At 58.7% G+C, this 55,911-nt stretch carries 55 protein-coding genes, 2 tRNA genes and 1 riboswitch (2 of these 58 cut by a window edge); of the genes, 26 read left to right on the plus strand and 31 right to left on the minus strand.

Annotated elements, in window-relative coordinates:
- From KW838_RS15880 to KW838_RS15895, 4 genes are all read left to right on the plus strand, one after another.
- Positions 1–275, plus strand: the 3' portion of a protein-coding gene (locus tag KW838_RS15880; RefSeq protein WP_007976782.1) for a LysE family translocator. It extends 364 nt beyond the left edge of the window; only the last 275 of its 639 coding nucleotides appear in the window; its start codon lies beyond the left edge, outside the window; its stop codon occupies positions 273–275.
- Positions 276–354: 79 nt separating this feature from the next.
- The gene (locus KW838_RS15885) at positions 355–1,701 is read left to right on the plus strand and encodes a GGDEF domain-containing protein (protein WP_102699022.1); all 1,347 of its coding nucleotides are present in this window, start codon (positions 355–357) and stop codon (positions 1,699–1,701) included.
- 118 nt (positions 1,702–1,819) lie between these two features.
- On the plus strand, positions 1,820–1,978 hold the full coding sequence (locus KW838_RS15890) for a KGG domain-containing protein (RefSeq protein WP_007976786.1): 159 nt from the start codon (positions 1,820–1,822) through the stop codon (positions 1,976–1,978).
- 73 nt (positions 1,979–2,051) lie between these two features.
- A complete protein-coding gene (locus tag KW838_RS15895; protein WP_218501629.1) occupies positions 2,052–2,555 on the plus strand; it encodes a DUF4142 domain-containing protein in 504 nt (167 codons plus the stop codon).
- 3 nt (positions 2,556–2,558) lie between these two features.
- Here the strand turns inward: KW838_RS15895 and KW838_RS15900 are convergent, their stop codons facing one another.
- Positions 2,559–2,969, minus strand: a complete 411-nt coding sequence (locus tag KW838_RS15900; RefSeq protein ID WP_102699020.1) for a low affinity iron permease family protein — start codon at positions 2,967–2,969, stop codon at positions 2,559–2,561.
- A 154-nt stretch (positions 2,970–3,123) separates the two neighbouring features.
- Between KW838_RS15900 and tam the strand changes: the two genes are divergently transcribed.
- Positions 3,124–3,894, plus strand: a complete 771-nt coding sequence (gene tam, locus KW838_RS15905; RefSeq protein ID WP_218501631.1) for a trans-aconitate 2-methyltransferase — start codon at positions 3,124–3,126, stop codon at positions 3,892–3,894.
- A gap of 292 nt (positions 3,895–4,186) precedes the next feature.
- Here tam and KW838_RS15910 read toward each other — a convergent pair whose 3' ends face one another.
- The 3 genes from KW838_RS15910 to KW838_RS15920 all read right to left on the minus strand — a co-directional run bounded on the left by KW838_RS15910 (position 4,187) and on the right by KW838_RS15920 (position 5,839).
- Positions 4,187–4,915 carry a bifunctional 2-polyprenyl-6-hydroxyphenol methylase/3-demethylubiquinol 3-O-methyltransferase UbiG gene (locus tag KW838_RS15910; protein WP_218501632.1) on the minus strand — a complete coding sequence of 243 codons (729 nt, stop codon included), beginning with the start codon at positions 4,913–4,915 and terminating at the stop codon, positions 4,187–4,189.
- Between the two features lie 99 nt (positions 4,916–5,014).
- The gene (locus KW838_RS15915) at positions 5,015–5,284 is read right to left on the minus strand and encodes a short-chain dehydrogenase (RefSeq protein WP_218501633.1); all 270 of its coding nucleotides are present in this window, start codon (positions 5,282–5,284) and stop codon (positions 5,015–5,017) included.
- A 481-nt stretch (positions 5,285–5,765) separates the two neighbouring features.
- Positions 5,766–5,839, minus strand: a tRNA-Gly gene (locus tag KW838_RS15920).
- Between the two features lie 288 nt (positions 5,840–6,127).
- Here KW838_RS15920 and KW838_RS15925 point away from each other — a divergent pair.
- Positions 6,128–7,651 (plus strand): Eco57I restriction-modification methylase domain-containing protein, encoded by a 1,524-nt coding sequence (locus KW838_RS15925; RefSeq protein ID WP_218501635.1) that lies wholly within the window; start codon positions 6,128–6,130, stop codon positions 7,649–7,651.
- A gap of 3 nt (positions 7,652–7,654) precedes the next feature.
- On the opposite strand, the gene KW838_RS15930 is transcribed toward KW838_RS15925, so the two are convergent.
- The gene (locus KW838_RS15930; RefSeq protein ID WP_218501638.1) at positions 7,655–8,656 is read right to left on the minus strand and encodes a BsuBI/PstI family type II restriction endonuclease; all 1,002 of its coding nucleotides are present in this window, start codon (positions 8,654–8,656) and stop codon (positions 7,655–7,657) included.
- A gap of 419 nt (positions 8,657–9,075) precedes the next feature.
- Positions 9,076–10,515: a hypothetical protein gene (locus KW838_RS15935; RefSeq protein ID WP_218501641.1), complete on the minus strand. Its 1,440-nt coding sequence runs from the start codon at positions 10,513–10,515 to the stop codon at positions 9,076–9,078.
- 178 nt (positions 10,516–10,693) lie between these two features.
- On the opposite strand from KW838_RS15935, the gene KW838_RS15940 reads away from it, so the two are divergent.
- On the plus strand, positions 10,694–11,269 hold the full coding sequence (locus KW838_RS15940; RefSeq protein ID WP_218501644.1) for a recombinase family protein: 576 nt from the start codon (positions 10,694–10,696) through the stop codon (positions 11,267–11,269).
- On the opposite strand, the gene KW838_RS15945 is transcribed toward KW838_RS15940, so the two are convergent.
- Positions 11,244–11,888, minus strand: coding sequence for a hypothetical protein (locus tag KW838_RS15945; RefSeq protein ID WP_218501646.1), 645 nt, complete (start codon positions 11,886–11,888; stop codon positions 11,244–11,246). The two genes, KW838_RS15940 and KW838_RS15945, sit on opposite strands and share 26 nt — an antisense overlap.
- Before the next feature lie 170 nt (positions 11,889–12,058).
- Here KW838_RS15945 and KW838_RS15950 point away from each other — a divergent pair, with 170 nt between their 5' ends.
- Positions 12,059–12,523, plus strand: a complete 465-nt coding sequence (locus tag KW838_RS15950) for a helix-turn-helix domain-containing protein (protein ID WP_218501648.1) — start codon at positions 12,059–12,061, stop codon at positions 12,521–12,523.
- A 504-nt stretch (positions 12,524–13,027) separates the two neighbouring features.
- Complete coding sequence (locus KW838_RS15955; RefSeq protein WP_218501650.1) at positions 13,028–13,822, plus strand: hypothetical protein; 795 nt, start codon at positions 13,028–13,030, stop codon at positions 13,820–13,822.
- A gap of 290 nt (positions 13,823–14,112) precedes the next feature.
- Here KW838_RS15955 and KW838_RS15960 read toward each other — a convergent pair whose 3' ends face one another.
- The 13 genes from KW838_RS15960 to KW838_RS16020 all read right to left on the minus strand — a co-directional run bounded on the left by KW838_RS15960 (position 14,113) and on the right by KW838_RS16020 (position 29,632).
- Complete coding sequence (locus KW838_RS15960) at positions 14,113–15,636, minus strand: site-specific integrase (RefSeq protein ID WP_218501652.1); 1,524 nt, start codon at positions 15,634–15,636, stop codon at positions 14,113–14,115.
- Positions 15,637–15,715: 79 nt separating this feature from the next.
- A tRNA-Gly gene (locus KW838_RS15965) sits at positions 15,716–15,785 on the minus strand.
- A 181-nt stretch (positions 15,786–15,966) separates the two neighbouring features.
- Entirely contained in the window at positions 15,967–16,851 is an 885-nt protein-coding gene (locus tag KW838_RS15970; RefSeq protein ID WP_007979844.1) for an alpha/beta fold hydrolase, read from the minus strand.
- 312 nt (positions 16,852–17,163) lie between these two features.
- The gene (locus KW838_RS15975) at positions 17,164–17,856 is read right to left on the minus strand and encodes a pseudouridine synthase (protein ID WP_218501654.1); all 693 of its coding nucleotides are present in this window, start codon (positions 17,854–17,856) and stop codon (positions 17,164–17,166) included.
- Positions 17,857–17,890: 34 nt separating this feature from the next.
- On the minus strand, positions 17,891–18,109 hold the full coding sequence (locus tag KW838_RS15980) for a cysteine-rich CWC family protein (RefSeq protein WP_218501656.1): 219 nt from the start codon (positions 18,107–18,109) through the stop codon (positions 17,891–17,893).
- Positions 18,096–19,589, minus strand: a complete 1,494-nt coding sequence (locus tag KW838_RS15985; RefSeq protein ID WP_218501657.1) for a sensor domain-containing diguanylate cyclase — start codon at positions 19,587–19,589, stop codon at positions 18,096–18,098. Before KW838_RS15985 ends, KW838_RS15980 begins: the two co-directional genes overlap by 14 nt.
- Before the next feature lie 211 nt (positions 19,590–19,800).
- Positions 19,801–21,579 (minus strand): allophanate hydrolase, encoded by a 1,779-nt coding sequence (atzF, locus tag KW838_RS15990; RefSeq protein WP_218501660.1) that lies wholly within the window; start codon positions 21,577–21,579, stop codon positions 19,801–19,803.
- Positions 21,580–21,604: 25 nt separating this feature from the next.
- Positions 21,605–25,246, minus strand: a complete 3,642-nt coding sequence (gene uca / locus KW838_RS15995) for an urea carboxylase (RefSeq protein ID WP_218501665.1) — start codon at positions 25,244–25,246, stop codon at positions 21,605–21,607.
- A gap of 304 nt (positions 25,247–25,550) precedes the next feature.
- Positions 25,551–26,198, minus strand: coding sequence for an urea amidolyase associated protein UAAP2 (locus KW838_RS16000; RefSeq protein ID WP_218501668.1), 648 nt, complete (start codon positions 26,196–26,198; stop codon positions 25,551–25,553).
- A gap of 11 nt (positions 26,199–26,209) precedes the next feature.
- Positions 26,210–26,935, minus strand: a complete 726-nt coding sequence (locus tag KW838_RS16005; protein ID WP_218501670.1) for an urea amidolyase associated protein UAAP1 — start codon at positions 26,933–26,935, stop codon at positions 26,210–26,212.
- A gap of 13 nt (positions 26,936–26,948) precedes the next feature.
- Positions 26,949–27,737 (minus strand): ABC transporter ATP-binding protein, encoded by a 789-nt coding sequence (locus tag KW838_RS16010; protein WP_218501672.1) that lies wholly within the window; start codon positions 27,735–27,737, stop codon positions 26,949–26,951.
- On the minus strand, positions 27,734–28,549 hold the full coding sequence (locus KW838_RS16015) for an ABC transporter permease (protein ID WP_218501674.1): 816 nt from the start codon (positions 28,547–28,549) through the stop codon (positions 27,734–27,736). Before KW838_RS16015 ends, KW838_RS16010 begins: the two co-directional genes overlap by 4 nt.
- 15 nt (positions 28,550–28,564) lie before the next feature.
- Positions 28,565–29,632 (minus strand): putative urea ABC transporter substrate-binding protein, encoded by a 1,068-nt coding sequence (locus tag KW838_RS16020; protein WP_218501676.1) that lies wholly within the window; start codon positions 29,630–29,632, stop codon positions 28,565–28,567.
- Between the two features lie 60 nt (positions 29,633–29,692).
- A riboswitch (guanidine-I (ykkC/yxkD leader) is annotated at positions 29,693–29,793 on the minus strand.
- 283 nt (positions 29,794–30,076) lie between these two features.
- Between KW838_RS16020 and KW838_RS16025 the strand changes: the two genes are divergently transcribed.
- Both KW838_RS16025 and KW838_RS16030 read left to right on the plus strand, forming a co-directional pair.
- A complete protein-coding gene (locus KW838_RS16025) occupies positions 30,077–30,328 on the plus strand; it encodes a hypothetical protein (protein WP_218501678.1) in 252 nt (83 codons plus the stop codon).
- A 167-nt stretch (positions 30,329–30,495) separates the two neighbouring features.
- Positions 30,496–30,963, plus strand: coding sequence for a hypothetical protein (locus KW838_RS16030; protein WP_218501680.1), 468 nt, complete (start codon positions 30,496–30,498; stop codon positions 30,961–30,963).
- 99 nt (positions 30,964–31,062) lie between these two features.
- On the opposite strand, the gene KW838_RS16035 is transcribed toward KW838_RS16030, so the two are convergent.
- Positions 31,063–32,175 carry an enoyl-CoA hydratase/isomerase family protein gene (locus tag KW838_RS16035; RefSeq protein ID WP_218501682.1) on the minus strand — a complete coding sequence of 371 codons (1,113 nt, stop codon included), beginning with the start codon at positions 32,173–32,175 and terminating at the stop codon, positions 31,063–31,065.
- A gap of 132 nt (positions 32,176–32,307) precedes the next feature.
- Here KW838_RS16035 and ung point away from each other — a divergent pair, with 132 nt between their 5' ends.
- Positions 32,308–33,000 (plus strand): uracil-DNA glycosylase, encoded by a 693-nt coding sequence (ung, locus tag KW838_RS16040; RefSeq protein ID WP_218501683.1) that lies wholly within the window; start codon positions 32,308–32,310, stop codon positions 32,998–33,000.
- A 100-nt stretch (positions 33,001–33,100) separates the two neighbouring features.
- Here ung and KW838_RS16045 read toward each other — a convergent pair whose 3' ends face one another.
- The 4 genes from KW838_RS16045 to KW838_RS16060 are packed head-to-tail and all read right to left on the minus strand — an operon-like array spanning position 33,101 to position 37,138.
- A complete protein-coding gene (locus KW838_RS16045) occupies positions 33,101–34,135 on the minus strand; it encodes an AbrB family transcriptional regulator (protein WP_218501684.1) in 1,035 nt (344 codons plus the stop codon).
- Positions 34,128–35,642, minus strand: a complete 1,515-nt coding sequence (locus tag KW838_RS16050) for a tripartite tricarboxylate transporter permease (protein ID WP_008050724.1) — start codon at positions 35,640–35,642, stop codon at positions 34,128–34,130. Before KW838_RS16050 ends, KW838_RS16045 begins: the two co-directional genes overlap by 8 nt.
- Before the next feature lies 1 nt (position 35,643).
- On the minus strand, positions 35,644–36,102 hold the full coding sequence (locus tag KW838_RS16055) for a tripartite tricarboxylate transporter TctB family protein (RefSeq protein WP_102698996.1): 459 nt from the start codon (positions 36,100–36,102) through the stop codon (positions 35,644–35,646).
- Positions 36,103–36,160: 58 nt separating this feature from the next.
- Entirely contained in the window at positions 36,161–37,138 is a 978-nt protein-coding gene (locus KW838_RS16060; protein WP_218501686.1) for a tripartite tricarboxylate transporter substrate binding protein, read from the minus strand.
- 442 nt (positions 37,139–37,580) lie between these two features.
- Between KW838_RS16060 and KW838_RS16065 the strand changes: the two genes are divergently transcribed.
- Both KW838_RS16065 and KW838_RS16070 read left to right on the plus strand, forming a co-directional pair.
- Complete coding sequence (locus KW838_RS16065) at positions 37,581–38,252, plus strand: response regulator (protein ID WP_007979804.1); 672 nt, start codon at positions 37,581–37,583, stop codon at positions 38,250–38,252.
- Entirely contained in the window at positions 38,245–39,633 is a 1,389-nt protein-coding gene (locus KW838_RS16070; protein WP_102698995.1) for a sensor histidine kinase, read from the plus strand. Before KW838_RS16065 ends, KW838_RS16070 begins: the two co-directional genes overlap by 8 nt.
- A gap of 116 nt (positions 39,634–39,749) precedes the next feature.
- Here the strand turns inward: KW838_RS16070 and KW838_RS16075 are convergent, their stop codons facing one another.
- Positions 39,750–40,571, minus strand: a complete 822-nt coding sequence (locus KW838_RS16075; protein WP_218501688.1) for an HDOD domain-containing protein — start codon at positions 40,569–40,571, stop codon at positions 39,750–39,752.
- A 302-nt stretch (positions 40,572–40,873) separates the two neighbouring features.
- On the minus strand, positions 40,874–41,815 hold the full coding sequence (locus tag KW838_RS16080; RefSeq protein ID WP_218501689.1) for a folate-binding protein YgfZ: 942 nt from the start codon (positions 41,813–41,815) through the stop codon (positions 40,874–40,876).
- A gap of 149 nt (positions 41,816–41,964) precedes the next feature.
- On the opposite strand from KW838_RS16080, the gene KW838_RS16085 reads away from it, so the two are divergent.
- Together KW838_RS16085 and KW838_RS16090 are read left to right on the plus strand one after the other, a co-directional pair.
- Complete coding sequence (locus KW838_RS16085; protein ID WP_007979797.1) at positions 41,965–42,219, plus strand: succinate dehydrogenase assembly factor 2; 255 nt, start codon at positions 41,965–41,967, stop codon at positions 42,217–42,219.
- A complete protein-coding gene (locus KW838_RS16090; protein WP_218501691.1) occupies positions 42,203–42,655 on the plus strand; it encodes a protein YgfX in 453 nt (150 codons plus the stop codon). The genes KW838_RS16085 and KW838_RS16090 overlap by 17 nt, the downstream gene beginning before the upstream one ends.
- Here the strand turns inward: KW838_RS16090 and nadB are convergent.
- Complete coding sequence (nadB, locus tag KW838_RS16095; RefSeq protein WP_218501693.1) at positions 42,624–44,240, minus strand: L-aspartate oxidase; 1,617 nt, start codon at positions 44,238–44,240, stop codon at positions 42,624–42,626. The two genes, KW838_RS16090 and nadB, sit on opposite strands and share 32 nt — an antisense overlap.
- A 552-nt stretch (positions 44,241–44,792) precedes the next feature.
- Between nadB and rpoE the strand changes: the two genes are divergently transcribed.
- The 4 genes from rpoE to KW838_RS16115 all read left to right on the plus strand — a co-directional run bounded on the left by rpoE (position 44,793) and on the right by KW838_RS16115 (position 48,564).
- Positions 44,793–45,374 (plus strand): RNA polymerase sigma factor RpoE, encoded by a 582-nt coding sequence (gene rpoE, locus KW838_RS16100; protein ID WP_003172477.1) that lies wholly within the window; start codon positions 44,793–44,795, stop codon positions 45,372–45,374.
- Between the two features lie 31 nt (positions 45,375–45,405).
- Entirely contained in the window at positions 45,406–45,993 is a 588-nt protein-coding gene (locus KW838_RS16105; RefSeq protein ID WP_102698990.1) for a sigma-E factor negative regulatory protein, read from the plus strand.
- 8 nt (positions 45,994–46,001) lie between these two features.
- The gene (locus KW838_RS16110) at positions 46,002–46,961 is read left to right on the plus strand and encodes a MucB/RseB C-terminal domain-containing protein (RefSeq protein WP_102698989.1); all 960 of its coding nucleotides are present in this window, start codon (positions 46,002–46,004) and stop codon (positions 46,959–46,961) included.
- 178 nt (positions 46,962–47,139) lie between these two features.
- On the plus strand, positions 47,140–48,564 hold the full coding sequence (locus tag KW838_RS16115) for a DegQ family serine endoprotease (protein ID WP_102698988.1): 1,425 nt from the start codon (positions 47,140–47,142) through the stop codon (positions 48,562–48,564).
- Positions 48,565–48,637: 73 nt separating this feature from the next.
- Here KW838_RS16115 and KW838_RS16120 read toward each other — a convergent pair whose 3' ends face one another.
- Positions 48,638–50,071: a M48 family metalloprotease gene (locus KW838_RS16120; protein ID WP_102698987.1), complete on the minus strand. Its 1,434-nt coding sequence runs from the start codon at positions 50,069–50,071 to the stop codon at positions 48,638–48,640.
- A 98-nt stretch (positions 50,072–50,169) separates the two neighbouring features.
- On the opposite strand from KW838_RS16120, the gene KW838_RS16125 reads away from it, so the two are divergent.
- Positions 50,170–50,409 (plus strand): sulfurtransferase TusA family protein, encoded by a 240-nt coding sequence (locus KW838_RS16125; RefSeq protein ID WP_007979782.1) that lies wholly within the window; start codon positions 50,170–50,172, stop codon positions 50,407–50,409.
- A 31-nt stretch (positions 50,410–50,440) separates the two neighbouring features.
- Positions 50,441–51,511 (plus strand): AI-2E family transporter, encoded by a 1,071-nt coding sequence (locus KW838_RS16130; RefSeq protein WP_007979780.1) that lies wholly within the window; start codon positions 50,441–50,443, stop codon positions 51,509–51,511.
- A gap of 145 nt (positions 51,512–51,656) precedes the next feature.
- On the opposite strand, the gene KW838_RS16135 is transcribed toward KW838_RS16130, so the two are convergent.
- Positions 51,657–52,130, minus strand: a complete 474-nt coding sequence (locus KW838_RS16135) for a peroxiredoxin (RefSeq protein WP_126049850.1) — start codon at positions 52,128–52,130, stop codon at positions 51,657–51,659.
- Positions 52,131–52,140: 10 nt separating this feature from the next.
- Positions 52,141–52,701, minus strand: a complete 561-nt coding sequence (locus KW838_RS16140; RefSeq protein ID WP_007979776.1) for a glycine cleavage system protein R — start codon at positions 52,699–52,701, stop codon at positions 52,141–52,143.
- Between the two features lie 328 nt (positions 52,702–53,029).
- Here KW838_RS16140 and dapA point away from each other — a divergent pair, with 328 nt between their 5' ends.
- The 4 genes in view from dapA to purC are tightly spaced (at most 28 nt apart) and all read left to right on the plus strand, a layout consistent with a single transcriptional unit that may run on beyond the window.
- Positions 53,030–53,908, plus strand: coding sequence for a 4-hydroxy-tetrahydrodipicolinate synthase (gene dapA, locus KW838_RS16145; RefSeq protein ID WP_007979774.1), 879 nt, complete (start codon positions 53,030–53,032; stop codon positions 53,906–53,908).
- 17 nt (positions 53,909–53,925) lie between these two features.
- Entirely contained in the window at positions 53,926–55,041 is a 1,116-nt protein-coding gene (gene bamC, locus KW838_RS16150) for an outer membrane protein assembly factor BamC (protein ID WP_218501694.1), read from the plus strand.
- A 4-nt stretch (positions 55,042–55,045) separates the two neighbouring features.
- Positions 55,046–55,804 (plus strand): MBL fold metallo-hydrolase, encoded by a 759-nt coding sequence (locus KW838_RS16155; RefSeq protein ID WP_218501696.1) that lies wholly within the window; start codon positions 55,046–55,048, stop codon positions 55,802–55,804.
- A gap of 28 nt (positions 55,805–55,832) precedes the next feature.
- Positions 55,833–55,911, plus strand: partial view of a phosphoribosylaminoimidazolesuccinocarboxamide synthase gene (gene purC, locus KW838_RS16160; protein WP_007944067.1) — the 5' end (the start) only. The gene runs 635 nt beyond the window's last position; only the first 79 of its 714 coding nucleotides appear in the window; its start codon is at positions 55,833–55,835; the stop codon falls past the right edge of the window.

The raw sequence follows: 55,911 nt of genomic DNA on the forward strand, positions 1-55,911 counted from the left end.
CTTATCCGGTGGCGGTGGCGACATTCACGGCGCTGTTGTCGAGCCGCGCGGAACTGCTCAACTGGTCAATGCTGCCAGCACTGATCGGCCTGAGCTTTGTCGGTGGATTGCTCGCTTACGCTATCCTCATCGGCATCGTTGGGGCGCGGCGGGTGCGCACTTTGTATCAACGTCATGAACTGGCGATCACCCGGTTGTGCGGGGTAATGTTCATCGGCTTTGCCATCAACGCGCTGGTCCATGCGTTGCCGGGGCTGATGCCGAACAAGGCTTGAATGTGATCACAAGGAAGCAAGGCCGACCGGGCAGGGATGATTGATGAGCGCTGCATTATCGGGACACCCACGCTGAACCATGGAAAACCGGAACTCCGCGCCACTGGCGAGCTATATCGATCTGTTGCTGGACGCCGTTTGTGCGGTGGACAAGCAAGGCCGCTTCGTCTTTGTCAGTGCGGCGTGCGAGCGCATTTTCGGCTACAGCGCCGATGAAATGATCGGTCAGCTGATGATCGACATGGTGCACCCCGCAGATCGCTTGCGCACACTCGATGCCGCCCGGGAAATCATGGGCGGCGAGCCCAAGCTCAACTTCGAAAACCGCTACCTGCGCAAGGATGGCCAGGTGGTGCACATCCTCTGGTCGGCTCGTTGGTCCGAGGTCGACCAGTTGCGCATTGCCGTGGCGCGCGACATCACCGAGCGCAAGCAGGCCGAATCCCGGCAGGCCGCGTTGTATGCGATATCCGAAGCGGCCCACGCGGCGGAGGATCTGCTGGCGTTGTTCAGGCGCATCCACATGATCATCGGCGAGTGGCTGCCGGCGCTGAATTTTTCCGTGGCGCTGTACGACGAGCACTGTGCGCAGCTGAATTTCCCTTATCACGTCGATGACCAGGAGCCACAACCCGAACTGCCCGGGACCATGACCGGGCGGGTGTGCACCGAAGTGATCCGCACGGGGCAGCCGATCCTGTTGACCCCGGACCTGTGCACGCCGCCTGTCGGCTTCGAAGCGCTGATGGCCGGGCAGAACGCACCGTGCTGGCTGGGTGTGCCGCTGAACTCGCAGAACGGCACCATCGGCGCGTTGATCGTCAAAAGCGTTCCGGGTGGCGAGCGCTACACCGAGCAAGACAAGGAATTGCTGCAGTACGTCTGCGCCCAGGTCGCGACGGCCATCGAGCGCAAGCAGCTGCATGCCCGCCTGCAACACATGGCCCAGTACGACCAACTGACCCAGTTACCCAACCGTGAACTGTTGCGCGACCGCCTCAAGGCGTCACTGCAATTGGCCCGCATGGACGGCGGGCGCATGGCCCTGCTGTACGTCGATCTCGATCGCTTCAAGCAAGTCAATGACACCCATGGCCATGCGGTCGGCGACATGCTGCTGCAATCGGTGGCCAACCGGCTCAAGGGCTGCGTGCGGGAAACCGACACCGTGGCCCGCATTGGCGGCGATGAATTCGTGGTGTTGCTGCACCGCATCCATGCCGCAGACGATACCGACATCGTGGTCGGAAAAATCCGTCAGGTCCTGGCCCGGCCCCTGCGTCTGGACGGGCACAACCTGAGCATCCATCCCAGCATCGGCGTCGCCCGATACCCCGATCACGGCACCGAGGAGAAGCAGTTATTCCGGCATGCCGACGAGGCGATGTACTGCGCCAAACGTGAGCATCACCTGGGAATGGCCTGATAGTCCGTACACCGTTCGTCGTACTGTCCACGCATTTTTCTAAACCTTTTGCGACGCGCAAATTCAGATTCTATGCGGGCGCCAGCTCGCCGCGACTACCACCAAGAGGAAGAGAATCATGCCTAATTCAAGAAACTCGAACTCGGGAAACTTCGCCAACGATCGAACGAAGGCGTCTGAAGCCGGTCGCAAGGGTGGGAAAACCACCACCACGACTGTCGATAAAGAACCTGCGAAACCCGATATGGGCCGCAAACCCGGACAGAAATCCAAGTAATGGATGCAGGTGGTTTTGATTGAGAAGCGGGGGCGCAAGCTCCCGTTTGAATTTGAAAAAGGAGGGCGCGACCATGAAACGGATGGCCACCCGATTATGTAATGCCAGTATTGCCACGTTACTGGGCCTGTTCGCCAGCAACGTCTTCGCCCAATCCCCTGCTGAATTCATCGACGATGCGTCGGCCCAGGGCATGGCTGACATCGAGGCCAGTCGCCTGGCACACCAGAAGTCCGAGTCCAAAGAGGTCAAGGACTACACCATCGTTGTCATCAACGACCGCACCACGGCGAACCAGCACCTGGCGAAAATCGCCAGACAACTGGATTTGCCGGTAGCGCCGCGGGAAGAAATTGTCGAAAAGGCCAAAGCCCTGATGCCACAAGTCATGGAGGGGACGACCTTCGATGAGGCCTATACGGCCAGCCAGGTGAAGACCACACAGCAAGCCATCGAACGCTTGCAGCAGGAGGCGCAGACCACCGACGTGCCGCAAATCAAGGCGTTCGCCGAAGAAACCCTGCCCAAATTGCAAAATCATCTGCAAATGGCCAAGGCCCTGCAAGCCAAAAGCTGATCATCAGCAATTCTTCAGGTTTTGCTGACCTTTTTCCTGGACGACGGTGCCGTCCAGGTCAATGGTCAGGCCTTCACCAAGGCTGCGGTAGTGCTTCCTCAGCTTCTCCAGCTCCTTGAGGTCCAGCGCTTCAAGCCCGAGCATCGCGTTCTGCGCCTCTTTCGTCACCCGAAGCAACTCATCGACCTTCAAATGCAAAATGTCCGTGTCACGGTTCTGTGTGTTCTGGATCAGGAACACCATCAGGAACGTGATGATGGTGGTCGAGGTATTGATGATCAGCTGCCACGTATCGTTGAAATGAAAAATCGGCCCGCTCAGCCCCCACAGACAAATCAGAGTGATCGCCCCCAGGAACGTCTTGGGGCTACCGGCCCAGAGGGCGAGTTTCTGCGCGATTTTTGCGAACTTCATGACCGTGTTCCTTATAGGGAGGACGCCTGAATTTGTGACAGCGATGGCGGGATGAAAATTCGACGTGATTGAAAAGGTGGTTTTCTGAAACCTTTGGCGGTGCTCGCCGCGGTATCGTAGCGACCCGAGGACAACGCACCGACAGGAGAACGCAATGAGTTGGTCCGCCAAACAGTACGTCGCTTTTGAAGATGAACGCACCCGTCCCGCCCGTGACCTGCTGGCGGCCATCCCCGCCGGGGATGTGCGTTCGGCCATCGATATCGGGTGTGGCCCCGGTAACTCCACCGAGTTGCTGGTCGAGCGCTTTGCCAACGCCACGGTCCGCGGCCTGGACAGTTCGACCGACATGATCGAGGCCGCACGCAAGCGCTTGCCGCTGGTGCAGTTCGACATCGCTGACATCGACACCTGGAACGACGCAGGCCCCTTCGATGTGATTTTCGCCAACGCTGTATTGCAGTGGGTTCCGGATCACGCAAGCTTGCTGCCGTCGCTGGTGAGCAAGCTGGCGCCCGGAGGCAGCCTGGCCGTCCAGATGCCTGACAACATCAATGAGCACTCGCACCGTTTGATGCGTGAAGTCGCCGCTGATGGTCCATGGGCCAGCAAACTGGCAGGCGCCGCCGGGCAGCGGACCGAGATAACCGATGCCAGTGGTTATTACTCGATCCTCAAGGCCTGTTGCTCGCGCGTCGATGTGTGGCGCACCACCTACCATCATCCGCTCGCAGGCGGCGCGTCTGGCGTGGTGGAGTGGTTCAAGGGCAGTGGCTTGCGGCCGTTTCTGGAGCCGCTGGACGAGGCGGAACGGGCGCAGTACCTGAAGCAATATCAGGCGGCTATCGAGCAGGCGTATCCGGCCTTGGCCGACGGTTCGGTGCTGTTGCCGTTCCCGCGACTGTTTATCGTCGCGACCCGCTGATGCGAAAAAGGGGGCAGGTGATGAGTGTCACCTGTCTCTTTTACCGCTTGGAACAATCACGGCAGTTTGTTTTTTTTCGAGCGTCTGGCGCTCAAGTATTCAAAAGCAAACGAGGCAAAGCCGAACAACCCGATCAATGAAATGATCATGATTCCCAACTCTGAATTGTGCATGTCGATCTCGGGGCGATGGATGAGCCGGGAGAATAAGGGATCTATTTCCGGGCTCAACGCCGCGCTACGGTTTCTTTATTCCCGTGCCGGGATCTATACGCAAAAGATACGCGCGTGGCTCAGCGCTGAACGCCGACCAACATCATCATCGGCCGCTCGCGCTCTTCGGCCAGCGCCGGTTGCGCCGCCACCTCGGCATCGCTCGGCCCCCATTCATTGACATGGCGGATGCTGAAACCCGCTGCAATCAGCAGGTTGAACAAGGTACCAAGGGTGCGATGCTGCTTGATCACACCGTCGGCCAGCCAGTGGGTCACGCGCTCGCCTTCACGCTGATAACCGTCCACCGGCCAACCCTTGCGGCCCTCGGCATCGATGATCCAGCCAGGATTACGCGGTGCCATGAAGATCGGGTGCTCGATGGAAAACACGAACGGCGAACCGGGCTTGAGCGCCGCGTGGACATTGGCGAACAACCCTGGCAAGTCCTTGATGTAGTGCAGCGCCAGGGAGCTGTAGGCCAGATCGAAACCGCCGGCCGGCAGATCGAGGGCTTCCAGGTCGGCGCGCTCATAACGGATGTTTGATGCGGAGGTGGTTTTGCGTGCCTGCTCCAGCATCTTTTGCGAAACATCCAGACCGAGCACGCTGTCAGCGCCTTGCTCACTGGCCCAGCGACAAAACCAGCCATAGCCGCAACCGAGATCCACAACCTTCAGGCCCTGCATGGGCGGCAGCATGGCCTTCAGCGCCGGCCATTCCGGCGCGGCATCGAGACCGCCGATGGAGCGGGCCATCTGGCTGTAGCCCTGGAAAAACTGAGGGTCGTCGTAGATGTTTTGGGTCATGTTCGGGTTGCTCTGTTGAGGTGTTCACATGATAAGTGAGGGCACCTGTGGCGAGGGAGCAAGCTCCCTCGCCAAAACAGCATGCCGCCCGGTGCAATCTTAGGACGGTTCTGCTTCCATGCGTCGAGCGATCACATCCAGCACATCGCAACCATCGCGCAACGGCACGCAGCAGAGCAATGCGAAGTCGCTCAGCACCACGGTGTCAGAGGTCAGGTCGCCGCGCATTGCGAGGTTTTCGAGGAGTTGCGTTACCGCTCGGATGCGGTAACTGGCGGTGCTGAGCAGGGAGTGCAGCGGTTGTGTGGTGTTGACGAACAGCGAGGGGAGGTCGTCGGCGTTGCTCGTTAAAGCCATATATTCATTCATGAGTGCTTACCAATTGTAGGTGAAGGACCTACCACTCAATCGTCGCCAAACAATAGGGTGGTAGCTGTACGCGGGTTGGCGAACCGGACAATGGTGAAACCGGCAGACCCGAAGGTCTCCCACGCACAGCTACCGAAAAAGCAGCCAAGCGTGATCAAAAGTGCTCCGAGAAATTCTCGGAGCCTTCTGCACCGTTGTGACCGAGTCGCCAAACCCGATACGCCATTTGGGCGCGGTCGGACTATAGGGCTCATGACAAAGGCACAGCAATGCGCAAGTGTACGGACAATTCCCAGTGTCGTGTAGGACATTGCTTTTTCTAGCGTTGATCTCTGTTGGGCCTTTAAATGTGGGTCTTAGCACTAACGTTGGAGGGCGCCATCACCAAATTCCGCGCACAAAAAAACCGGCCACTTGGACCGGTTTTTTCTGTCTCTGCATCCCCCGTCAAAACCACCCTGACGTGAGATCAAAATTCGATTGGAGCGGGTGAAGGGAATCGAACCCTCGTTATCAGCTTGGGAAGCTGGAGTAATGCCATTATACGACACCCGCTCAGAGCGGCTGAATCTCAGCTGCGTAGCGAAGGCCGGATCATACAGGGTTTGGAGGTTTCGTAGGAGGGGGGCGTAGTTTTTTTTTCTAGAAGATCAAAATCCGCGCAACCATGACTCGTGACGCGCGTCTGTGAAGCGTCTAGCGGCAATTTTTCAGGGAAGAAGTCGAAGAGACGGTCTAGATTTTGGCCCATCGAAACGGGATCGCGCTACCATAGTCGGGTTACGTTGACGCTCCGAAGCAGAAACGACGGAATTTTGATTCATATATGTGGTGAGAAACGCAATGGCGGTGATTGAATCTATAGAGGAGAAGGGAGCAGCCCTTGTAAAGGCAGACATAGCTCGGCTTGAGGTGTCTCCTGGCCTTGATCCAAAACGTAGAAGCAAATTTGGTCAGTTTATGACTCCTTCTTCCGTTGCGGTATTTGTAGCAAGTATGTTCGATGAGTTTCCGGAAGATATAGAGTTGTTAGACGCCGGAGCAGGAATGGGGGCTCTTACAGCCGCGTTTGTTCGTGAGGCTTGCTCGAGAGCAAAAAAGCCTAAATCCATCAATGTCACACTCTTCGAGGTGGATGGAACCTTCAATCAGCGTCTTGCTGAAACTTTAGAAGCTTGCGCCCTAGAGTGTCAGGCCGCCGAGGTGATTTTTTCTTACAGAATAATTTCTGAAGACTATATTTTACATGCGTCCGAACCGCTTTTTTCGCAAGCTAACTTCGCTCAATATGATTGTGCCATCCTCAACCCTCCATACGCCAAAATTAACAGTAGTTCGAAGACACGGATTGCTCTGCGCGGTATGGGAATTGAAACTACCAATCTTTATTCTGCGTTTGTTGCCGTAGCTCTAGATCAATTGAAGGCCGGCGGTCAGTTGGTTGCGATTACACCAAGAAGCTTCTGTAATGGTTCCTATTTTGAGCCGTTTCGACGATTTGTGTTTAAACGCTCGGCGTTGCAAAAAATACACGTATATGAGTCGCGTAAGCAGGCTTTTAAAGATGATGAAGTTCTGCAAGAAAATATTGTTTATCAGCTTGTTAAGTCTGCTTCTCAGCCTGATTTCGTAACAATATCGTCAAGTCCGGGTTCGCTAAGCTCGCAGTCAACCTCTCGAACGGTTTCTTTCGATGAGGTAGTGACACCGAACGATCCACATATGTTTATTCGTCTTGCGATATCTGAAGCAGATGGAGACCTCGCTCACCGAGTTCGCACGCTCACTTGTAGTCTACGTGATCTCGGTTTGAATGTATCAACAGGTCGTGTTGTGGACTTTAGAGCCAGAGAGCATCTGCGTAAAGAACCAGAGTTTGGTTCTGTGCCGTTAATTTATCCATGCCATTTCGAAGATGGGGTCGTAAAGTGGCCGAAATCTGAAGTGAAAAAATCAAATGCTCTAATGTTAAGCACCGAGACCGCTTCACTTATGGTGCCGAAAGGAACGTATGTTCTGACAAAGAGGTTCTCTTCGAAGGAAGAAAAGCGCCGTGTTGTGGCTGCAATTTATAGTCCTGATCTGATTAAGGCGGAACAGGTTGGGTTCGAGAATCATCTAAATTATTTTCATCTGAACGGAGCAGGACTACCTGCCGGGCTTGCTAAAGGTCTTGCGTTGTTTCTTAACTCTACAGCTGTCGATAATTATTTTCGTCAATTTAGTGGTCATACTCAAGTCAATGCAACAGATCTTCGGAACTTGCACTATCCAACGATACAGCAACTGGAGGCAGCAGGCCGTCGATTGGGGGATGGCCTGCCAACTCAAGAGTCAATAGATAAAATAATCGAGGCGTTGCTCTAACCCCTATTCAAATGACTCTACATGAAAATGCTTAGCAGGGTCAGCTTGTATCCAAATATAGCTACCGATTGCTATGTTGCCATGTGTCCCCTGCCGCGCAGCAGCTTCTTTCCAAGTGAGGTATGTAGTTGTAAAATCTATACCGGATTTTCCATGTCGCTTGGCAAGGTCGGTCATTAAGTTGACTTTATGGATGTCAACTTCCCCGTCACTTGTGACTGCCTCAATAACCCAGAGTCTATTTGTTTCTGGGTTCCAGAGAAGAGCGTCAGGCATTGCTCCGCCAAGGTTAAGCTCAATTCCGGCCCTTGCTAAGGATTGCTTGTCAGTATCCGTGATTCGGTCACCATCTCCATCGTCGACATATATTAACTCATATCCAGGCAGGAATTTTTTAGCGTAGTGAGTGATGCTTGCCTGGATTAGGTCGCTGTGCCCAGTGTCTACTAGTAATCGAGATGCCTCGGCCATTTCAGCTTGAAAAATTCGGCGTCTTATAGCCTCATCTTTTTGCGCCCAATCATCCAAAAGTTTAGGCCATAAATGATTGGGGGCTTGGAGGATTGATTTGAATTCTTCAGTCAGTCGGTAGCAAGAGTTTCCTGATTTTGGAATTACATGTCCATGAATAAACTGATCATTGTGTAATAGTATGGGCTCAATGCCGCCAAGCTCTCCGAGCGGCTTGATCCAATAGTCGCGTCCCTCTCGGTCAAGTTTACCTTTACCTCGTTGAAGAATTCCGATATGACAGCATAGGTGGGCAGTGGTAGCACCATCAGAAAATTTAGTTTCTGCGGGAGCTTTGGAAAACCAGCTTTCTGTTTCGTTATCTAAAAGGGCGTAGATGCAGTCTAATAGGTCTATATTTTTATGAAGGTCTATTTTTGAAAGTATCTGCGTGATTTTTTGTTTGGTGACCCCTTGTAGCTGGGCCGGGATAGCCTTTCCGTCGAGCGCTATACGTTGTGCTCTAAGTTTGACAACCGTATCGTGCAGTGCCACTGCTCATATCCTTATCAGTAAGAAAAGCTGATTAGGATATGTCGTAAGAAATGAAGCGTCCACCCCGTAGGAAAAGTAGATCGCGTCATTTTGACGATATAACCTTGATTGGCGCACGCCCCCCCTCGGTATAGTCCTCATCATGGTTTCTTGCGCTTTCATCTGACTGGAAAAATATAGCGAAATCAGGGGCGTGGGGGGCCTCTAGCCGACTGCGCAACTGATTTGAGTGACAGTAGCACCGGCTCTAACGGCCTAGTGTGGTGGAGGAGGAGGCCCTATTCTGAGCTCCCGAGCAGCAGCTAATTGGAGACCGTGCTGCCTATTCGCGATTCAAAAGATGGAGGGTGGAATGGGGTGATAAGGCGGGCGCTAATACCATTTCCCTCATCCTCCCTCCATTCGAAACTCAGGTGCCTTTAAGCCATGATTATGGTGTCTTTTACTCGCGTCAAAATCTCCTCCAGATGCCGCTGATTACCTTTTTTCATTTCCTTCAGCGACTCAATAAAGTCTACATCAACCAATGGAACTATTAGCCCGTGATCATCCTTGAAGGAGTCTCGGCAGCGCTCGAGAAAAAGCTTTCGGTTGTCTATGTCGCGACAGGTTATTATCCCGAACTTGCCTCTATTGACGGAAAGTCTTCCAACCATCTGATCAAGTTCTGGGTTTTTTATATCTTTGGTGTAGTTTTTGCACTCGACAATTATATACGCGGACGGAATTTTGTTGATCATGTGCAATGTATGAAAAAATCCATCCTGTGCAGCATTTGAGTAATAAATATCGATCCGCTTCCTTCCTTGATTTATCTCGCGTTCAAGCACCGGAGAACAGACTTGCGGATACAACAAGAGTTCAAGAATACCTACCACAACCCGGTGATAGTCTGACGCTTCATTTGCCCCTGGCTTGATATTGGTTAAGCGCCCGATAAGATGGTCGACTACCTTGTGTAGGTCAAGGTCCGGATCAATCGAGCTGGAGTCAAGAGGCTTTACCGTGGTCGCTTGAATATCCTTAAAACTCTTAAAAACTTCGGGATGTTTTTCAGTGAAGTCAAACAGCCATTCCTTACTATATTCAACAACATTTTCTTTTAAAGATTTTTTCGTCACATAAGGCGTTCCGTCCTGTCTGTGCTCAACCCACATACTCCCCATTCTAATGTGCTCGTGCTGGAGATACTCCAGCACGTGCTTATTATAGTAAGTCTCCGGAGCATACATTTTGCAGTAAGAAACGATGCTTTTTGGTGTGAGCAGTATCTTTTTTCCATCTACAATCAAAGCTTCCCGATAGTCAAATATCCAGCTGAGCCTTACCGAATCCCATATTGGACCTACAGGGATTTTTGGGGTTAATGGAATGCCATGTAGCGCACATTGCTCATGTGTGTATTCGAGCAGCTTCCCACGAATAATATTGGTTGTAATGTCTGAGACTTTATCTTTTCCAATTCCAGTTATGAACAGTCTGAAATCTTCTAGATCTGCAATGTTTCCAGACTTTACAGCTTTGCTTTGAATAATGCTTTCAAATAATTTTCGAGCGTCTTCAGATCCAACGCCATTTCCCCTGGGTCTTCCTTTGGATAATCCTAGGCAAGTTTCATTTGGCTCATGTAAGTGGGAGAATAACTCAAACGCCTGATCATTCTTGCCATCGCCTACCAAATTTAAAAAATGAGAGAAAAAAGATCTGACTAAACTTGCTGCCTCCATCGACCAGCGATCTACTCTCAAGCCCAGTAAATATGGATCTATGAATAAAGTGGTGTCTTGGTCCGGGTCAATATCTACAAAGTCAACCTCGTATTGACTTTTGTTTAAATTGAATTCGCTCGAAATTCTCATTCTCGTTCCCTGATTTTTTGTTGATTTCTCAGCCCAACCCCAATTGCAGGACTGTCGTTTAACGACCGTTTTCTGGCATCCCCAAAGTCGCCTTGCTTACCCGTCAGGAAAATAGCCTTGGCTTTTCTGACAGGCCATCCTATTTTCGACACCGTATTCCTACAGGAGAAAATATCAGATGGCCACCTTTGCATACGGGCGCGTATCAACCGTCCTTCAGGACACAGAGAACCAGCGCTTGGAACTCGCCAACGCCGGGTGGGCCATCGACTATTGGTTCGCGGATACCATCAGCGGCAAATCAGCATCTAGTCAGCGCCCCGCATTCAAAGAGTTGCTGACGAAGATTCGGGATGGCGAAACCTTGCTGGTCGCCAAGCTGGATCGACTTGGCCGGGATGCCATCGATGTGCTCCAAACCGTCCGCGATCTTGGGGCAAGGAACATCAAGGTTGTCGTCCACCAGTTGGGCTCAACGGACTTGACCTCTCCGACAGGCAAACTCTTGCTTTCGATGCTGGCGGCAGTAGCCGAAATGGAAAGAGATTTGTTGATAGAGCGGACGCAAGCCGGACTGACGCGAGCGAAAGCCGAGGGGAAGAAACTTGGTCGACCTTCTAAAATCACGCCAGAGCGGCGATCTGATATTTTGAGGTCTGTAGCTGAGGGCGCCAGCATCAGCGCCCTTGCGCGAAAATACGCGGTTTCAAGGGCTACGATAGCCGGGGTCAAGGCCGATCCGACACATCCATAAGACCACCGAATCGCAGTATGGAGTCATTGACTGTCGATATGTGTTCTGCAAATGGACTTACGGGTCTGAATGAAGAGTCATTGACTCCTCGAAACCAGACCGCAGTCCAACCCGCCAAGTCTGAATATTTATTCGATGCCCTGATACGGCTGACGTAGAAACCCACCTTACAACCAGCGGCGCCCGTATCTGGCCAAGGCTCGTCTCGACAAGTTACATCGACATTCTGGTTAACGTGCAATCGATACTTCTTGAAGACACCGGCAACGCCATTTTTGTAGCCCCGGGCGGGAATGATTTTAAGGGCTGAGCTGTCGTGGTTGCCCAGAGCGTTTTCAAGATCGCAGACATGGATGTCGTCGATCAGAGTTCTGAGCTCAGGGGAAACACCGCTGTAGCACTCAGAGTCCTCCTCGACCGTTGCCAGGCTTTCATCCCCTAGCAGTGTTTCAGGCGCAGAATTTTCTTTCGTTTGTAGGTCGCCCGTTTGTGGGGTTTCGTTGACCACGTATCTAACAGCGACCCTAGCTTTTTCGGTGCCTCCCGAACACCGGGTAACTCCTTGTGATATCGCAAACACAATCCCGATACACCCCATGAGCTTCATAAAAAACTGCATCGCACACGTCCTTTTTATGGTTTCCGCACCCCAACATGCGTTTACAAAGCATGCACGTAGGGAACTACGCCTGTAATTCCGCCATAGCAGCTGCTAAGGGGCTCCATTGGGTTTGAAATGTTCCGAATAGAGCGTGGCCGTTGAGTTTACATTGCGGCGACATTCCGGGAATGAAAATTCCATTACGAGAGCGGTTCGGTTTGCGAGTCAAAGAATTGAGACTTGCCTCCGGACTCAGTCAAGAAGCGTTTGCGGACCATGCATCCATTGCCCGCAGTTACATGAGTCGCATCGAGCGCGGTATGGCGAACCCCTCTCTAGATGCTATAGAAGGGCTTGCAGACGCTTTGGGTGTAGATGTGGGCGCGTTTTTTGAGATCGTCGAACCAGCAGCGTTATACGAAGCCGTAGAGGTGCCCTATGCCGCGGACGGAACATGCTTTCATCCAGGACTTGCAAGCCCCAGAGACGGCACTTTTCGGGTGGGGGAAAAATCCGCGGAGCTTCGCTTCGGGTCATTTGAAGAGGCGTTGGCGTATCTCAGGACTATGCCGGTAGCAAAGTGGCGGAGACCCAACGAAAACGGTAATTGGGGACTGGTGTCATCTACAAGGTGGGACCGCCTTTCAGGTTAGGCGGTTAGAAAGTCGGCTGACGCCGCAAGTGTTAAACCGGTTGCTTTGCACTCCACTTACGTTGCGTTTCTGATTAAACCTTTACTACGCCAGTGAGATAAAAACCCAGTATTTCCGGGGGTCTTACCTAAGTGTAAGGACTGAACAGAAAACCATCCAGAGAAGGACTTCAATACCTTCGTATCCCCACCCCATTCCTAAGGGTCCTCACCTGAGCCGATGTCAAAGACGGTTGGTGTGCCAAAGGGGGGGCGGCATTCAAACGTTTACTGAGCTCACGCGAGCACCCTCATCGTAGGCTGATGCGCAGATTCCAAAACCTGCATTTCAGAATGGAAGGCACGTAGGTTGCTGAAAGATTATTTTGTGTTTTTTGTCGTTTTTATTTTAAGTAATTGAATTTAAACGAAAAAATACACTTAAAATTGCCAAGCTCAGCTATTGTTTAGCCTACTTCATGTGATTATATTCCTGATCCTCTGAAATAATCTGAGGGTCAGATTCATGATATCCAGCACAACCCTTGCGGTTCATTCTCCTGAACCGGCAAGTGAAGTTCTTCGAGCGCTACAGGCGCTTCCTAAATTCGCCAGCGCGCTCAGCCCAACGAACGAAGATCGGTTGCTTGAGCTTTTCAATACACTTCTCAACTCCGGAAAAAGCTACGACTCAATAAGGGTGCAAATTCTACAGCTGAGTTTTTTACTGAATTTTCGCAGAAAGGTAGCACCCCGGTTTCGAGCTCTACCGTCCCCGCCATTCAGGGGGCTCACAGATAGCGAAATCCTGTTGAGTCAAGACAGACAATTTGTTGATTTGCATTGGCTGCTGTGTAGAGGGCATCGGAGGATTGTTTCCTCGGATACGTTTGCTGATCTTTTTCAGAATGAGAGCAAATTTTGCGAGTTGGCGGGCCTGTTCACTTGCGAAAATTGGACGACTGAAACCAAGATCAAAGCGTTACAGATCTCTTCCAATACCCAGTGGCAGTTGGCGTCTTTGCAGTCAGCTGGCATACGAGACCGCTGGCGAATAATTGAATATGGTGATGTAAGGGGGGGAACGGTCCGGGTTATGGGGGCGGCGCAAGCCCGTCTGAATATTGAGGACTCAGTGGCCGGCCAACCGCGATTTGCAAAATATGTGGATGATTGGGTGACGGTCTGGAAAGCTGGAAAAATATCAGAAGAGACCGGAATTCCTCTTACCGCTGTATACGAGCTGATGACCGGAGTCTTGCGGGATCGGAAAGGTTTGGGAAGAAAGCTAGAAACAGTCATCGAGAGGTTGAGAGGATGACAAGGGACTGATGCCGGGAGGGGTGGAGGGACGGAAGCGGGGATAGTATTTCCGGGCTCTAAGCCCCGAGCTATCTGGGTCTCGTGGGATTTGAGTCGCGTCTAACTATATAACCGAGTAACCAGATTAACTAATAGCTTTTCCGCTGACGCGGTAGCGGCTTCGCCGCTATCTTGGAGAACACCGGATGTGAGAGAAAGTCCAGGAAGTGTAGGAGGTTAGTCATCGTCGTGGAGTCACTGCTTTGAACTCACGTAGCGAGGTCTTCCCTCCGGCGTAAAGCGTGCAGGTTAAAGTGGATCGTCGTGTAGCGGGCCCCTCAAGAGCTTTGACGGTGTGTTACGTCCAGGCCCGCTGGTGCGTCGACGCAATGCTTCTCTGATATGTCCGGCAGCGGCCTCGCAAGCGAAGGGCCGAATCTCCGGCAATTTAAAGTCGAGTCTGTTGACGTAGTCAGAGAGTTGCTGATCTAACGCATCCTTTCTATACCGCTTTGCAGAAACGGTTTCGCCACGTTCATGACCGGCTAACTGCGCGATGTAAATTTCTGGGATTTCCGACTTGAAAAGCTGGCTGATGAACATGTGACGGAATGAGTGAAAGCACTTACGACCGTCACGGGGTATGTTGAGCGTGTCTCCGAGATACCGGTCGTTAAACCATTTTCCAGCAGCCTTCCCGTAGCCTTTATTGTCGTCGAACCTCAACTCAGGAAAAAGACGATCGTAGCCCAGTTTTTCTAGGTGTTTTTTGTAGGTAATGAGACCGAGTGTGATCAAGTGATGATGCACGCCAATGACTCTGTTAGCGTTCGTTGTCTTCAGTTTTTTCCTAGGGCGTGACGAAGGTATTGGATTGATGGTTTTCGGATCTATGTCGTTGATGTGGAGTATCCAAGCCCCGTCCTTTGTGGCTTTGATGTCATCCAAACTGAGTTGGCAGATTTCGTTGAGTCGCGCACCGGTATACAGACCAAGGAGGGGTAACCAGTAATAGTGAGGACGAAATAGCACCTTTTTGCCGGTCGAATCAAAGCTCCCTCCATTTGTGAACCAAGTAGCGCCGAAGATGCGGGCCAGGTCTGCCTCGTTGAATACGTCCCGAGCGTCTTGATCCCGTCGCTTGGATCTTTGTTGCGTCAGATTCGAGACTGGGTTTCTGGTTAGATAACCTTCTCTCACTGCCCAGCTAAACATTTCGCCAAGCTTTTGCATGTAATTGTTGGCGGTGGTCTGCGTCAAGGTGTCCAGTTTGTGCGCGTTGGTGAGCTGTATTAGCCTGCGTGTCGAGGATCCCGGGAATCGCCTTCGGGTCTGGTAGATATTCCTCGGCAGCTCCAGCAACTTTTGCTGATAAAGCTTCAGCATCTGCCTGTCGACCAGTTGCGTTGATGGGTCCCCCATCAAGTCCAAAAACATGCCACACATGGTCTTCATTTTCCGGTGCTGATCTTCAGCCCAGTCGTCCTTCTTCGCGTCTAAAAACAACGACAACAATGTGGCGCATGTGAGATCCGGCTTTTCGTTGTGTGCCACCCATGAGGGCGCAGAGGGGGGATGGGATGGATCGGATGTGGGCGACGGTGGACATGCCGGAGTGGGTATGGGGTGGACGACACCGTCCCATTCGAGGAACAGCCGTTTCCAGTAGGAGACGAGCGGATAGGCTGTGCCTTTTGCGGCTGCCAGTTCGCGAGCTTTTGTCGAAACGTGAATCTCGCGTTTGCCCAAACGGAGTTGGAAGCGGGCAGGAACACAAATTCGGACAGCGTAGATGCCACCGGGACGGCGGTAGAGATAGCTAACGTGGGACATTCGTAGAACCTCTTCGAAGGAGAGGCTACGCTGCTGAGCTGGACGACCCTGAAAAACAAGGGTTTTGAAGGTGTGGACATTCAGACGAAGGGAATCGAACCCTCGTTATCAGCTTGGGAAGCTGGAGTAATGCCATTATACGACACCCGCTCAGAGCGCTGACTTTGTACCAGATACGGCCGGCAATTTGAAGTTTTTCTTTACGTGGGGCGGGTTTAACGCGATTCACCGACAAGGCGTGGGGCGCATGGCGGTCGATCGCGGGCAAGCCTCGCGCCTGCAGAATACGTTTGATTCAGCAGGGCGGGGCTTGCTCGCGATGACTCTGTTTCAGAGTGCCAATGCATGGTGGTCCTGGACGTAGTGGTAACGCGGTCGGCTATCGTGCTGGGCCGGTTTCAGGAACCCCATCAGTGCGTTGCGGCTGTCCCGGCAGGCGGCTTTGTGCTCCATGTCGAGAAAGTGGCCGGTGGCCTGAAGGGTCGTGAAGGTGGCGTGTTGCACGTGGTTGGCGAACAACCGTGCGCCATCGGCGGCGGTGTATTCGTCCCATTCGCCGTTCATGAACAGCACCGGCACGTTGATTTTTTCCGCCGCTTTGAAAAAGCATTGGCGATCGCTGTGCAGCAGGTCGCTGATGTGGAAGTGCATCTGCCCGTATTCATGATCGGCCAGGCTGCTGACGTGCCGATAGTTGAAACGCTTGAACAGGGTCGGCAGGTGTTTGCCGATGGTGCTGTTCACCAGGTTGCCGACCCGGTCGCCATCCCGGCTGCCGAGGTAATCGACGCCGCGCTCGAGGTAGTCGAGCATGTGCGCGTTGATCTCCGGGGAGAACGAGCTGATCACGGCTTTTTCGATGCGTCGTGGCCGTTGGGCCAAGGCGACCAGGGTCGCGGCGCCACCCCAGGAAAACGACAGCACGTGTTCGGCGGCGAAGTGGTCGATCAGCTCCAGGAGGATCTGCCCTTCGACTTCCTTGGTCAGCAATTTCTCGTGCAGGTTGTGGGCTTTTGACCGGCCCGCGTAGGGCTGGTCGTAGCAGACGACGTTGAACTGCGGATGGAGGTTTTTCACGGTTTGTGCAAACGACGCAGTCGTGGCCATCGAGCCGTTGACCAGGATAATGGTCTTCTCTGCGGCGTCTGCGCGATAGAACTCCGTGTAAACCCGATACTGACCCTGTATATCCAACACAGCGATTTCTGGCCTCATGTCATAAGACTCCTGGCAAGCGGGTATGCGCGCAATAGAGATTGCACGAGCTTTGTGACAGGTAGGCATACGCCTGGAATTTGAGAGGCCCATGTCGATCCATTGCAGTCCGGTCGACGGGTATTGTTATTGGCGGGCAGTCTGCCGGGTGAGGCCGGAACCCTTGGATTCCTACCGGCAAAAAGTTTCTTAGAAGTATGGGGTGACTCGTCGGTCACATTTCGGCCGACGTCCTGATTCAAGCAGGGGTCACGTCATCGCGCAAGTGCCTTTGGTAAATTGTTCGACAACTTCTGCTGAGCGGTCGCAGGCTTAGATCAATCCGATCTCTTCAGCGCTCAGTGGGCGGTATTCGCCCGGTTTCAACGCATTGTCGAGCAGCAGCGGGCCCATGCGTTCGCGGTGCAGGCGCATTACCTTGTTGTTGAAGTGGCCGAACATGCGCTTGACCTGGTGATAGCGGCCTTCGACGATGCTCAGGCGCGCGCATTTCGGCCCGAGCAGCTCCAGCCCGGCAGGTTGCGTGGTGAGGTCTTCGAAGGCGAAGTACAGCCCTTCGTTGAACTTGATCGCGTATTCGGGGCCGATGTCCTGTTCGGTTTCGACGTAATAGACCTTGGGCAGTTTGGTCTGCGGTTGGGTCAGGCGCCGTGACCAGCTGCCGTCGTTGGTGATCAGCATCAGGCCGGTGGTGTTGAAGTCCAGGCGTCCGGCGATGTGCAGCTCGTCCTTGTCCGGCTCGTGGATCAAATCGAGTACGGTCGGGTGCTGCGGATCCCGGGTGGCGCTGACGCATCCGGCGGGTTTGTGCAGCATGAAATGGCGCAGGGGTTTGCCGACTTGCAGCACGTCGCTGTCGACTTCGACGCGGCTGAACTCGCGGACTTCACTGTGTGGGTCGCTGACGACTTTTCCGTCGATCCTGACGCGTTTTTCCACCAGCAACAGGCGCACCTGCTTACGGTTGAAGCACGGCAGGTTGCTGAGGAATCGGTCGACACGCATGACTTAGGGATCAGTGAAGAAAGGGCCGGGCATCTTACTTGATCGATTCGGACGCTGCTTGCAACTGCGCCTCGACCTCGGCGCAGCGCGGGCACAGGCACGAGGCGTTGCGTAGTTGCTCTGGCAGCGCCTGGAGCACGGCCGGGTCGATGCTGACGCCGTAGCACCAGCAGGCGCGGTCGGCGGTTCGCGGGTCGGCCAGGGTGCAGTCGTTGGGTGCGCCGCAGGCGGGGCAGAGGTCAGGCTGGTTCATGGATGGAGTGAGACATTTCCACGCAGGTTCGGTTACGGCCACTTTGCTTGGCCCGGTACATCGCATGATCCGCCCGTGACAGCAGGCTGTGCAAGGTGTCATCGGGCTGCAGGGTGGTCAGGCCGATGCTGACGCTCACCTGCAAGGCCTGACCGTTGTAGGCATAGCGCTGTTGTTCCACGTGCTGACGAATTTTCTCGGCAATCATCAGGCCGGTCTTGCCGTCGGTGTCCTTGAGCAGCACGATGAACTCTTCACCGCCCCAGCGGCAGACGATGTCGGAGTGCCGCAGGCAGCTTTCCAGGTCCCGGGCGAAACCGATCAGCACCTGGTCGCCAGCCAGGTGGCCGTAGGTGTCGTTCAACACCTTGAAGTGGTCGAGGTCCAGCAGCAAGGCGGTCAGCGGTTTGGGCTCGCGCCGGGCTTCGTGCATGGCCTGCACGGCCAGCAGGTCGAAGCCGCGTCGGTTGGGCAGTTCGGTCAGGCTGTCGAGGGTGGCCTGGGCCTGGATCTTTTCCTGAAAGCGCTTGATGACCTGGTTGAGCAGGACCAGCACGATCAGCGTGACCAACAAGCAGATCAGCAGGTTGAGGTACAGCGACTGGCGGATTTCACCCAGGGCGCTGTCCTCGCGTTTGTCGACGAACAGGTACCAGTTCAGTTCCGGGATGAACCGCACATTGAGGAAATGTCCCTGGCCCTGCACGGAATATTCGTAGCTGCCGCTGTGGGGTTTGGGCAGCCGGCTGACCAGATCCTTCATGCTGTCCAGTTCACCGAGTTTCTGCCCGATGCGCGCACCCTGCGGACCGCCTTCGGCGCCTGTCAGTACGAGGCGTCCGAAGTTGTCGACGAAATACACGCTGCGCTGATAACGCTGTTGGTACTTGTCGATCAGCTTGATCACGGCGTCGACGGTCAGGCCAACCCCGGCCGCGCCGATGAACCGGTCGTTGTAGTCGTGAACCTTGTAGTTGATGAAAAAAGTCAGGTTGTCCTTGTTGGCGAGGTCCGGGTCGACGTTGATCTCGTACGGATCCTTCATGTCCCGCACGCGGAAATACCAGGCGTCGCGGGGCTCGGTGGCCTTGACCTGCTTGAGCACACCCTTGGCGTGGTAGTAAGTCAGGCTGGTGTTGGAGACGAAGAACGCGGTGTAGGCGCCGTAGTGGGTCATGACCTCGTTGAGGTAACGGGTCATCTGGTCGGAATCCTTTTCACCATTGACCACCCAGTCGCGCATGAAGGTGTCGCGGGCCATCATCGAGGAGATCAGGATCGGCCTGACCAGGTCTTTCTGGATTTCCGAGTAGACCGTGTCCGAGGTCAGCGGCAGCTCGGTGTTGACGATGTTGTCGCGGATCGAGGCCCGGGAGGCGTAGTAACTGAGAAAGGAGGTGGCGAGGAAGCCTGCGCCCAGCAATGCGACCAGCGTGAGCACCAACGAGCGTTGAGAATACAGCGGCGAGCGAAGCGGCATGGCAGTTCCATTGGCAGTCATCCGATGGCAAGCATTCTAAGGGTACTGCCGGGAAATAACTGCTCCATGTGCGCCGCGAATGGTCGTAAATCTTGTACGGACTTTGTGGGAGCGAGCTTGCTCGCGATGGCGGCGTGTCTGCCACATCAAGGCTGAATGTCACACCGCTATCGCGAGCAAGCTCGCTCCCACAGGGTTATGATTCTGGTGTTTAGCCCAGTGTTTTCAGGTACATCCGCCAGCCGCCGAAATGACTGATGTTCACCGCGCCTTCCAGTCCATACGCCTCGCAGATAAACCCGCTCTCCCAGCGGCCGTCCGCCAGTTGCACCTTGCCCAATCCCAGCGGTGCCGGAATCCCGGTCAGGAACGAACCCAGTTCTCGGCTGGGCAACTCCCAGACTTCCACGGCAATCGCCACGCCGCCATCCTTAACGCGGACCATGCCAGGACGCAACGGCGGGCCGCCGGCCAGGGCATAGAGTTGATAATCCGGCGAACTGAAGGTCGTTTTCAGCAAGCGGGCACCGCGCTGCTTGAGCTGCCAGTTCAACGCCAGTCCGTCCAGATGCGCGCCGCAGACCACCAGCCGCGCCCGATCATGGCGGGCAACCGGTGCCGGTGCGGGAGCGGCCAGGCCTTGCTGGCGCTGCAAGGCATCGGCCACGCTCAACAGATACTGATCGGTGAAGGCCCGACCAAACACTGTCACACCCCATGGCAGGCCGTTGTCCATGAACGCGCTGGGTACGGCGACGGCGGCGTAGTCGAGCAGGTTCATGAAGTTGGTGTAGTAGCCGAGGTCCGAATTGCGCAGCACCGGTTCGGCCTTGAGTTCCGCCAGCGACACCGGGCGGCCGATGGTGGGCGTGACGACACAATCGAGGCCTTCCAGCGCCGTGTCGCACAGGGCTTTGAGCGCTTGCAGCCGGTATTGGGCGCGGAAGGTCTGCACGCCGTCGACGGCGGGTGCCTTGGCCAAGACAGCGCGAATCACCGGCAACACGGCCTCGGGGTTTTGTGCCATCAACTCCCCGGCCACGCTGTAGCGCTCGGCCACCCACGGGCCTTCATAGAGCAAGCGTGCGGCCTCCAGAAACGGCGACAGGTCCAATTCCACCGCTTCGCCGCCCAAGGCCTTGAGACGGTCGATGGCATCGCCGAACAACAACGGGCCTTCAGGGCAGCCAAAGAATTGCAGGTCCTGCGCACGTGGCACGCCGAACCGGAACGGCCGTGGCGTGCCGAACGCCGAGCCGTCATTCCACAGCGGGTTGCTGCGGCTGTATTCGTCCCGTGGGTCGAGGCGTGCGGTGAGCGCCAGCAGCTGGCTGGCCTCCCGCGCCGTGGCGGTGAACGTAGTGACGCAATCGAGCGTACGACAGGCCGGTACCACGCCGGCCGTCGAGATCAGGCCCTTGGTGGCTTTCATGCCGACCAGGTTGTTCAATGCCGCCGGCACGCGCCCGGAGCCGGCGGTATCGGTCCCCAGGGAAAAACTCGCGACCCCGAGCGCCACCGCCAGCGCCGAACCGGCGCTGGAGCCGCCCGACGGATATTCCGGCAACACGCTGTTGGGGCACACGCCATAGGGTGAGCGGCTGCCGTTGAGCCCGGTGGCGAACTGGTCGAGATTGGTCTTGCCCAACGGAATCGCACCCAGGGCCAGCAGTTGCTCGACGATGGTCGCCGAACGCTCCGGCACGTAGGCAAATGCCGGGCACGCCGCCGTGGTCGGAATGCCCACCAGGTCGATGTTGTCCTTGATCGCGAATGGCACGCCGTACAGCGGCAGGCTGTCGAGGTCGCGACCGTCCAGGGCGGCGAGGTACGGCTCCAGTTCCTCGGCGCTGAGCAAGTGGATGAACAGGTGATAGTCCGGATTCAGCGCCGCGGCTTTGTCCCGCAGGTTCGTCAGCAATTGCCGGGGGGTGAGGCTGCCGTCGCGGTAGGCGCTGCGCAGGGCGTCGAGTTGCAGATTGATATTCATGGTGTCAGTCCTTTTCAAAATGGGTTCAGTCAAGTTCCAGCACCACGACGCGCTGTCCGGCGCGCACCGCCGAACCCGGTTGCACGCGCACCTCGCGCACCACGCCGGCCATGGGGGCGAGCAGGGGGATTTCCATCTTCATCGACTCCAGGATCACCAGCACATCACCGGCCGCGACGCGGTGGCCGGCCTCGACCTGAACCTGCCAGAGGTTGCCAGCAATGTGGCTGTCGACGCTCTGTTGACCGCTGGCCAGCGGCGCCTCCTCGGTCGTCTCCGGGGCCGGTTCTTCACTGTCGAAATGCGCCTGGCCGCTGGCGATCCAGCGTTCACGCTCGGCATTGAACGCGCCTTTTTGCTGCTCGCGAAACGCGCCGATGGTCTGGGCTTCCTGCGTCAGAAACGCCTGGTAATCCGCCAGGTTCAACTGACTGTGCTCGATGTTCAGGTCGAAGCGCCCGAGGGGGAAGTCCTGGCGAATGCGCAGCAATCCATCGGCGCTGACCGGGTAGAAACGGATCTGGTCGAAGAAACGCAGCAACCATGGCTTGCCATCGAACGCGGCGACTTCACGGTAGCGGTTCCACATCTGTAGGGTGCGCCCGACAAACTGATAACCGCCGGGACCTTCCATGCCGTAGACGCACATGTACGCACCACCGATGCCCACCGAGTTCTCCGCGGTCCAGGTGCGCGCCGGGTTGTACTTGGTGGTGACCAGGCGATGACGCGGATCGAGCGGGGTGGCGACCGGCGCACCGAGGTAAACGTCGCCCAGGCCCATCACCAGGTAACTGGCGTCGAACACCGTGCGTTGCACTTCATCGAGGTTCGGCAGGTCGTTGATGCGGCGGATGAACTCCAGGTTGCTCGGGCACCAGGGCGCGTCCTTGCGCACCGTGGTCATGTATTTCTCGATGGCCAACTGGCACGCGGGGTCATCCCAGGACAGTGGCAGATGGACGATGCGCGAGGGCACCTGCAGGTCTTTGGCGGCGCACACGGCGTCCCATTCGCCGGCGACGATGCCGAGCAGGTCGGCCAGTGGCAGTTGTTCGGGTTGATAGTGGACTTGCAGTGAGCGGATGCCTGGCGTCAGGTCGATCACGCCGTGCAGGTGTTGGCTTTCCAGGGCTTGCATGAGGGCGTGGGCGCGGAAGCGCAGGACCAGGTCGAGTTCGGGGGCGCCAATCTCAAGCAGCAAATGCGTGTCGCCCGACAGCCGTGCAACCAGCCGCGTATCTCCCTGACCGATATCCAGCACCACAGGCGACACCATCCCCTGTGGGAGCGAGCCTGCTCGCGAAGGTGTGTCAGTCGACATCAGGGTGGCTGACACACCATCGCGAGCAAGCTCGCTCCTACAGGATTGATCCCATTTCAGGGCAAGGGTGCGGGCGGTCTTGAGGTCGATGGGGGAGAACTGCACCTTGTCCCCGGCCTTGAGCTGCCCCAGTTTCCAAAGGTCCGCTTCGATCACCGTCACCGGGCACACGAACCCGCCAAGGCTTGGGCCATCCGGGCCGAGGATGACCGGCATGTCCCCGGTGAAATCCACCGCACCAATCGCATAGGGATTGTCGTGAATGTTCGACGGATGCAAACCCGCCTCACCACCGTCGGCACGCACCCATTCCGGCTTCGGCCCGATCAGGCGCACACCGGTGCGGCTGGAGTTGAAATGCACTTCCCACTGGGTGGCGAAGAAGGTGCCGATGTAGTTTTCGGTGAAGTATTCCGGCGCACCGTGGGGGCCGTAGATCACGCGAATCTGCCGAACCGCCGGCAACTCGGTGACCTGCTCTTCAGCCAGTTGCTGGCCGGCGCTGCGGTCATTCAGCGCGGGCAGGTGCAACACGTCGCCGGCTCGCAAGGCGCGGCCACCGTGCCCGCCAAATTGCCCCAGGGTGAAGGTGCTTTTGCTGCCCAGGTAATCCGGTACCTGCAGGCCGCCACGCAGGCACAGATAACTGCGGGCGCCCGCGCCGGCAATGGTGCCGAGGCTCAAGCTGGCGCCTGCCGGAACCACCAGCGCAGTGTTCATCGGCACGCTTTGACCGTCGAGCAGCAATGGAATCACCGCGCCGGTCACCGCCACCACCGCCTCGCAATTGAAGCGCAGCAACGGCCCGCTCATGGTGATTTCCAGCGCCGCCGCGCCTTCGTCGTTGCCCAGCAAACGGTTACCCAGGCGCAGCGCCCGATTGTCCATCGGCCCTGAAGGCGGCACGCCGACCGCCCAGTAACCGAGGCGCCCCGGATAATCCTGAACACTGGTTTGCGTACCGGCGCTGAGTACTTCGAACGTGTTGGCCTGATAGACCAGGCCTTCCAGGCAACGGGTCCACGGCTGGCCGCTGGCGAAAGGCGCATCCAGGAGGATCTGCCGCAGGTAATCGCGGTTGGTTTCCACGCCATAGAGCAGGCTGGCCCCCAGTGCCTGATGCAGATCCTCAGCGGCCTCTTCGCGCGTCGTCGCCCAACTGATGACCTTGGCGATCATTGGATCGAAGTAGGGCGGGATCTCGCAACCCGCTTCGACCCAGGTGTCGATGCGCAGTCGTTTGCCATCGGCGTCAGGGAAATTCACCGCCGTGAGCAAACCGGGGCTTGGCTGGAAATCACGTCCTGGATCCTCGGCATACAACCGCGCCTGAATCGCATGACCCTGCGGCTTCAAACCCTGTACCAGACCGCTCAGCGGCGGCAGCTCACCGGCCGCCAGTTGCACCATCCAGCGCACCAGGTCGACGCCCCACACCTGTTCGGTGACGCCGTGTTCCACCTGCAAACGGGTGTTCACTTCCAGGAAGTAGAAACGCCGGGCTTCGCTGTCGAAGACGAACTCCACGGTGCCGGCGCTGCGGTAGTTCACCGCTTTGGCCAGTTTGATCGCCGCTGCGCACAGTTCATCGGCCATGCCCTCGGGCAGGTTCGGTGCCGGGGTTTCCTCAAGGACTTTCTGGTTGCGCCGCTGCACCGAACAGTCGCGTACGCCAAGGGCAATCACTTCGCCGTGACCGTCGCCGAACACCTGCACTTCCAGGTGACGGGCGCGCTGGATGTACTTCTCGATGAACACCCCGGCGTCGCTGAAATTGTTCTGGCCCAGGCGTTTGACCGCTTCGAAGGATTCGCTCAACTCGGCCGCGCTGCGGCACACGCGCATGCCGATGCCGCCACCGCCGGCGGTGCTCTTGAGCATCACCGGGTAGCCGACCTGTTCGCCGGCGATCAATGCGGCGTCGAGGCTCTCGAGCAACTCGGTGCCTTCAAGCATGGGCACACCCTGTTGCCTGGCCAGGGCGCGGGCGGTGTGCTTGAGGCCGAACACCCGCAGTTGTTCCGGTGTCGGGCCGATGAAGGCGATGTCGGCGGCTTCGCAGGCTTCGGCGAATGTGGCGTTTTCCGAGAGGAAGCCGTAACCGGGATGGATCGCGGTGGCGCCGCTGGATTTGGCGATGGCGAGGATTTTATCGACCGCCAGGTAGGTACCGGCAGCCGCGCCTTCCCCGAGGCTGTGCGCCTCGTCGGCCTGCAGGATGTGCAGGCTGGCGGCGTCGGCTTCGGAGTAAACGGCGACCCCCTGCACGTGCAGTTCACGCAAGGTCCGCAGGATGCGGCAGGCAATGGCGCCACGGTTGGCAATCAGGACTTTTTCGAACATGGCATAACCCCCGGAGGCGATTGCGCATCAGCCTCGACTGGGATGCGGGCCGTCCCGCAGTTTTTTGAAAGGCATCGGGGTCGTCCCCGGTGGCAGAATCACAAATTTCAAAACCACCGCCGCCCCCTGTGGGAGCGAGCTTGCTCGCGATGGCGGAGTGTCAGTCGACTTCAAAGGAACCTGTGTCGACGCAATCGCGAGCAAGCTCGCTCCCACAGGGTTAATCAGTGTTCTTGCTGTTTGATGCACTGCCCTGAACGGGCCTGGCACAGGGTGAACAGCCAGCGGCGCAAACGCGCGAGTTTCAGTTCCATACCAGTAGCTCCGCTGGTGTCGGGTTGTAGGCGTTGCACGGGTTGTTCAGTTGCGGGCAGTTGGAGATCAGCACGATCACGTCCATCTCGGCGCGCAGATCGACGTACTTGCCTGGCGCGGAAATCCCGTCTTCGAACGTCAGGCCGCCGTCGGCGGTGACCGGCACGTTCATGAAGAAGTTGATGTTCGGCCCGATGTCGCCCTTGCCCAGGCGTCCGTCGTGGACACAGGCGCGCAGGTAGTTGTCGCGGCAGCTGTGCATGTAGCGCTTCTCCAGGGCGTAGCGCACGGTATTGCTCTCTTGCGCACAGGCGCCGCCAAGGGTGTCGTGACGCCCGCAAGTGTCGGCGACTATGGTCAGCATCGGTTTGCCGAGGTTGGAATACAGCACGCTGCCGGTGCTCAGGTACACGCTGTTCTGCCGGCGCAACGTGCGCTGCACGTCGTAGCGTTCCTTGGGATTGGCGACGCTGTAGAACAAGGTGTCGACGGCCTGATTGCCTTCCAGATCGAGGATGCGCAGGGTCTGGCCGGCCTTGACCTCCATCAGCCAGGGTTCGCCGGCGGGGATGGTGGCGCGGTAGATCGCGGTGTCTGGTTGCCTGCTCGTGTGAGCGGTAGCGATTGCGAGTGACATGGCAGCGATCCTCAGGCAAACAAACGGTCGGTGTTGATGAAGCCGCGCTCGTTTTCCGGGCGCGAGGTGCGGCAGTGTTCGGCGACGCTGGCGTCGGCGTTCATCCAGCTGAGCTTCAGCGGTTTCGGTGCATATTCCGGCGATGGATCCATCGGGTGCTGCAGGGCGGTGAGCACCACCAGGGTGTCCATCGGTGCGTACAACTCGATGTAGTCGCCAGCCTTGGAATTGCCCTCGACGAAATGGAAGCGCCCGGCGTCATCGACGTTCACACGGCTGAACAGGTTGAGCGTCATCAGCAGGTCGGACAGGCCCAGCCCCCACTTGCCCAGCTCCACCAGCAGGTTGTCGGTGCCGTTGCGGTAGAAGCCGTTGCGCAGTTCCTGGTAGCGGCCCGCGCCGTATTTTTCTGCCACTTCTTCAGCGCAAAGCACACCGCCCAGGCTGTCGCTCCAGCCGCAGGTGTCGGCAGTGATGGCGGCCAGCACACGGCCCATGTCCGAGTACAGGCAATGGCCGGCGGTGAGCTTGGCGGTGTGTTGGCATTTGAGGCTGTCGGGCAGGTTCAGGCGCTCGGTTTTTTCATTGGCGTTGAGCAGTGTCAGGCTGACGTTGGCGCCGCCGCGCAGGTCGGTCAGGCGCAGCAATTGGCCGCGCTTGAGCACGAAGGAACGATGGCCGCCGCCAGGGAGCATTTCTTCGGCGAAGGGCGGGAACAGTTGGGTCGAATCAGTCATTGTGAAAAATCCTCTAAGCGATACGAAGCGTGCCCGCCACCGGCAGCGGCAGGGCGTCGACGGCTTTGCTCTGGGCGCGGCGGTCGCTGTTCAAAGGGATGTCGTAGGTGATGCGTGCGCCATAGCGACCGGGCGCATGCGGGTCGAGACGGACCTTGTCGAACACCAGCAGGCGCGTGCCGAGGCTGAAGCCTTCGGACAGGTCATGGGTGACCATGAACACCGTCAGCCGGGTCTCGCGCCACAGCTCCAGGAGCAAGGCGTGCATGTCTTTGCGGATGCCCGGATCGAGAGCGCCGAAGGGTTCGTCGAGCAATAACACCCGCGGCTTCATGATCAGCGCCTGGGCAATGGCCAGCCGTTGTTGCATGCCGCCGGAGAGCTGCGCCGGGTACTTGTCCAGTGAATGGCCGAGGCCGACCTTGTGCAGCAGCACCGAGGCCTGTTCGCGGGCCTCTTTTTTCGCACTGCCGAACAGACGCCCGAGCAAGGGCGAACGCGGCAGCTCGAGACCGAGGGCGACGTTGTCCAGCACACTCAGGTGCGGGAACACCGAGTAGCGCTGGAACACCACACCACGACTGGCATCCGGTTCACCGGCCAAGGGCTGGCCGTCGAGCAGGATCTCGCCGCGACTGGCGCGTTCCTGGCCGAGCAGCAGGCGCAGGAAGGTCGATTTTCCGCAACCGGACGCACCCACCAGAGTGCAGAACTCACCCTCGTTGACGTTCAGGTTGAGACCTTCGAGCACCACCTGGTCGGTGTATTGCTGCCAGACGTTTTTAACGGTGATGAAGCTCATTTGGCGGCCCCCTCATACCAGGGGAACGCCCGACGCGTCAGGTGTTTGAGCCCCCAATCCATCAGCCAGGCGAGCAGGGTGATCCACACCACGTAGGGCAAGATCACGTCCATCGCCAGGTAGCGACGCACCAGGAAGATCCGATAGCCGAGGCCATCAGTGGAGGCAATGGCTTCGGCGGCGATCAGGAACAGCCACGCCGAGCCGAGCATCAGGCGCAGCGAGATCAACAGCCGTGGCAACAGTTGCGGCAGCACCACCCGCAGCATCAGGGTCCAGGTCGAGGCACCGAGGGTCTGGGCCTTGATCAGCAGCTCCACGGGAATTTCCCGGGCGCGCTGTTCCAGGTCCCGGGCCAGCGCCGGGGTGATGCCGATGACGATCAACATCACTTTCGACAATTCCCCCAGGCCAAAGACAATGAACAGGATCGGCAGGATCGCCAGCGGCGGCACCATCGACAACACCGTCAGCAGCGGTGACAACGGCGCACCGAACAGCGGCAGGGTGCCGGCGGCGATGCCCAGGCACAGGCCGGCCAGGGCGCTGATGCCCAGGCCGATGGCCAGGCGTTGCAGGCTGGAGGCCGTGTCCTGCCAGAGCAGGTAGTCGCCGGTGCGGGTATCGGCCACGAAGGCCAGGCGTTTCACCGCATCGGTCATCTGCACGGCGCTGGGCAGCAGCTTGTCGTTGGGGTTGTCCGCCAGCCGCTCGGCCGAGCCCATGAAGTAGGCGAACAGCACCAGGGCGAACGGCAGGATCACCAACAACAGGCGACTCGGGCGGTCCGGGTGGCGATTGATCAGGCGCATGGCCAAGTCCTCTGTTTACAACTTGGCGTCGGCAGCCAACTGCACGTAGCTCGGGTCGAAGCGCAGCTTGAGGTTGCCTTTGTCGCCACTGGTCACGCCGTTGGCGAAGGCCATGCCGACCGCGCTGGTGTCCTTGGCGCCTTCACCCAGCAAGCCGTGCTGGAAGGAGAACTCGGCGACTTTGCGCATGGTTTCCGGCAGTTGCTTGCTGGTGCTGAACGCCAGGGCTTCCTTGGGCGTGGCGAACAACTTGGTGGTGTCCAATTGCGCCTGGAAACCCGCCAGATCAGTGCCCGAGGCCTTGGCCATGTGTTCCAGCGCGGCTTTGCCGGCGGCGTTTTTCGCGTTCATCAACTCGACCACTTCAAACCAGGCACCGGTCAGTGCCTTGCCCAGGGCCGGGTTGTCTTTGAGGGTGGTGCTGTTGACCACCATCATGTCCATGATTTCGCCAGGGATCTGGCTCGAATTGAACACTTCAGTCACCGCGGGCTTGGCCTTGATGTCCGAGAGCATCGGGTTCCAGGTGGTGACGGCGTTGACCTGTTCGGTGTTGAAGGCGGCCGAGATATCGGCGTCGGAGGTATTGACCACTTTCAGGTCTTTCTCGGTGAGGTCCACCGAATCCAGGGCGCGGGCCAGCAGGTAATGGGAGACCGAGAGCTCCACCAGGTTGACGTCCATGCCCTTGAGGTCGGCGACTTTCTTGCCTTCGCCCTTGAGCACGATGCCGTCGTTGCCGTTGGAGAAGTCGCTGACGATCAGCGCGGTGCTGTCGACGCCGCCGGCGGCCGGAATGGTCAGCGCGTCCATGTTGGTCATGGTGCAGCCGTCGAACTGGCCGGCGGTGTACTGGTTGATCGATTCGACATAGTCATTGAGCTGCACCACATCGATCTGGATGCCGTACTTCTTCGCCCATTTGTCGACGATGCCCTGGCTGCCGGCGTACTCCCACGGCATCCAGCCGGCGTAAATGGTCCAGCACACGCTGAAGTGGTCTTTCTGGGCAGCCTGGGACGAGAAGCTCACGACGGCGGCGAACGCAGCGGCGAGCAGGGCGGGTAAACGAAGCTGGGACATGGTGGTTCTCCAGTTGATCAAGGACGCACAGGACGGCAGCGGCACCGCTAACGGTGGCTTGTCTCCCGGGCTTTTGTCCCGCCGTGTAACCTCAACTGGAGGTCGCCAACTCTCGGACCAGTCACTCGCGATTGCGAGCCGGAACCCTAGTCAGCCATTTGCAAATTGTGGTGCCGCGAACCTGTAGTGACTCCTGCACGGGGTTGTTAAAGCGAGAGGCGTGCCAAGTTGGCCCGAGCGCTCTAGCGTGGGGGACAGGGAGGTCGACGGTGCTGATCGGAGGGGCGCGCTGCCTTGTGATGGTGCGCGGGTGCACCGCAATGGAACCTGTCTGCCGCTGATCAGAAGGTGGGTGCAACGTCGCACTTGGCAGGGGATTGCCAGTCAAAACAGGTGTCAGCCGGTGTGTGCCGACTGCTGTCACAGGTCTTTACGGAGGCCGCCATGTTACGTCGATTGTTGTTGGGTGCAGTGCTTGGTCTCGGACTGTCTGGCTGCTACTACTACGACGGTCCTGTCGACGTCTACGGGGGATCTTATTACTACCCCGGTTACTACTCGCCTTATTACTACGGTTACTACGGTCCGCGTTATTACGGTGGTTATCGCGCCTTTTACTTCGGTGGGCATGGTTACTACCGTGGCCACGGTGGTGGACATCATGGCGGTGGACATCACGGCGGTGGACACCGTTGATCAGGGCGTGAATGGATGAAAAACCTTTCATCGGGCAGATGTTTCTACTTATTTCAAGGACGCACCAGATCCCGAATTCGGTGTCTGATCTTTCGACAGTCACCGAACATTTGACTGTCGCCTGCCAGCGTCGCTGGTGTGGCTCATCCGCGGTCCAGGAGGCCGCCATGCTCTGTCAAAACAAGCTGCGCCGAATTCTACTGCTTGCAGTGTTGGGATTGTCCCTTGGTGGGTGCGTGCCTTACTACGATGAAGGAGGCAGTTACTACAGTTCCGAGGTCTATACCTCGCCATCGCCAACCTATTACGCCGGGGGGAGTTCCTACTACTCCAATGGTGGCGGTTACTACACACCGCCACCCCGGTACTACGTGCCTCCAGCGCGGTATTACCAGCCGACACCGCGCTATTACTCACAACCGCGGGTGTATCAGCCGTCGCGCCATTACTCGCCGCCGCGGATGTATCAATCGTCTCGCCATTACCAGTCGGCCCCTCGTTATTATCAACCGTCGCGGGGCGACTACCGCACGCATCAGAACCATGGCTGGGACGGCCGTAACCGCGGGAACTGGAACAACGACTATCGCGGTAACGGTCGCGGCTATCGTAACGGGCGGGGCGGCCACCGCTAATCTGTCAGTCAAATGTCAAACCTGTGGGAGCGAGCCTGCTCGCGATGGCGGTGTGTCAGGCACTCCGTCTTCGCGAGCAGGCTCGCTCCCACAGTTTGTTCAGTATTCGGACAAATCCGCCAGCGGATGCCGACCTTCCCAGGCCTTGTGAAAATGCGCCTCCACCACCGCATCCGGCACGTTGTTGATGTCCGGCCAGTGCCAGTGCGGCTTCTGGTCCTTGTCGATCAACCGTGCACGCACACCTTCGCTGAATTCCGGATGACGGCAGCAGTTGAGGCTCAGGGTGTATTCCATCTGGAAGACTTCGGCCAGCGACAGGTGCCGGGCCCGGATGATCTGTTCCCATACCAGATGCGCGGTCAGCGGCGCGCCTTCACTCAGGGTCCTGGCCGCGCGACTGAGCAACAGGTCGCTGTGATCGCGCAGGGCGCTGATGGCCTTCCAGGCGCAACGCACATCGCTGACATCCAGTAGCTCGTCGATCTGCCGGCGGCGCGGCAACCACTGGGCTTCGGGCATCTGCGCCAAGGCTTCCTGCTGCAAGGCCTTGAGCAGGCTGTTGAGCTGCATGGGTGTCTGTTCCTGCCAGTTCAGTTGCAGCAGGCCTTCGATCAAATCCGGCTGCTGCTCATCGAGCAGAAAACGATCCGCCAGGTCCAGATCGATGGCATCGCGGCCGTTCATATGCGCGCCGGTCAGGCCCAGGAACAACCCGAGCCTGCCGGGCAGGCGCGACAGGAACCAGCTGGCGCCAACATCCGGGTACAGGCCGATGCTGATCTCCGGCATGGCCAGGCGGCTGCTCGGGGTGACGATACGGGTGCTCGCTCCTTGCAACAGTCCCATGCCGCCGCCAAGCACATAGCCGTGCCCCCAGCAGATCAACGGCTTGGGGTAGGTGTGCAGTTTGAAGTCCAGGCGATATTCCGCCGCAAAAAACTGCGCAGCCAGTGGCGGTACTTCACCCGGATGGACGCGACAGGCTTCCACCAGGCTGCGCACTTCACCGCCGGCACAAAAGGCCTTGGCGCCATTGCCGCGTAACAGGACGCAGACGATCTGCGGGTCCTTGGCCCAGGCTTCCATGCGATCGCGCAGGGCGTTGATCATCGGCAGGGACAGGGCGTTCAGGGATTTTTCGGCATCCAGGCTGGCGATGCCGATGCGCGCGCCGTCGGTGCCGGTGAGTTCTTCGAAGTGCAGATTCATCGTGACCTCGATCGGGAATTTGAGGGTTAAGTATGATCGCTGTGTGGGAAAGTGCCGGATCTGTATCAGATCAATTGACAAGCGTGGTGAGCTTTCCTAGGGTTCGCCCCATTGTTTTTGCCGGATGTAACCATGACTGCTGACGACCGTATCAAACTCGAACCGGGCTGGAAGGAGGCACTGCGTGCCGAATTCGACCAGCCCTACATGGCAGAGTTGCGAAACTTCCTGCAACAGGAACGGGCGGCCGGCAAGGAGATCTATCCGCCGGGGCCGATGATTTTCAACGCGCTCAATTCCACGCCGCTGGACAAGGTCAAGGTGGTGATCCTCGGTCAGGATCCCTATCACGGCCCGGGCCAGGCCCACGGTTTGTGCTTCTCGGTGCAACCCGGCGTGCCGGCACCACCGTCGTTGGTGAACATCTATAAAGAGCTCAAGCGCGACCTGAACATCGACATCCCCAGCCATGGCTACCTGCAGAGCTGGGCCGATCAGGGCGTGCTGATGCTCAACACCACCATGACCGTCGAGCGCGCCAACGCCAATGCCCACAAGGACAAGGGCTGGCAGTTTTTCACCGATCGGGTCATTGAAGTGGTCAGCCAACAGCAGCCGCACCTGGTGTTCATGCTGTGGGGCGCCCATGCGCAGAGCAAGCAGAAGCTGATCGATGCGACCAAGCACCTGGTGTTGACCTCGGTACACCCGTCACCGCTGTCCGCCTATCGCGGCTTCCTCGGTTGCGGGCACTTCAGCCGGACCAACAAGTTTCTGGAGCAGAATGGCGAGACGCCGATCGAGTGGCGGTTGCCGCCGGTTTGATGTGTTGAAGGGGCTGGCCCCTTCGCGAGCAGGCTCGCTCCCACAGAGATCACGCGAACCCTGTGGGAGCGAGCCTGCTCGCGATGAAGTCGACTCGGTCTTACTCCGGATTGCGATTCCAATACTTGAACAACGGCTCCGCCAGAAACAGCACAAACAACAACCTCATCACCTGCATCGCCGTCACCAGCGGCACTGACAATTGCAGGGTCTCCGCCGTCAGGCTCATCTCGGCGATACCACCCGGCATCATGCCCAATGTCAGTGAACGCAGATCCAGGTGGGTCAGCGCACTCAAGCCCAGTGCTGCGGCAGTCGCAATCAGCATGGTCAGCACCGTGCCGATCAAGGTGCGGCCCATGAACGATGGTGCACGCCGGAAAAACTGCCGGTTGAAGTGACAGCCCAGACCACTGCCGATCAACCACTGGCCGATCTGGCTGCCGCCATTGGGCAAGCCGATGTGCAGATCCCAGCCGATGCTGACCGCCGCACTGACCAGCAAAGGCCCGAACAGCCAGGGGTTGGGTTGACGCAGGCGTTCCCAGATCCAGGCCGCCAATGCACCAGCAGGAAACAGCACCGCCAGCCAGCGCCAATCGATGCTGCCCGCGTGGGAAATCGGCGCACCGTCACCCAGCAAATACTTGAAGGCTGCCGGTACGCACAGCACCACCACCAACACCCGCAAACTTTGCCCCGCCGCCACACGGCTGAGCACCGCGCCATTGCGGGCGCCGAGGTTGACCATTTCCCCGGAACCGCCGGGCATGCTGGAAAAGAACGCGGTGGCGCGATCTTCACCGGTGCGGCGCATCAGCCACACGCCGACCACGGCGGACAGGCTGGTGACCAACGCACCGAAGAAGATCAGACCGAAATGGCTGAGCACCTGCTCCATCACCAGCGGGGTGAAGTGCAGGCCGATACCGATGCCGACGATCCACTGGCCGCACTTGCGGCCGCCAGGGATTTCGGCCAATTGCCAGGGGGTCAGGCAGCGCACGAGGATGATCGCCAGCAACGAGCCGACCATCCACGGCAAAGGCCAGCCGACCTGGCTGGCGAGGTAACCGCCCAGCAGGCCGACCAGCGGGGTTCCCCACCAGGCTTTGAAGGGTGTTCGATCAGACATCGGCGATAACGCGCCGGGTAACCGAACGTTTACGCCAGATGCGCACAATGGGCACCAGCAACATGACCACGATCAACCCCCAGACACCGACGGTGATACCGCTCGACCAGAGAATATCCAGCGAACCGTTGGAAATCGACAGCGCCCGACGCAGGTTCTGCTCCATCAAGCCACCGAGGATGAAACCCAGCAAAACCGGGGACAACGGGAAGTCCAGCTTGCGCAGGATGTAACCGAAGATGCCGATGCCGATCATCAGGAACAGATCGAAGGTCGTGGCATGCACGGCGTACACGCCAATGGCGGTGATGATCGCGATCATCGGCACCAGCGCCCAGTTCGGTACGGCAAGGATTTTGGTGAAGATCCGGATCATCGGAATATTGAGGATCACCAGCATGATGTTGGCGATGAACAACGAAGCGATCAGGCCCCAGACGATGTCCGGTTGCTGTTGAAACAGCAGTGGGCCCGGCGTGATGTTGTACAGCGACAACGCGCCGATCATCACGGCCGTGGTGCCCGAGCCGGGAACACCGAGGGTCAGCATCGGCACCAGTGCACCGCACGCTTCGGCGCCAATGGCGGTTTCCGGTGCAGCCAGGCCACGCTTGTCGCCTTGTCCGAATTTTCCGCTTGGGCCGGCGATACGTTTCTCGGTCATGTAGGCCACGGCGCTGGCCAGTGTGGCGCCCGCACCCGGCAACACGCCCATGATGAAACCGAGCACACCGCAACGCATGTTCACCCAGAACACCGAAGCGGCTTCCTTGAAGTTGAACAGCATCCGGCCGGTGGCCTGGAAGGCTTCCTGGCCACGGTGGGTTTTTTCCAGCAGCAGGAGGATTTCGCTGATGGAAAACAGGCCCAGCACCAAGACCACGAATTGAATGCCGTCGGTGAGGTGGATGTTGTCCCCGGTGAAACGGTAAACGCCGCTGTTGGCATCAATGCCGACAGTCGACAGGAACAAGCCGATCAGCGCCGCGATGAACGTCTTGAGCGGCCGGTCACCCGCCATGCCGCCGAGGCAGACAATGGCGAACACCATCAGTACGAAATACTCCGCCGGACCGAAGGCAATCGCCCATTTCGCCAGCATCGGCGCGAACACGACCATCCCGCAGGTCGCAATGAAGGCGCCGATGAACGAACTCCACGCCGACAACGACAACGCCACACCGGCCAGGCCCTGGCGGGCCATCGGGTAGCCATCGAGGGTGGTCATGACAGTGGAAGCTTCGCCCGGGATGTTCAGCAGGATCGAACTGATACGACCGCCGTACTCGCAACCCAGGTAAACCGCGGCCAGCAGGATCAGCGCCGACTCCGGTGGCAGGCCGAGGGCGAAAGCGATCGGGATCAACAACGCCACGCCATTGATCGGACCCAGCCCCGGAAGCAGGCCGACGACCGTACCGATCAGCGTACCGCTGAGTGCGGTCACCAGGTTGTAAGGGGTGAGTGCGACGCCGAAGCCGTGACTCAAGTAACCAAGCGTATCCATATCAGTTCTCCAGAACGTCGAGCAGGCCCAGAGGCAGTGGCACGTCCATGACTTTGTCGAACAGCAGGTACAGGCCGACGCTCATCAGGCTGATGATGATCGCGCCCGGCAGCCAGCGCCCGCCGTACAAGCGAGCCATTGGAATGCCAACCAGCATGCTGCTGAGGATGAAACCCAGCGGTTCGAACAGCCCGGCGAAGACCAGCAGCAACAGGACGCAAACACCAATTTTGGTCAGGGTCTCGCGATCCATCGGCGGATCTTCATCGGTGTGCTTGATTGGCGAGGGGCGATACACCATGTAAACCAGCGCCAGGCCCATCAGCCCCAGCATCAACAGGGGGAACGCGCGGGGGCCGATTGGTTCGTAGGAAAAAGGTGCCTGGTAGGGCAAGGCCATCAGCACCAGGCTGAGACAGGCCAGCAACAGCACTGAAGCAAAAATGCGTTGTAAGAGCATGGGGAACTCCTGTGCCGCGACTCCGCCAAACGGAGTCGCAGCCGCTAGACAGGGGCGATCACTGGATCAGGCCGAACTCTTTGGCCAGCACTTTGTAGTCCGCGACCTGCTTCTTCACATAGGTGTCCAGCTCCGGGCCGGTCATGGCGAACGGGAACAGTTCACGTTGGTCGCGCAGCTTGGCGAACTCGGGAGAGGCCAGCAGTTTGTCGAAGGAGTCTTTCCACCAGGCGTAGTCTTCATCGCTGACTTTTGGCCCGAGATAGAAGCCGCGCACCACCGGCCAGACGATGTCATAGCCTTGCTCGCGGGCGGTCGGTATGTCCTTCATTTCCGGCTCGTCCAGACGCTTGTCGGAGAACACCGCCAGCAGGCGCATGTCACCGCTCTGGATGTGTGGCATGGAGTCGGAAATGTCGGTGCTGCCAACCTGGATATGACCGCCGAGCAGGGCCGTGGCGATTTCGCCGCCACCTTCGAGGGCGACGTAACGCAGGTCACGCGGGTTGATCCCGGCGGCCTTGGCGATCAGCGCGGTCTGCATCCAGTCCTGGCTGCCGACGGTGCCGCCGGAACCGATCACCACTTTGCTCGGATCTTTCTTCAAGGCCTGGACCAGATCGTCGAGGGTCTTGTAGGGCGAATCGCTCTTCACCGCGATCGCGCCGTAGCTGGTGCCGACGGCGGCCAGCCAGCGCACATTGCTTTCATCGAAACGACCGAACTTGCCTTGGGCCAGGTTCAGCAGCGAACCACTGGACCAGGCCACCAACGTACCGGCATCGGCCGGACGCTGGGCGACCACCGCGTTGTACGCCACCGCGCCGACACCGCCGGGCATGTAGGTCACCCGCATCGGTTTGGTCAGCAGCTTTTCGTTGATCAGCGCGCTTTGCGCCAGTTTGCAGGTCAGGTCGAAACCACCACCTGGCGAGGCCGGGGCGATGCATTCCGGGCGTTTAGGCTCGGCCATGAGTTGGCCGGCGAACAGCACACAGCTGGCGGCGAGGGCGAAACGGCGCATTGAACGATTCATTTTTGTCTCCAGTGGAGTTTTTGTTTTTCGGGATGATTCAGGTGCGACGATTTCGCGCGGTGCCGGCGTTTTCGAATCCATACGGATCAAGCGACGGGCAGCCGGCTTCGGCGCTGGCAAGCGTAAACATCGGGGAGCAAGAGAAAGGGCGGGGCGGGCAAGCCTGAAGCTGTGTGGACAGCATGGTGCAGTACCTCGTTTATTGTTCTTATTGGCGAAAACGCTTCGAGGCGTTTTTCGGTAGTTACATGTCAAAGCACGTTTTCAAACTACGATTCGATGGTCGGCAGTCGAAACCATCCGTGGTGCGACTCTAACCACCCAACCTTTCGCTAACCTTTCAGCGGGCTGTCACGGTTTTTCGGGCTTCACAGCGGTGATTGCGGCTGTAAACTCCGCGCCAAAGAATGGCGTCGGCCATCCCTGAACGAGGTATAGATCCATGCGTGTCCTGCTCGTCGAAGACCATTTGCAGCTCGCCGAAAGTGTCGCCCAGGCGCTCAAGAGCACCGGGCTGACCGTGGACGTCCTGCACGATGGCGTGGCCGCCGACCTGGCGCTGGGCAGCGAGGAATACGCCATGGCGATCCTCGATGTCGGCTTGCCGCGCATGGATGGTTTCGAAGTGCTGGCGCGCCTGCGGGCGCGGGGCAAGAACCTGCCGGTACTGATGCTGACCGCCCGCAGCGACGTCAAGGATCGGGTCCATGGCCTGAACCTCGGCGCCGACGATTACCTGGCCAAGCCGTTCGAACTGACCGAACTCGAGGCCCGGGTCAAGGCGTTGCTGCGCCGCAGTGTGCTGGGTGGTGAACGTATCCAGCGTTGTGGTGTGCTGGCCTATGACCTGGAAACCCGGCGTTTCACCCTCGGTGAAGAATTGCTGACCCTGACCTCCCGCGAGCAAGCGGTACTCGAAGCCCTGATCGCACGCCCCGGTCGGGTGATGAGCAAGGAGCAACTGGCGTCACAAGTGTTCGGTCTGGATGAAGAGGCCAGTCCCGATGCGATCGAAATCTACGTGCACCGCCTGCGCAAGAAACTGGATGGCCAGCCGGTCGCCATCGTGACCTTCCGTGGCCTCGGTTACTTGCTGGAAAGCCGCGATGCATAAGCCCAGCAGCCTGCGCTGGCGGTTGTTGTGGAACCTGGCGCTGCTGTTGGTGGTGTTGATGTTGGCCAGCGGGTTGAGCGCCTACTGGAACGGTCGTGAAGCCGCCGACACGGCCTATGACCGGACCTTGCTGGCCTCGGCGCGCACCATCGCTGCCGGCGTCTCCCAGCGCGACGGCACCCTGAGTGCCGACGTGCCCTACGTGGCCCTCGATACCTTTGCCTACGACAGTGCCGGGCGAATTTTCTACCTGGTCAACGACATCAATCAGAAGCTGATTTCCGGTTACGAAAACCTGCCCGCGCCACCGCCGGGAACGCCGCGCACCGATGACTATCCGGCGCTGGCGCGTTTCTACAACGCCCAGTACCGCGGGCAGAACGTGCGCGTGGTGAGCCTGCTCAAGCCCGTGAGCGAGCCCAACATGAACGGCATGGCGGAAATCCGCGTGGCCGAAACCGATGAAGCGCGCGTCAGCATGGCCCGCAGTCTGGCGGCGGATACGTTGCTGCGCCTGGGCATGCTGGCAATCGGTGCGTTGATGCTGGTGTGGTTTGCGGTGAGTGCCGCGTTGCGCCCGCTGGAACGCTTGCGCACGGCGGTTGAAGAGCGCCAGCCGGACGATCTGCGCCCCTTGCCGTTGGTGGAAGTGCAGCGCGAATTGTGGCCGCTGGTGCGCGCCCTCAATCACTTTACCGAGCGTCTACGTGGACAGTTCGAGAAGCAGGCGCAATTCATTGCCGACGCCGCCCACGAGCTGCGCACGCCATTGGCAGCCCTCAAGGCGCGACTGGAGCTGGGCATGCGCTCGGCCGAGCCCGATACCTGGCGCAGCACGCTGGAGACCGCCGCCCAGGGCACTGACCGCTTGACCCACCTGGCCAATCAGTTGCTTTCCCTGGCACGGGTCGAAAATGGTGCCCGGGCGATTGCCGAGGGTGGCGCGCAGTTGCTCGACCTCAGTCAATTGGCTCGGGAACTGGGCATGGCCATGGCGCCGTTGGCCCACAAGCGCGGCATCGCGCTGGCGCTGGAAGCGGATGAGCCCGTCTGGTTGCGGGGCGAGCCGACGCTGTTGAACGAACTGCTGAGCAATCTGGTGGACAACGCACTGGCTCACACGCCGCCGGGCGGCAATGTGATTCTGCGGGTCTCGGCTCCCGCCGTGCTGGAAGTCGAAGATGATGGCCCCGGCATTCCTCTTGAGGAGCGCGACCGGGTATTCGAACGCTTTTACCGGCGCAATCAGCACGTGGCCGGTTCTGGGTTGGGGTTGGCGATTGTCGGCGAGATCTGCCGCGCGCATCTGGCGCAGATCAGCCTGCATGATGGAGAGCGGGCGGGGTTGAAGGTGCGGGTGAGCTTTGTTGCAGGGGAGTGATGCAGCGTCTGTTCAGCCCCCTTCGCGAGCAGGCTCGCTCCCACAGGGATTTGTGGTGTTGCATAGATCCAATGTGGGAGCGAGCCTGCTCGCGAAGGGGGCGACGCGGTCTTTGATCAGTAAAACATCGTGCGTGTTTCTTCCAGGTCGGCGCACATCGCCTCATCGTCGATGTCGATGCCAAGCGCATTGAAGGCCGGCACGCTCAACGGGTCAATACGAGCGAACGGATGGTCGGTGTCCTTGTGGCAATACAGGCTGGCCACCTGCACCAGATCCACATAGTCGACCTGCGCCGACTGGCGTTTGAAATTCAGGTAGAGCTGCGGCACCTGCACCAGCATGTCGGGAAAGTCCCAGACCTTGAGCAGTTTTTCGCCGATCAGCGGATGAATCCGGTCGATCACATGGTTGAGGCTGACCGGGTCGGACAGCAGTTCATAGTGATCTTCGGCGTAGGTCAGGATCGGCAGCACGCCGATCTGGTGCACCAGCCCGCCAAGGGCGGCCTGGTCGGGCTTGAGCCGGGTATAACTGCGGCACAGGGCATAGCTGACGCCGGCTATTTCCAGGCTTTTGCGCCAGACTTCGCGCATTTTCTGTTCCACCACGTCGGAGCGGGCGTGGAAAATCTGCTCCATGACCAGGCCGATCGCCAGGTTGCAGCTGTAGTTGATGCCCAGGCGAGTGATCGCGGTGTGCAGGTCGGTCACTTCCTGGGTCGCGCGCAACAGCGGGCTGTTGACCACTTTGATCAGGCGCGCCGACAGCGCGGTATCACGGCCGATCACTTTGCTCAGGGTACTGACACTGACTTCCGGGTTTTCCGCGGCCTTGCGAATTTGCAGGGCCACTTCCGGTAACGTTGGCAGAACCAGGTCATCGTTATTGATGGCCTCAACCAAATCCTGTTGGACCTTTTCCGCCAGCTCGCTCATTTAGTCTCTCTGGGGGGCGTTCTCAATTAGTTTTCCCGTCGCGTTGTCGCCTTAAAGCGGGCCAGGCAAGGCGCAGGCCGCTGGGAATGGTTGTTCCCTTTCCAAGGCCTGCAACGCAGCCTGGCCCGCTTTAAGGCACAACCCGAAGGGCCGGGCCTGCTGTTGTGCAGGGCTGCGTTGCTCGAAGCTTATTTGGAATGACCAAACCACGCTTCTCGCGCCTTGCCCTGCACAACAGCAGACCCGGCGCGACGTGAAAACTAATTGAGAACGCCCCCTTGGTGTAACGCCAAGTGCTGCCGTTATTGCTGGATTTCGCGATCGCGGTCCAGTTCATAAGGCAGGTCGAGCAGCTGCAAGGACGGCCCTTCAAGCGCGCCCAGGTGGATGTCTCCACTGTCTGCTGCTTCGGCTTGCAACACCGCCAGGAGCTCGATGCCTTGCCCGGCGCGGGCAGCCAGCACCACTTCGCCGATGGAGCTGCCATGGGTCGGGGAAAACAGCGGGGTACCCGGTTCAGGCAGCTCGCCGGCAGTCAGTTGCAGGCGATACAGGCGACGCTTGAGCTTGCCCAGGTACTGCATGCGCGCGACGATCTCCTGGCCGGTGTAGCAACCTTTCTTGAAGCTCACGCCACCGACCGCTTGCAGGTTGAGCATCTGCGGGATGAACAACTCGCGGGTACCGGGCATGACCTGGCCAATCCCGGCACGGACCTGGCCCAGCAACCATTGATTCAGGTCACCTTCGCTCAGCACTGCCGACAGCTTGCCTTTGACCGCATCGGCAAGACTTGCGGCGACCCACAACTCGGCGCGTTGCGGCGAAACACGGATGGCAATCAGTCCATCGCTGCGCACGACGCTGTCGGTTTCTGCCGGCAGGTCCAGGCCGAGGCTGGCCAGTGCGGCGTCGCCATGGTCAATGCCGAAGCGGACCCAGGCGGCACTTTCGTCGGTCAGTTTCGATTTGGAAAACACCGCGTATTTTTTCAGGTCCGCCAGTTGCGGTTCGAGCAATTCGCTGGCCATGGCCAGGACCACGCCGTCACCTTCGAGCAGGATGCGAAAGCTCGATTGCATCCGGCCTTTCTGCGTGCAGCGCGCACCGAGGCTGGCCCGGGTATCGCTCAAGTAATTGAGGTTGCAGGTCAGTTGGCCTTGCAGGAATTTGCTGGCGTCCGCGCCGCGGACCGCGAGAACGCCTTCATGAGAAAGAGTGCAGAAAAAAGCAGAATCGGCCATGGGTCATCGCAGAGTAAAAAGTCTGGAGGACATCATAAGGGGCTGCCTTGGAAATGGGTAGTTAACAAAGGTTCGTCGGTGCCCGACCAAAGCCGACTGTTCGACGGTGCGCGGGCCTGTATACTTGCGGCCTATTTGAGGAGCGCTCCATGGTCGAAGATGTTGAACTGAACCGCCTCTTTTGGCACAGCCGCCGTGGCATGCTTGAGCTTGACGTGTTGCTGGTACCGTTCACGAAAGAGGTTTACGCAACGCTCAACGAGGTGGATCGCGCGTTGTACGTCCGACTGCTGACGTGTGAGGATCAGGACATGTTCGGCTGGTTCATGGAACGCAGCGAATCGGAAGATCCCGAGCTGCAACGCATGGTCCGCATGATCCTGGACCGTGTCCAGCCCAAGTAACGTGTTTGAATGCCGCTGGCATGCCTCACGGCAGTTGCTGGCGGCGTATCTGCTGGCCCAGCTGTTCGCGTTGGGTTCATTGTTTCTATTGTCGATTCCGCTCTGGGCCAGCTCGCTCGGCGTCGTGCTGTGCGTGGCTCACGGCGCATGGCTGCTGCCCCGGCAAATCCTGCTGACGCACCCGCAAGCCTTTTGCGGCTTGCGGCGCGATGCCGATGGCTGGCAGTTGTGGAGTCGGGCCAAGGGTTGGCAGCCCGCGCAGCTGAGGCCGGACAGCCTGGCGCTGCCGTTGGTGGTGGTCTTGCGTTTCCGTCTGCGGGGCGAGCGCCGGGTCAGGGCCATTTGCGTGCCCCGGGATGCGCAGGCGGCGGATGTGCACCGACGCCTGCGGGTCCGGCTCAAATTCAGCCGACGTAGGTGGGCGGCACCAGAATAGTGTCCAGCGCGACCGGCAACATGTCCGGGTAATCGAGGGTGTAATGCAGGCCACGGCTTTCCTTGCGCTCCATGGCTGACAGAATCATCAGCTCGGCCACCTGGGCCAGGTTGCGCAGCTCGATCAAATCCCGGCTGACCTTGTAGTTGCTATAGAACTCGTCGATTTCATCCAGCAACAATTGCACGCGGTGTTGTGCCCGTTGCAGGCGCTTGTTGGTGCGCACGATGCCAACGTAGTCCCACATGAACCGCCGCAGCTCATCCCAGTTATGCGCAATGATCACGTCTTCATCGGAATCGGTGACCTGGCTCGCATCCCAGGCGGGGAGGGGGGCGGGCATCGGAATCCGGGGCAACTGTTCGAGAATGTCCGCGGCCGCCGAGCGGGCATAAACGAAACATTCAAGCAGCGAGTTGCTGGCCATGCGGTTGGCGCCGTGCAGGCCGGTGAAACTGGTTTCGCCAATGGCGTACAGCCCCGGCACGTCGGTGCGGCCCTGTTGATCGACCATTACGCCACCGCAGGTGTAGTGCGCCGCCGGGACCACCGGAATCGGCTGTTTGGTGATGTCGATGGAAAATTCCAGGCAGCGTTCGTACACCGTCGGGAAGTGCGTCTTGATGAAGGCTTCGGGCTTGTGGCTGATGTCCAGATAGACGCAATCGATGCCCAGGCGCTTCATTTCATGGTCGATGGCCCGGGCGACGATGTCCCGTGGCGCCAGCTCTGCCCGTGGATCGAAGCGCTGCATGAAGCGCTCGCCGTTGGGCAGCTTGAGGTGGGCGCCCTCGCCGCGCAGGGCTTCGGTGATCAGGAAGCTCTTGGCTTGCGGGTGATACAGGCAGGTGGGGTGAAACTGGTTGAATTCCAGGTTCGCCACCCGGCAGCCCGAGCGCCAGGCCATGGCGATGCCATCGCCGCAGGCGCCGTCGGGGTTACTGGTGTACAGGTAAACCTTGGCCGCTCCCCCGGAGGCGAGGATCACAAAGCGGGCGCCATAGGTATCGACTTCGCCGGTGCCGCGATTGAGCACATAAGCACCGAGGCAGCGGTCGCCTTCGAGTCCGAGGCGTTTCTCGGTGATCAGGTCTACCGCAACCCGCTGTTCCAGCAGTTCGATGTTCGGCCGTTTCCTGGCCTGCTCGAGCAGGGTGGTGAAAATGGCAGCGCCCGTGGCATCGGCGGCGTGGATGATGCGCCGATGGCTGTGACCGCCTTCGCGGGTCAGGTGGAATTCGAACCCGCCATCTTCATTGCTCGACTGTTCATCGCGGGTAAAGGGCACGCCCTGGTCGATCAGCCATTGAATCGCTTCCTTGCTGTGCTCGACGGTAAAGCGCACCGCGTCTTCATGGCACAGGCCGCCGCCGGCATTGAGGGTGTCATCGACATGGGATTCAACGGTATCGGTGTCGTCCAGCACGGCGGCAACGCCACCCTGGGCCCAGAACGTCGAGCCATTGGCGAGGTTGCCTTTGCTCAATACGGCAATGCGCAAATGACCGGGCAAGGTCAGCGCCAGGCTCAAGCCGGCAGCACCGCTGCCAATTACCAGAACATCGTGTTGAAACTGTTGGCTCATTTCAGGATTCCGCTCAAAGCGACCCGGGTCGGGGGTGGCGCAGCTGGACTGGCGAGTCGAGTCAGCCGCACAGCCCACTAGTATATAGAGGGGGGGGACGGCACAATACCCGAGCCAGCATGGCATTGTGAAACTACTGTGACGCAAAATGTCGGGCGCTTCGTCGGATGTTTTTCTGCCCGTTGCGCGCGAGAATGACTGTATCGCCGATTTAACAGTCTTTTTCGCTTCACGGTTGCACAATGTCGGTTCGGTGCAGCTATAAATATTTGGAACTTTTGCCAAAGGGCCAAGATCAATAGACCGTTGCCTGAAACAAGGGACAGCGTCGGATTCAGTACAGGATTGCAGTTCGATCCCTGGCGAAGAATCCGATGACAAGATTATTCGCGCAGCCGGGCCCACTCGCGCTGCGCTTTTCGTGCGTGCCAAATCAGAGCCCGCAGGAAACTTGCCTGGAGGGGGAGAACTTTTGCGAAAAGCCCGAGTCTATGTTTGCAAGTCTGGTGGTTTACTTCTGCAAGCCTCCTCCGAGCTCATCGAGGAGTGTTCATGCTAACCCAGGAAGAGGATCAGCAACTGGTCGAACGCGTTCAGCGCGGCGACAAGCGTGCTTTCGATCTGCTAGTGCTGAAATACCAGCACAAAATTCTCGGGTTGATCGTGCGTTTTGTGCACGACACCCATGAAGCCCAGGATGTGGCACAAGAAGCCTTTATCAAGGCGTACCGTGCACTTGGAAATTTTCGCGGAGACAGCGCGTTTTATACGTGGCTTTACCGCATCGCCATCAACACGGCGAAAAACTATCTGGTTTCACGCGGCCGTCGGCCGCCGGATAGCGATGTCAGTTCCGAAGATGCAGAGTTCTACGATGGCGATCATGGCCTCAAGGATCTCGAGTCGCCAGAACGGGCTTTGCTGCGGGATGAGATCGAAGGCACCGTCCATCGAACCATTCAGCAACTGCCGGAAGATTTGCGTACGGCTTTAACTTTACGTGAGTTTGATGGTCTGAGTTACGAGGACATTGCGAGCGTCATGCAATGTCCGGTAGGCACCGTGCGCTCCCGGATTTTCCGCGCCCGGGAGGCCATCGACAAAGCCCTGCAGCCGTTGTTGCAGGAAAACTAAAGACAGCGGCGACAGCCAAGAGAGGAACGCCATGAGTCGTGAAGCCCTGCAGGAATCGCTGTCCGCAGTGATGGATAACGAAGCGGACGAATTGGAATTGCGTCGGGTATTGAATGCCTGCGACGATGTTGAAACCCGTGACACCTGGGCTCGTTATCAGATCGCTCGGGCAGTGATGCACAAGGATCTGCTGCTTCCACGCCTGGACATCGCCGCGGCTGTTTCTGCTGCCCTGGCTGACGAAGCCTCACCGGCAAAAGCGTCCCGCGGTCCATGGCGCAACCTGGGTCGTCTGGCGGTCGCAGCTTCTGTGACCCTGGCGGTACTGGCCGGTGTGCGTCTGTACAACCAGGATGAGATCGCCGGTGCCGAACTGGCCCAGCAATCCAGTCAACCCGCCCTGGCCGTTCCTCAAGTAAAAGGCCCTGCTGTCCTGGCAGGCTACAATGAGAGTTCGGAAGCTACAGGCCCAATGGCCAATGGCGTTTTGCAAGGTCAACCAGGCTGGCACGATCAGCGTCTGCCAGGCTACTTGCGCCAACATGCACAACAGGCTGCACTGAAAGGTACTGAGAGCGCTCTGCCTTACGCTCGTGCGGCAAGTCTGGAAAACCGTTAAGGAGGATCATGCGCGCCATACCTCTACTTTCGCTTCTGCTCAGCGGCTGGTTCATCGTTCCAGCCCAAGCTGATGATGCCCAGGACTGGTTGACCCGCCTGGGCCAGGCAGAGCAGCAGCAAAGCTTTCAGGGTACTTTCGTCTACGAGCGTAACGGTAGTTTTTCTACCCATAACATCTGGCACCTGGTCCAGGATGGAAAGGTCCGCGAGCGATTGATCCAGCTCGACGGCTCCGCTCAGGAAGTCGTTCGCATTGATGGGCATACTCAATGCGTCAGCGGCACACTGATAGCAGGGCTGGGGGACTCTCCCAACTCCGCTGCCCGTGCACTCGATCCTCAAAAGCTCAAGAATTGGTATGACCTCGCCGTCATCGGCAAGTCGCGTGTTGCCGGGCGTTCGGCGGTGATCGTATCGCTGAAACCCCGGGATCAACACCGCTACGGTTTTGAGCTGCATCTGGACAAGGAAACCGGCCTGCCTCTGAAGTCTTTGTTATTGGACGACAAGGGGCGGTTGCTGGAGCGCTTCCAGTTCACGCAACTGGATACGGCCGACGTTCCCTCCGAAAAGGATCTGCAGGCCAGTAATGATTGCAAGCCAGTCAACCTCGAAGGTGACAAGGCTTCTGCCGTCAAGGCTGCACAGGTCTGGCATTCCGACTGGTTGCCACCCGGCTTCGAGCTGACCAGCAGTACCGCTCGCAAGGATCCTCAGACCAAGACCCAGGTCAATAGCCTGATGTACGACGATGGCCTGGCGCGTTTTTCGGTATTCCTCGAGCCGTTGAATGGCGCAGCCGTCACCGACACCCGTACTCAGTTGGGGCCGACCGTTGCGGTTTCCCGGCGCTTGACCACGGCACAGGGTGACATGATGGTGACCGTCGTCGGCGAGATACCGGTCGGTACTGCTGAGCGGATAGCGCTTTCAATGCGCACCGACGCCACTGCAACCAAGCAGTGAGCTGAATTCGAAATGTTTCGTGAGCATTTCAATTTGCAAAAATCCCTTAAATTTCTTATAGGTCAGAGCCCCTCGGCTCTGGCCTTGTTTGTTGTTCCCGGAACAAAAATACCGGCGTATTGTTCCCGGTGTTCCTTGCTCCATATCGCTTAACCCTGCTCGTCGTAACGGGAGCCGTATGTCGATACCACGCTTGAAGTCCTACCTTTCCATTATTGCCACCGTGCTGGTGCTCGGTCAGGCGGTCACCGCCCAAGCGGTCGAATTGCCTGACTTTACGCAACTGGTCGAACAGGCCTCGCCCGCGGTCGTGAACATCAGTACCACGCAAAAGCTGCCGGATCGCAAAGTCAGCCAGCAAATGCCCGACCTTGAAGGCCTGCCGCCAATGCTGCGCGAATTCTTCGAGCGGGGCATGCCGCCGCAATCGCGTTCTCCTCGCGACCGTCAGCGCGAGGCAACCTCCCTGGGCTCGGGTTTCATCATCTCGTCTGACGGCTACATCCTGACCAATAACCACGTGATCGCCGACGCAGACGAAATCCTCGTCCGTCTGGCCGATCGCAGCGAAATGAAGGCCAAGCTGGTCGGTACCGATCCACGTTCCGACGTGGCGCTGCTGAAAATCGAAGGCAAGGATCTGCCGGTGCTCAAGCTCGGTAAATCCCAGGACCTGAAGGCCGGCCAGTGGGTGGTTGCTATCGGTTCGCCGTTCGGCTTTGACCATACGGTGACCCAGGGTATCGTCAGCGCCGTCGGTCGCAGCCTGCCGAACGAAAACTATGTGCCGTTCATCCAGACCGACGTGCCGATCAACCCGGGTAACTCGGGCGGACCGCTGTTCAACCTCAACGGTGAAGTGGTCGGGATCAACTCGCAGATCTATACCCGCTCCGGTGGCTTCATGGGCGTGTCGTTTGCAATCCCGATCGACGTGGCCATGGATGTTTCCAATCAGCTGAAATCCGGTGGCAAGGTCAGCCGTGGCTGGCTGGGCGTGGTGATTCAGGAAGTGAGCAAGGACCTCGCCGAGTCGTTCGGCCTGGAGAAACCGGCGGGTGCGCTGGTTGCCCAGATCCAGGATGATGGCCCGGCTGCCAAGGGTGGCCTGCAAGTGGGCGACGTGATCCTGAGCATGAACGGTCAGCCAATCGTCATGTCGGCCGACTTGCCGCACCTCGTTGGCGCATTGAAGGCTGGTGCCAAGGCCGATCTGGAAGTGATTCGTGACGGCAAGCGCAAAAATGTCGAGCTGACCGTCGGTGCCATTCCGGATGACGACAAGGAAATGGGCGCCGAGCCAAAATCCAGCATCGAACGCAGCAGCAATCGCCTCGGTGTTTCCGTGGTCGAACTGACTGACGACCAGAAGAAAACCTACGACCTCAAAGGTGGTGTGGTGATCAAGGAAGTGCAGGACGGTCCTGCCGCCATGATCGGCCTGCAGCCGGGTGATGTGATCACCCACCTGAACAACCAGGCCATCGGTTCCGCCAAGGAGTTCGCGGACATCGCCAAGGCGCTACCGAAGAACCGCTCGGTGTCGATGCGGGTACTGCGTCAAGGTCGTGCGAGCTTCATCACCTTCAAACTGGCTGAATAACCCGGTTGATGGCTGAATAAAAAACCGCCTCGAAAGAGGCGGTTTTTTTATGTCCGGACTTTTTGCAAGGGCGTCAGCCCATCATGTCCTTGATCAAGCGCTCCTGTTCCATCAGCTCGCGTTGCCGCGCGTCGATCCGCGAAGACAGCGGGAAGTTGCTGCCGGCCTTGCGTTTGGCGAAGTCCAGTTGCTGAATGGCCTGCTTGTAGTCCCCGACCAGGGCAAAATATTCGGCGCGCGCCTGATGCAGGCCGATGATATTGCCCGACAGGCCACGCGTCTCGGCAACCTGATACCACACGTCCGGGTCATCCGGCCGTGACTTGAGCAGGCCTTCGAGGGCTTTCTCCGCATCTGCGGTGCGGTTTTGCTTGAGCAGCAGGTCGACGCGCACCTGGTTCAGCGGGTAGTTGCCAGGGTATTGGGTCATCAAGCGGTCAACCCGGGACTGGGCATCCGCCAGGCGATTGTTGGTGATGTCCAGGTCGACCTGAGCCAGGTTGTAGATGATTTCGTTGGGTGACTTGGCCAGCAACTGCTTGAGGTTTTCCCGTGCTTCGTTCAGTTGGCCGCCCTTGATCTGGGCGATCGCCAGGCCGTAGCGTGCCACGTCGTTTTTCGGGTTCTCGTCGAGCTGGGCGCGGAAGCGCTTGGCGCCGAGCCCCGGAGTTTCCTCATAGATCAGCTGTACGCGTGCGCGGATCAGCTGGTAGCGCATGCTGTCTTCAATGCCGCCCGTTGGAAACTGCTCGGCGCGGTTGCGGGTGTCGGCGATACGCGATTCGGTGACCGGGTGAGTCAGCAGGAACTCCGGCGGCTTGGCATCGTAGCGATACTGACGCCCCAGGCGCTCGAACATGGTGGGCATCGAGCGGGGGTCGTAACCGGCCTTTTCCAGATTGAGGAGGCCGATACGGTCGGCTTCCTGTTCGTTCTGGCGGGAGAATCGCCGCTGTTCCTGAATAGCTGCTGCCTGTGTGCCGGCAATGGCTGCGATCCCGGCGTCACCGCCACCCGCGGCCGCTACCACGATACCCGCCAGCAATGCCGCCATCATGGGGACTTGCATGCGTTGTTGCGCTTCGATACCTCGGGCAAAGTGGCGCTGCGACAAGTGAGCCAGTTCGTGCGCCAGTACCGAGGCATATTCGCCTTCGGTCTGGGCGTTGAGGAACAAGCCACCGTTGACCCCGACGATCCCGCCCGGCGCCGCAAAGGCGTTGAGCTGCGGGCTGTTGATCAGGATGAACTCCAGGCGTCGGTCAGTGACCTGGCTGGTCTCCAGCAGGCGGTAAACGCTGGATTCCACGTAATTCTTGAGTTGCGGGTCGTTGAGCTGCGAAACCTGGCTGCGCAACATGGCCAGCCAGGCGCGGCCGAGCTGGTATTCCTGTTGTGGCGAGACAATGGCAGAACTGGCGTCGCCGAGTGACGGCAGGTCGTCGGCGAAGCCCGGTGAGGCGAGCAGGCAAGCGAGCGTCAGCAGGGTAGGGCGCAAAAATGTCATGCACAAAGCCTTAGTCGACAAAGACCTTACTGTAGCCGGACACCGGCGTTGCGACCAGATATTCTAGGCAACTCAACCACCTGACCCGGAGTGATGCAATGACCGATGCTGTAGAGCATGACGTTGAACTGGACGCCAGCGGCTTGAATTGTCCGTTGCCGTTGCTCAAGGCCAAGATGGAGCTCAACCGGCTGGCCAGTGGCGCAGTACTCAAGGTCATCGCCACCGATGCAGGTTCGCAGCGCGACTTTCGCACCTTTGCCCGATTGGCCGGTCATACCCTGCTTCGTGAAGAAGATGAGGCGGGTGTTTACCGCTACTGGTTGAAAAAAGCCTGAAGTCTGCAGCGTTTGCTCCTAAGGATTATTGATGTTCAAAGTGTTACGCGACTGGATTCAGCGCTATTTTTCCGATGAAGAAGCGGTGGTGCTGGCTGTCCTGCTGTTTCTGGCGTTCACCGCCGTATTGACCCTGGGCGGCATGCTGGCGCCGGTGCTCGCCGGGATGGTGCTGGCGTACCTGATGCAGGGGCTGGTGGTGACGCTTGAACGCCTGCGTGTGCCGGGCGGGGTCGCGGTGGGGCTGGTCTTTGCGTTGTTCATGGGGCTGTTGCTGGTGTTTATCGTGGTGGTCGTGCCGTTGTTGTGGCATCAACTGATCACCTTGTTCAACGAGTTGCCCGGCATGCTCGCCAAGTGGCAGTCACTGTTGCTGCTGCTGCCCGAGCGCTATCCGCATCTGGTGTCTGATGAGCAAGTGCTGCAGGCCATCGAAGTGGCGCGCGGCGAAATCGGCAAGTTTGGTCAGTGGGCACTGACGTTCTCGCTGTCGAGCCTGCCCTTGCTGGTGAACATCATGATCTACCTGGTGCTGGTGCCGATCCTGGTGTTTTTCTTCCTCAAGGACCGGGCCATGATCGGCCAGTGGGTGCGTGGTTACCTGCCCCGTGAACGGGCGCTGATCACCCGGGTCGCCCATGAGATGAACCGGCAGATCGCCAACTACATTCGCGGCAAGGTCATCGAAATCTTCATTTGCGGTGGCGTGACCTACATCGCCTTTGTCGTTCTTGAACTCAACTACGCGGCGTTGCTGGCCCTGCTAGTGGGGATTTCGGTGGTGGTGCCTTATGTCGGCGCCGTGGTGGTGACTGTGCCCGTGTTTCTGATTGCGCTGTTCCAGTGGGGCTGGAGTGATCAGTTCATCTACCTGATGGCGGTCTACGGAATCATCCAGACGCTCGATGGCAACGTGCTGGTCCCCTTGCTGTTCTCGGAGGCGGTCAACCTGCACCCGGTGGCGATCATCTGCGCAGTGCTGTTGTTTGGCGGGTTGTGGGGCTTCTGGGGGGTGTTCTTTGCGATTCCCCTGGCGACGCTGTTCAAGGCGGTGCTGGATGCCTGGCCGCGCAAGGAGCCGGAAGTGGCGCCGTTGCTTTAGCGGCCAGCCTTGATTTTTCAGTGAGGGTGATGGCCTCTTCGCGGGCAAGCCCGCTCCCACAGTTGACCGAGTTGTTCAGGCGAACAAGGTCCAATGTGGGAGCGGGCTTGCCCGCGAAAGCGTCCGGATAGGCGCTATATAAGAATCAGGCTTTATCGAGGGCCTGAGCCGCCGCCAGAACAGCATCCACATGCCCCGGCACCTTCACACCACGCCATTCCTGGCGCAGCACGCCATTCTTGTCGATCAGGAAGGTGCTGCGATCCACGCCCATGTATTCCTTGCCATACAGCTTTTTCAGCTTGATCACGTCGAACAGTTGGCAGATGGCTTCGTCCTTGTCGCTGATCAGCTCAAAGGGGAATTCCTGTTTGCACTTGAAGTTCTCGTGGGACTTCAGGCTGTCGCGAGACACGCCGAACACTTCGGTGTTGGCGGCCTTGAACGCGGCATGCTGGTCACGAAAGCCCTGGCCCTCGGTGGTGCAGCCCGGTGTGCTGTCCTTCGGATAGAAGTAGATCACCACCTGCTTGCCCTTCAGGCCTGCGAGGCTGACGGTCTGCCCGCTGGTGGCGGGGGCTTCGAAATCGGCAACCGGTTGGTCGATGGCAACGGCCATGAAAGCTTCCTTACATTGGGTTCTGTGGGCGCCACGGTTCGATCAGGGCGTCCAGGTTCAGCGCGTCGGCGAAATCCAGGAACTGATCGCGCAGCCAGCTGATCTGCACGCCGGCCGGCAAGGTCACGGTAAACGTGGCGTTGAGCATGGTGCCGCCGGTCTGCGGAGCCTGATAGGTGTCGCAGGTCAGGTTCTCCAGCTCGACATTGTGGTCCATGAAGAACTGGCACAGCTCGTTGATGATGTCCGAGCGGTAGGCCGAGCTGACATAAGCGACGTACGGCAGGGCCTGTGGGCGGTTTTCCAGGGCGGCGCTGCGCACCACGTTGACCGTGAACGCATGACGCTTGGCCAGCACTGGCAGGCTGCCTTCCAGGCGCGCCAGGGCATCCCAGCTACCGGAGATTTCCAGCACCAGGGCACTGCATTCGCCATGGCGGGTCAGGCGAGAGGTGACAACGGCGCAGCGGTTTTCATGGCTGGCGCGGCACAGGACGTTGGTCAGCTCCATGGGGTTGGCGCCGAGGGCACTGATAACAAGGAATTGTTCGCGAACTGTGGGGGTGGACATGCAGCATTCCTAAAGCGATGAGCGGTCGGTACGTCTAAGGGCTGATTGGCCGGGAGCGAGCCTGCGGATGCGAACTCAGAAAGTCCCGGTGGCAGGTTGCGAACAGGCTCCGCCGGGGCGGGAGCGAGACGTGGCAACGCTGGATCAGGACTTGTGATGCCGAAAATGGAGGCTGAAACCCGACGGACGAGCTTGTCTGTAACGATCAAAGTCTGAAGGGTAGCGAAAACCGGCGCCAAGGGGAATGGCGGCAGCACAGTACTTCGCTTGTGCAAGCAACTTGGCGCCAGTACCATTACGGCTCTCTTTTTCCGGCAGGAGCGGTTTCATGATTGCGGGCAGTATGGTGGCACTGGTCACTCCCATGGATGCACAGGGGCGTCTTGACTGGGACAGCCTCAGCAAACTCGTGGACTTCCACCTTGAAAACGGCACCCACGCCATTGTCGCCGTCGGTACCACCGGCGAGTCGGCAACCCTTGATGTCGATGAACACATCGCCGTCATCAAGGCGGTAGTCAAGCAGGTCAATGGTCGCATTCCGGTGATTGCCGGTACCGGCGCCAATTCGACCCGCGAAGCCGTCGAATTGACCCGCAATGCCAAGGAAGCCGGCGCCGATGCCTGCCTGCTGGTCGTGCCGTACTACAACAAGCCGACCCAGGAAGGCCTGTACCTGCACTTCAAGCACATCGCCGAAGCGGTCGACATCCCGCAGATTCTCTATAACGTTCCCGGCCGCACCTCCTGCGACATGCAGGCCGAGACCGTGATCCGCCTGTCCACCGTGCCGAACATCATCGGTATCAAGGAAGCGACCGGCGACCTCAAGCGCGCCAAGGCCATCCTCGATGGCGTCAGCAAGGACTTCATCGTGCTGTCCGGCGATGATCCGACCGCGGTCGAGCTGATCCTGATGGGCGGCAAGGGCAACATCTCCGTCACCGCCAACGTCGCTCCGCGTGAAATGGCCGACCTGTGCGAGGCCGCCCTCAAGGGTGATGCCGAGACTGCACGGGCAATCAACGAAAAACTGATGCCGCTGCACAAGGACCTGTTCATCGAAGCCAACCCGATTCCGGTGAAGTGGGCTTTGGTCGAAATGGGCCTGATGCACGAAGGCATTCGCCTGCCGCTGACCTGGCTGAGCGCACCTTGTCACGAAACGCTCCGCACGGCCCTGCGCCAGTGCAGCGTCCTGGTTTAATTGAGGAAGTACAACGCATGAAGCGAATGGCCGGACTTTCCGCACTTGCCTTGATTATCTCCAGCACCAGTGGCTGCGGATGGATCTGGGGCCCGGAAGGTTATTTCCGTGACCGTGGTAGCGATTACCTGGAAGCGCAACAGACTGCACCGATGCAAATTCCGCCGGATATCCATACCGCCAAGCGTCTGGATCCGCTGTTGCCGATCCCGCGCAACGTGGCCGATGACACGGCTACGGGCGAATACATCGTTCCTCGTCCCCAGCCGCTGACGGCGGCTGCCGACGCCAGTCCCTATTCGCTGCAGAAGAGCGGCGGCACCAGCTCCATCCTGGCGCAGAACCCGCCGGCCGAAATCTGGCCTGTGGCCGTTCAGTTCTTCCAGGACAACGGTTTCCGTCTGGATGAACAGCGCCCGCAAACCGGCGAATTCACCACGACCTGGCAGCATGCCGATGAACTGTCTGCGGCCATGGCCAAGCGCCTGGGCGCGGCCGGCGTCAGCACCGACAGCGAAACCCGCGTGCGGGTGCGCATCGAGCCGGGCGTGCAGCGCAACACCAGTGAAGTCTACGTGGTCAGCGCCGAGCGTCCTGCCGGCAGCACCGCCGACGTCGAGTTCACCAACCGTTCGGTCAACACTGGCCTGGACGCGGCACTGGTCGACGACATGCTCGCGAGCATGAGCCGTATCTCGGAGAAGGGCGGTTCGGTCTCCATGCTGGCTTCGCGTGATTTCGACGCGCCCAACCGTGTCAGCCTGAGTGAAGACGGCAGCGGCAACCCTGTGCTGAACGTCGGTACCGACCTTGACCGTGCCTGGTCGAGCGTAGGTCGTGCGCTGGAGCAAGGCGAATGGCGCGTTGAAGACATCAACCGCAGCCTGGGCCTGTACTACATCAACCTGGCCGAAAAAGCCGAGAGCAAGGACGACAAGCCAGGCTTCTTCAGCAGCCTGTTCGGCAGTGCGCCGACCAAGGAAGAGCTTGAAGCCCGTGCCGAGCGTTATCAGGTTCGCCTGAGCAAGGTTGGCGAGAACGTCCAGGTCACCGTCGAGAAGAACATCAACACCGTGGCGCCAGCAGATGTGGCGCGTAAAGTGTTGAGCAAGATTCAAGACAACCTGGGCTGATCCTATGCGTTTTGCCGTTCTCGGCAGCGGCAGTCAAGGGAACGGCACGCTGATAGCCAGCGCTGATACGTACGTGCTGGTGGATTGTGGTTTTTCCCTGCGGGAAACCGAAAAACGCCTGCTGCGACTGGGTGTGAGCCCTGCGCAGCTGAGCGCGATACTCGTGACCCACGAACATGCCGACCACGTGCATGGCGTGGGTTTGCTGTCTCGGCGCTACAATCTGCCTGTCTACCTCAGTCGCGGGACCTTGCGCGGGATGCGCAAACCGATTGAACCCGCAGGCTTTCTGGCCGGCGGCGAGCAGTTGCAAATCGGCGACTTGAGCATCGGTGTCATTGCCGTGGCCCACGATGCACAGGAACCGACGCAGTATGTCTTCAGTGACGGTTCACGGCGTTTCGGCCTGTTGACCGACCTGGGCTCCTATTGCGACAAGGTGCTGGACGGTTACCGGGACCTCGATGCATTGATGATCGAGTCCAACCATTGCAGGGACATGCTGGCTCGCGGTCATTACCCGTACTTTCTCAAGCAGCGGGTGGGCGGTGAACTGGGACATTTGAACAACCATCAGGCGGCATTCCTGGTGGCCGAGCTGGGCTGGAAGGACCTGCAACACCTGGTCCTGGCCCATCTGAGCAGCAAGAACAACCTGCCGCAGCTGGCCCGGCAATGTTTTGTCGACACCCTCGGGTGCGACCCGGACTGGCTGCAACTGGCCGATCAAGATTCAGGGCTCGACTGGCGACACATCGCCTAGCCCATCTACTTAGCAAGCGGAGCCCATCATGGAAAAACGTGAAGAACTCTACCGCGGCAAAGCCAAGTCGGTTTACAAGACCGACGACGCTAACCGTTTGATCCTGC

It is taken from the genome of Pseudomonas sp. PDM27 (assembly GCF_019219205.1).
Taxonomy (GTDB): domain Bacteria; phylum Pseudomonadota; class Gammaproteobacteria; order Pseudomonadales; family Pseudomonadaceae; genus Aquipseudomonas; species Aquipseudomonas laurylsulfatiphila.

Bases quoted from the DNA above. Each gene is read 5' to 3' on its own strand.
- KW838_RS16000 (WP_218501668.1), bottom strand. From the start codon at position 26,198: ATGTCACTCGCAATCGCTACCGCTCACACGAGCAGGCAACCAGACACC.
- KW838_RS16075 (WP_218501688.1), bottom strand. From the start codon at position 40,571: ATGAGCGAGCTGGCGGAAAAGGTCCAACAGGATTTGGTTGAGGCCATC.
- ung (WP_218501683.1), top strand. From the start codon at position 32,308: ATGACTGCTGACGACCGTATCAAACTCGAACCGGGCTGGAAGGAGGCA.
- KW838_RS16035 (WP_218501682.1), bottom strand. From the start codon at position 32,175: ATGAATCTGCACTTCGAAGAACTCACCGGCACCGACGGCGCGCGCATC.
- KW838_RS16055 (WP_102698996.1), bottom strand. From the start codon at position 36,102: ATGCTCTTACAACGCATTTTTGCTTCAGTGCTGTTGCTGGCCTGTCTC.
- tam (WP_218501631.1), top strand. From the start codon at position 3,124: ATGAGTTGGTCCGCCAAACAGTACGTCGCTTTTGAAGATGAACGCACC.
- KW838_RS16005 (WP_218501670.1), bottom strand. From the start codon at position 26,935: ATGACTGATTCGACCCAACTGTTCCCGCCCTTCGCCGAAGAAATGCTC.
- dapA (WP_007979774.1), top strand. From the start codon at position 53,030: ATGATTGCGGGCAGTATGGTGGCACTGGTCACTCCCATGGATGCACAG.
- KW838_RS16155 (WP_218501696.1), top strand. From the start codon at position 55,046: ATGCGTTTTGCCGTTCTCGGCAGCGGCAGTCAAGGGAACGGCACGCTG.
- KW838_RS15925 (WP_218501635.1), top strand. From the start codon at position 6,128: ATGGCGGTGATTGAATCTATAGAGGAGAAGGGAGCAGCCCTTGTAAAG.
- KW838_RS15955 (WP_218501650.1), top strand. From the start codon at position 13,028: ATGATATCCAGCACAACCCTTGCGGTTCATTCTCCTGAACCGGCAAGT.
- nadB (WP_218501693.1), bottom strand. From the start codon at position 44,240: ATGAGCCAACAGTTTCAACACGATGTTCTGGTAATTGGCAGCGGTGCT.
- KW838_RS16015 (WP_218501674.1), bottom strand. From the start codon at position 28,549: ATGCGCCTGATCAATCGCCACCCGGACCGCCCGAGTCGCCTGTTGTTG.
- KW838_RS16085 (WP_007979797.1), top strand. From the start codon at position 41,965: ATGGTCGAAGATGTTGAACTGAACCGCCTCTTTTGGCACAGCCGCCGT.
- KW838_RS16125 (WP_007979782.1), top strand. From the start codon at position 50,170: ATGACCGATGCTGTAGAGCATGACGTTGAACTGGACGCCAGCGGCTTG.
- KW838_RS16025 (WP_218501678.1), top strand. From the start codon at position 30,077: ATGTTACGTCGATTGTTGTTGGGTGCAGTGCTTGGTCTCGGACTGTCT.
- KW838_RS16060 (WP_218501686.1), bottom strand. From the start codon at position 37,138: ATGAATCGTTCAATGCGCCGTTTCGCCCTCGCCGCCAGCTGTGTGCTG.
- KW838_RS16135 (WP_126049850.1), bottom strand. From the start codon at position 52,130: ATGGCCGTTGCCATCGACCAACCGGTTGCCGATTTCGAAGCCCCCGCC.
- KW838_RS15935 (WP_218501641.1), bottom strand. From the start codon at position 10,515: ATGAGAATTTCGAGCGAATTCAATTTAAACAAAAGTCAATACGAGGTT.
- KW838_RS15970 (WP_007979844.1), bottom strand. From the start codon at position 16,851: ATGAGGCCAGAAATCGCTGTGTTGGATATACAGGGTCAGTATCGGGTT.
- KW838_RS16010 (WP_218501672.1), bottom strand. From the start codon at position 27,737: ATGAGCTTCATCACCGTTAAAAACGTCTGGCAGCAATACACCGACCAG.
- KW838_RS16120 (WP_102698987.1), bottom strand. From the start codon at position 50,071: ATGACATTTTTGCGCCCTACCCTGCTGACGCTCGCTTGCCTGCTCGCC.
- KW838_RS16080 (WP_218501689.1), bottom strand. From the start codon at position 41,815: ATGGCCGATTCTGCTTTTTTCTGCACTCTTTCTCATGAAGGCGTTCTC.
- KW838_RS15985 (WP_218501657.1), bottom strand. From the start codon at position 19,589: ATGCCGCTTCGCTCGCCGCTGTATTCTCAACGCTCGTTGGTGCTCACG.
- KW838_RS15980 (WP_218501656.1), bottom strand. From the start codon at position 18,109: ATGAACCAGCCTGACCTCTGCCCCGCCTGCGGCGCACCCAACGACTGC.
- KW838_RS16050 (WP_008050724.1), bottom strand. From the start codon at position 35,642: ATGGATACGCTTGGTTACTTGAGTCACGGCTTCGGCGTCGCACTCACC.
- KW838_RS15940 (WP_218501644.1), top strand. From the start codon at position 10,694: ATGGCCACCTTTGCATACGGGCGCGTATCAACCGTCCTTCAGGACACA.
- bamC (WP_218501694.1), top strand. From the start codon at position 53,926: ATGAAGCGAATGGCCGGACTTTCCGCACTTGCCTTGATTATCTCCAGC.
- KW838_RS15910 (WP_218501632.1), bottom strand. From the start codon at position 4,915: ATGACCCAAAACATCTACGACGACCCTCAGTTTTTCCAGGGCTACAGC.
- uca (WP_218501665.1), bottom strand. From the start codon at position 25,246: ATGTTCGAAAAAGTCCTGATTGCCAACCGTGGCGCCATTGCCTGCCGC.
- KW838_RS15885 (WP_102699022.1), top strand. From the start codon at position 355: ATGGAAAACCGGAACTCCGCGCCACTGGCGAGCTATATCGATCTGTTG.
- KW838_RS16045 (WP_218501684.1), bottom strand. From the start codon at position 34,135: ATGTCTGATCGAACACCCTTCAAAGCCTGGTGGGGAACCCCGCTGGTC.
- KW838_RS16130 (WP_007979780.1), top strand. From the start codon at position 50,441: ATGTTCAAAGTGTTACGCGACTGGATTCAGCGCTATTTTTCCGATGAA.
- KW838_RS15950 (WP_218501648.1), top strand. From the start codon at position 12,059: ATGAAAATTCCATTACGAGAGCGGTTCGGTTTGCGAGTCAAAGAATTG.
- KW838_RS15900 (WP_102699020.1), bottom strand. From the start codon at position 2,969: ATGAAGTTCGCAAAAATCGCGCAGAAACTCGCCCTCTGGGCCGGTAGC.
- KW838_RS16110 (WP_102698989.1), top strand. From the start codon at position 46,002: ATGCGCGCCATACCTCTACTTTCGCTTCTGCTCAGCGGCTGGTTCATC.
- KW838_RS16020 (WP_218501676.1), bottom strand. From the start codon at position 29,632: ATGTCCCAGCTTCGTTTACCCGCCCTGCTCGCCGCTGCGTTCGCCGCC.
- KW838_RS16030 (WP_218501680.1), top strand. From the start codon at position 30,496: ATGCTCTGTCAAAACAAGCTGCGCCGAATTCTACTGCTTGCAGTGTTG.
- KW838_RS15915 (WP_218501633.1), bottom strand. From the start codon at position 5,284: ATGAATGAATATATGGCTTTAACGAGCAACGCCGACGACCTCCCCTCG.
- atzF (WP_218501660.1), bottom strand. From the start codon at position 21,579: ATGAATATCAATCTGCAACTCGACGCCCTGCGCAGCGCCTACCGCGAC.
- KW838_RS16065 (WP_007979804.1), top strand. From the start codon at position 37,581: ATGCGTGTCCTGCTCGTCGAAGACCATTTGCAGCTCGCCGAAAGTGTC.
- KW838_RS16115 (WP_102698988.1), top strand. From the start codon at position 47,140: ATGTCGATACCACGCTTGAAGTCCTACCTTTCCATTATTGCCACCGTG.
- KW838_RS16105 (WP_102698990.1), top strand. From the start codon at position 45,406: ATGAGTCGTGAAGCCCTGCAGGAATCGCTGTCCGCAGTGATGGATAAC.
- KW838_RS15895 (WP_218501629.1), top strand. From the start codon at position 2,052: ATGAAACGGATGGCCACCCGATTATGTAATGCCAGTATTGCCACGTTA.
- KW838_RS15945 (WP_218501646.1), bottom strand. From the start codon at position 11,888: ATGCAGTTTTTTATGAAGCTCATGGGGTGTATCGGGATTGTGTTTGCG.
- rpoE (WP_003172477.1), top strand. From the start codon at position 44,793: ATGCTAACCCAGGAAGAGGATCAGCAACTGGTCGAACGCGTTCAGCGC.
- KW838_RS15960 (WP_218501652.1), bottom strand. From the start codon at position 15,636: ATGTCCCACGTTAGCTATCTCTACCGCCGTCCCGGTGGCATCTACGCT.
- KW838_RS16070 (WP_102698995.1), top strand. From the start codon at position 38,245: ATGCATAAGCCCAGCAGCCTGCGCTGGCGGTTGTTGTGGAACCTGGCG.
- KW838_RS16140 (WP_007979776.1), bottom strand. From the start codon at position 52,701: ATGTCCACCCCCACAGTTCGCGAACAATTCCTTGTTATCAGTGCCCTC.
- KW838_RS15890 (WP_007976786.1), top strand. From the start codon at position 1,820: ATGCCTAATTCAAGAAACTCGAACTCGGGAAACTTCGCCAACGATCGA.
- KW838_RS15975 (WP_218501654.1), bottom strand. From the start codon at position 17,856: ATGCGTGTCGACCGATTCCTCAGCAACCTGCCGTGCTTCAACCGTAAG.